A 55,256-nucleotide genomic window follows, 5' to 3' on the forward strand; every position below is an offset into this window, starting at 1 on the left:
TCCGGCAGTTGCCACTGCGGCAAGGTCGCCTTCGAAGTGGATGGCGAGATCGGCACCGCACTGGCCTGCAACTGCTCGATCTGCCGTCGCAAGGGTTCGCTGCTGTGGTTCGTGCCGCGCGCAAACCTGCGGCTGACCACGCCCGAGGCCGACGCCAGCACCTACTTGTTCAACAAGCACGTGATCCGGCACCGCTTCTGCGCGCGCTGCGGCATCCATCCCTTCGGCGAAGGCACGGATCCCAAAGGCAATGCCATGGCCGCGATCAACCTGCGCTGCCTGGACGGCATCGACCTGGACGCCGTTCCCGTGCAGCACTTCAACGGCCGCGACGTGTAGGCCTTTTCAGCGCAGGTATTCCCCGCTGGCCTCGGGCTGGAACAGCAAGGCTTCCACCCGCAGCGCCGCGGCCCGCCCGTCGGGCAGCGTCCACTGCGCGACCTCGCCCACCTTGGCGCCCAGCAGCGCCGTGCCGATCGGCGAGAGCACCGAAACCTGGCCTTGCGCGGCATCGGCCTCGGACGGATAGGCCAGCGTCAGCTCGCGGGCCGGGGCGCCGGCCGCACCCGCCGCTTCGGCGACGCGCACGCGCGAGCGCATGGTCACCACATCGGGCGCGATCTCGGCCGGCGCCACCAGGTCGGCGTTGTCGAGCAAGGCCTGCATTGCGGCATGGGCCGGGTTGCCGGCATCGACGAGCTTGGCGATGCGCACATGGTCCAGCTCGTTGAGGGTGCGGATGGCGGCGGTGGGGGTCGGAACATTCATGGCACTGTCCTGTCGCAAAAAGAGAAACGCCGGGAGCGAGCCCGGCGATCCGATGTGGCTAAGAGGAAGGATGAAGGTTCGCCGGGCTCAGGAGGGTGCGGTGGGCTTTCGGCCCACCACCATGGGGCGGCCGGCCGGCTCCTGGTTCGCGCGCGCGAACGCACCCGCTGCAGGGCAGCGGTGCAGAGGGCGCGACGCGAAGACCACCATGCTCAGTGCTGCAGGATCTTGTTCAGGAAGTCCTTGGTCCGCGGCTGGCGTGCCTCGGGGTTGCCGAAGAACTCTTCCTTGGAGCAGTCTTCCAGGATGCGGCCGCCCACGTCGATGAAGATCACGCGGCTGGCCACCTTGCGTGCGAAGCCCATCTCGTGGGTCACGCACATCATGGTCATGCCTTCCTTGGCCAGGCTCACCATCACGTCCAGCACCTCGCCGACCATCTCGGGGTCCAGTGCCGAGGTGGGCTCGTCGAACAGCATCACGATCGGGTCCATGGACAGCGCACGTGCGATCGCCACGCGCTGCTGCTGGCCGCCCGACAGCTGGCCCGGGAACTTGTCCTTGTGCGCCATCAGGCCCACGCGGTCCAGCATCTTGAGGCCGCGCGTCTTGGCCTCGTCGGCACTGCGGCCCAGCACCTTGATCTGGGCGATCGTGAGGTTCTCGGTGACCGACAGGTGCGGGAACAGCTCGAAGTGCTGGAACACCATGCCGACCTTGGAGCGCAGCTTGGGCAGGTCGGTCTTGGGATCGCTGACCTTGACACCGTTGACGATGATCTCGCCCTTTTGGATCGGCTCCAGCGCGTTGACGGTCTTGATCAGCGTGGACTTGCCCGAGCCCGAGGGGCCGCAGACCACGACCACGTCGCCCTTGTTGATGCTGACGTTGCAGTTGTTCAGCACCTGCACCGGGCCGTACCACTTGGACACGTCCTTGATTTGGATCATTTGTTCAGCCATTTGGGTTCTCTCCAGACGAGGCTTGTGTTCAGCGGATGATGGCGATCTTCTTGTGCAGGCGCTTGACCAGGTAGGACAGCGCATAGCACAGCACGAAGTAGACGACCGCGGCGAGCAGATAGGACTCGATCGGGCGGCCGAAATTCTTGCCGGCCGTCTCGAAGCCCTTGAGCATGTCGTAGGCGCCGATGGCGTAGACCAGCGAGGTGTCCTGGAACAGGATAATGGTCTGCGTCAGCAGCACGGGCAGCATGTTGCGGAAGGCCTGCGGCAGGATCACGAGCGTCATGTTCTGCTTGTAGGTCATGCCCATGGCCTGGCCCGCGAAGACCTGGCCGCGCGGGATCGACTGGATGCCGGCACGCATGATTTCCGAGAAGTAGGCGGCTTCGAACGCGATGAAGGTGATGATGGCCGACATCTCCGCGCCGATGGGCCGCCCGATCATGAACGGCACCAGCAGGAAGAACCACAGGATCACCATCACCAGCGGGATGCTGCGCATGCCGTTGACGTAGATGGCGGCCGGCGCGTCCAGCCATTTCTTGCCCGACAGGCGCATCAGCGCCAGCAGCGTGCCGAAGAAGATGCCGCCCAGCGTGGCCACCACCGTCAGGAACACGCTGAAGTAAAAGCCCTTCAGCACGAAGTCGGTGATGACGCTCCAGTTGTAGAAACCGAAATCGAGATTCATGTCAGTGGCCTCCCGTGCCGCCGGCTGCGACGAAGCCCGGCACGCGCGCGCGCTTCTCGATGAAGGCCATGATGCGGTTGATGGCCATGGCCGAGACGATGTAGAGCACCGTCACGCCCAGGTACATCTCGATCGGGCGGGCGGTTTCCTCACCGGCCTGCATGGCGAACTGCGTGAGTTCGGCGATGGACACGGCGAACGCGACCGAGGAGTTCTTGAAGATGTTCATGGACTCGCTGGTCAACGGCGGCAGGATCATGCGGTAGGCCATGGGCAGGATCACGTAGCGGTAGTACTGCCAGGTCGTGAAGCCCATGGCCATGCCCGCGTAACGCTGCCCGCGCGGCAGCGCCTGGATGCCGGCGCGCAGTTGCTCGGCGATCCGTGCCGAGGTGAAGAAGCCCAGCGCCAGCACCACCAGCACGAAGGGCGGCACGTCGCGCGCGGCCGTGAAGATCGCCGGCACCACGTGGTACCACAGGAAGATCTGCACCAGCAGCGGAATGTTGCGGAAGAGTTCCACCCAGGCGTTGCCGAAACGCACCCAGCCAGGGCTGTTGGGCAGGGTGCGCAGAATGCCGATCAGTGAGCCCACGACCAGCGCCACCAGCAGCGCCGACAAGGCGACGGAGATGGTCCAGCCCCAGGCCGAGAGCATCCATTGCAAGTAGGTCGGGTCCTTGCCGCCCGGATCCTGCAGGTAGACCTGCCAATCCCAATTTCCCATCGGGAACTCCTCTGTTGTCGTCGTCTTTGGATTTTGGTCCCGGCACAAAAAACGCCCGCTCGAATCGGCGGGCGTTCAGTGCCTCACCCAGCGCAGATTACTTGGCTGCGTACTCTTCCATGGGCTTGTCGTTCGGATGGGCCCAGGCTTCCTTGGTCGCCTCGGACATCGGCAGGCCGATCTTGGTGTTGGTCGGCGGGATGGGCTGCATGAACCACTTGTCGTACAGCTTGGCCAGCGAACCGTCGGCGATCTGGCGCTTGATGCTGTCGTCCACGGCCTTCTTGAAGGCCGGGTCGTCCTTGCGCAGCATGCAGGCGATGGGCTCGACCGACAGCACTTCGCCGACGATCTTGAAGTCGGCCGGGTTGCGCGACTTGGAGGCGTTGGCGGCCAGGATGGAGCCGTCCATCACGAAGGCGTCGGCGCGGCCCGACTCGAGCAGCAGGAAGCTGTCGGCGTGGTCCTTGCCCATGACTTCCTTGAAGTCGATGCCTTCGGCGCGCTTGTTCTTGCGCAGCGTCTGCACCGAGGTGGTGCCGGTGGTCGTCGCCACCGTCTTGCCCTTGAGGTCGGCGATGCCGTTGATGCCCGAGTTGGCCTTGGTCAGGATGCGCACTTCCTCCACATAGGTCGTCACGGCGAAGGACACGTCCTTGGCACGCGTGGCGTTGTTGGTGGTGGAGCCGCACTCCAGGTCGACCGTGCCGTTCTGCACCAGCGGAATGCGGTTCTGCGAGGTGACGGGGGTGTACTGGATCTTCAGTTCCTTGCCGGCGGCCTTGGACAGGTCGGCCACGATGCGTTCGCCCATTTCAGTGTGGAAACCGACGTACTTGCCGTTGCCCAGGGTATAGGACAGGGCCGAGGAGTCGCGCACGCCGAGGCTGATGCTGCCACTGGCCTTGATCTTCGCCAGCGTGTCGTTGCTTTGCGCGAATGCGCCGCCCGCGGCCAGTGCCGTGCACACGATGGCGAGGATGTGCTTCTTCATTCAATCTCTCCTAAGAAAACGGAAGGGAAATAAGACCTTAAACCAGGATATCGGCGTCAGCGGAGATACCCGCATGCCCCTCGCCAACACGAAAGATCCGTGAAAACTGTGGCAACGTGCTTGTCTCTCATCGCGGTCGTGCTGCCGCTGCAATCTTTGAAAAAGGTCTGGGTCGTTGCATGGGCAGGAGCGCAAGCAGCTTGCATGCCAGACTCTGCTGTCCACACCGGGCGCCGCGGACTGTAAGGTCCTCGGCGGTATTCAAGCCAATGCCGATTGGATGCGGCCGGATGCAAGAAACGAATAATCTCACGCCGCGCCCGATGCCTCGGCGCCGCGCGGTCCGGCGGTCTCGACCAGGTAGGTCCACAGCGCCTGGGCCGAGCGCTTGGGCACGGCATGCGTCCCCGGCTTTTCGCGGTAGGCCCGCACGTCCAGTGTCATCTCCACGCCCGGCATGCCGGCCGGCGCCGCGCTGACGAGACGGCGCGCGCGCAGCTCCTTCTTGACCGCGCTGTAGGGCAGGAAGGCGATGCCGTGGCCTTCCAGCGCCATGGCCTTGAGGCCTTCGGACATGTCGGTCTCGTACACGCGGTCCAGGTGGATGGGCGTGGGCGACTGCTTGAGCAGCATGTCCACCATCTGCCCCATGTAGGCGCCCGGCGCATAGCCCAGGTAGGGCAGCAACTGGCCGGGCCGGCCCGGCAACTGGTACAGCGGCGCGCCGTCGGCGTCCGCCTTGACGTAGGGCGCCATGACCTCGCGGCCCAGGCTCACCATCTCGTAGCGGTTGGCGGCCAGCTGGAACGGCTGGGAGCTGTGGTGGTAGGCGATCAGCAGGTCGCAGCTGCCCTCGACCAGGCGCATCACGGCGTCGTGCACGTTCAGCGCGATGAGACGGCTCTTGAGCGGGCCGAACTTCTCACGCAGGCTGGTCACCCAGGCCGGAAAGAAGGTGAAGGCCAGTGTGTGCGGCACGGCGAACTCGATCACGTCCTGCCCCGCCGAGTTGTGGCCGCGCAGCATGGCGCGCGTGCTCTGCAGCGCCTGCAGCATCTCCAGCGACTGGGTGTAGAGCGTCTCGCCGGCCGGCGTGAGTCGCGTCGGGTAGGAGCTGCGGTCCACGAGGTCGGTGCCGGCCCAGGCCTCCAGGGCCTGGATGCGGCGCGAGAACGCCGGCTGCGTCACATGGCGCAGCTGGGCCGAGCGGCTGAAACTGCGCGTCTCGGCCAAGCTCACAAAATCTTCGAGCCACTTGGTCTCCATCACCGCATTATGGAACGACGGCGGTGCCCGGGCCGCGTGGCGCCCGGCAGCTCATCCCGCGGCTGACAGCGCCAGCAGCAGGACCAGCAGCACGGCGTACGGAAACGCCACCGTGGGCCGGACGGCGGCCGCGAGGTATTGCGCCACCAGTCCCATGGTGCCTGGCCGCATCGCCTGCCAGTCCGAATACAGCTGGCAGGGCGCGCGCGGCGAGGCCATGGGGTCGCGCAGCAGGCCCTCCACGTAGAGCAGGCGGTCGACCAGACGGGCCTGGCCGGTGCGCACGATGGCCTCCTGCAGCCACAGCACACCGACCAGAACGATGGTCAGCACGGCGTCGAAGCTCAGGGCCACGGCCGTGGCCGTCAGGGCCACCGCACCCAGCTTGATCCACAAGGCACTGCGCTCGCTGGCTTCGCAGTCGCCATGCAGCGCCGTCCATTCGCGCCCGAGCAGGGCGGCTTCACTCGTTTCCATGCGGGCGAGCATAGCCGCCCGCCGCAGCGCCTCAACGCCGGCGCTTGTCGATGAAGGCCTGCACGCCGTCCAGCGCGCAGGCGTCCATCATGTTGCAGGCCATGGTCTGGCCCGCGTCCTGATAGGCCGCCGCCATGCCGACTTCGAGCTGGCGGTAGAACAAGGCCTTGCCCATCGCCAGCGCGACGGGCGGCTTGGCCACGATGCTGGCCGCCAGTGCGGCCACGGCCTCGGCCAATGCCTCGGGTGCGGCCACCCGGTTGACCAGGCCCTTGGCGCGGGCCTCCTCGGCACCGATGAAGTCGCCGGTGACGAGCATCTCGAACGCGGCCTTGCGCGGCAGGTTGCGCGACAGCGCCACGCTGGGCGTGGCGCAGAACAGGCCCAGGTTCACGCCGCTGACGGCGAAGCGCGCATCGCTGGCGGCCACGGCCAGGTCGCACATGGCCACGAGCTGGCAACCGGCCGCCGTCGCGATGCCCTGGACTTGCGCGATCACGGGCACGGGCAGCTTCTGGATCGCCAGCATCACCTTCGTGCACTGGGCGAACAGGCGCTGGTAGTAGGCCAGCGAGGGTTCCGCACGCATCTCCTTGAGGTCGTGGCCGGCGCAGAAAGCGCGGCCGGCGGCCGCGATGACGAGCACGCGCAGCCCATCGTCGCCGGCGGCCGCGTCGAGCTCGGCCTGCAGCGCCTCCAGCATGGCCTCGCTGAGCGCGTTGAAGGCATCGGGGCGGTTCAGGGTCAGGGTGCGGACGCCGGCGGCGTCCTGGCTGCGCAGCACCAGCGGCGCGGTGGGTTCTGTCATGCGTGTCTCCAGCGAAGCTTCGCAGTCTGCCACCACAATGCGGCCATGCCTGCACCGCCCAAGGCCTTGCCCGCGATCGCGCCGCAGCGCTGCACCGGCTGCGGCCGCTGCGTGGGCGCCTGCCCGCCGCACGTGCTCTCGCTGCAGGTGCCGGGCGGCCAGCCGGGGGGCCGCAAGAACGCGGTGCTGCACGACAGCGCCGGCTGCACGGGCTGCGCGCTGTGCTTCGTCGTCTGCCCCTTCGATGCGATCCGCATGGAGCGGACCGCCGCCGGCTAGCCTTTGGCCCGCTGGCGCAGCTCGAACTTCTGGATCTTGCCCGTCGAGGTCTTGGGAATCGGCTCGAAGCGCACGTCGCGCGGCACCTTGTAGCCGGCCAAATGCGCCTTGCAGTGGGCCACCAGGTCCTCGGCCGTGACCTGGGCGCCTGGCTTGGTCTCCACATAGGCCACGGGCGTCTCGCCCCATTTGGCATCGGGCCTGGCGACCACCGCGCAGGCCAGCACGGCCGGGTGGCGGTACAGCACGTCCTCGACCTCGATCGAGCTGATGTTCTCGCCGCCGCTGATGATGATGTCCTTGCTGCGGTCTTTGATGCGCGCGTAGCGGTCGCGCTCCAGAACGGCCAGGTCGCCGGTGTGGAACCAGCCGCCCTCGAAGGCCTTGGCCGTCGCGGCCGGGTTCTTGAGGTAGCCCTTCATGACGATGTTGCCGCGGAACATGATCTCGCCCATGGTCTCGCCATCGGCGGGCACTTCCACGAGCGTGGACGGGTCCAGCACCGTCATGCCGTCCTGCAGCGCGTAGCGCACGCCCTGGCGGCCATTCAGGCGCGCCTGCTCGGCGATGTCGGCCTGCGCCCAGTCGGCGCGCTTGGCCGCCACGCCGGCCGGGCCGTACACCTCGGTCAGGCCGTAGACATGCGTGATGTCGAAGCCGATCTTCGCCATGCCCTCGATCATGGCGGCCGGCGGCGACGCGCCGGCGACCATGCCGCGCACGCCGGTCACGCCTTCGCGCAGCGCCGGCTCGGCGTTGATGATGAGGCCATGGACGATGGGCGCGGCACAGTAGTGCGTGACGCCGTGCGCGCGCATGGCCGCCAGGATGGCGGGCGCCTCGACACGGCGCAGGCACACATGCACGCCGGCCTGCAGCGCCACCGTCCAGGGGAAGCACCAGCCGTTGCAGTGGAACATCGGCAGCGTCCACAGGTAGCGCGGGAATTGCGGCATGGTCCAGGTCACCACGTTGCTGACCGCATTGAGGTAGGCGCCGCGGTGGTGCGTGACCACGCCCTTGGGGTCGCCCGTGGTGCCGCTGGTGTAGCTTATGGCGATCGCATCCCACTCGTCCTGCGGACCGTCCAGACGCGCCAGCGGTGCGTGGCCTGCAAGCCAGGCCTCGTAGTCGTGCGTGCCCAGGCGCCGGTGTTCGCCCGTGAACTCGCTGTCGGCCACGTCGATGACCAGCGGCTGGCGGCCGTGCTGGTCCTGGAGCAGCGCGAGCGCTTTGGCCATGATGGGTGCGAACTCGGTGTCGGTGATCAGCACGCTCGCCTCGCAGTGGTGCATCTGCCAGGCCAGCAGCTCGGCATCGAGTCGGGTGTTCAGTGTGTTGAGCACGGCATTCAAGGCCGGCACGGCGTAATGCGCCTCGACCATCTCCGGCGTGTTGGGCAGCATCACGCTGACCGTGCTGCCGCGGCCCACGCCGGCCGCACGCAGCGCCGCCGCGAGCCGGCGTGAGCGCTCGTGCACCTGCGCCCAGGTGTAGCGGCGCCGGCCGTGGATGACGGCCGGCAGGTCGCCGAACACCTCGGCCGTGCGCTCCACGAAGGCCATGGGCGACAGGGCCACGTGGTTGGCAGGATTCTGGGCGAGGTCTTGTTCGTAGATGTTCATGCGCTGTCTCCTCGGGCGAAGGGCGCATTCTGAAGCCGCGGCCCTCCACGGATTGCGACGAATGTTTTCAAGCCGTGGCCGCCAGCGCCTGGTCCAGGTCCCACAGGATGTCGTCGATGTGCTCCAGCCCCACGGACAGCCGCACCATGTCGGGCAGCACGCCGGCGGCGATCTGCTGGTCGGGCTCGAGTTGGCGGTGCGTGGTGCTGGCCGGGTGGATGATCAGCGTGCGCGTGTCGCCGATGTTGGCCAGGTGGCTCATGAACTGCGCCGACTCGATGAAGCGCACGCCGGCCTCCATGCCGCCCTGCACGCCGAAGGCCAGCAGGCCCGAGGCGCCGCGCATCTGCCGCTGCACCAGCGCGTGCTGCGGATGGTCCGGCAGGCCGGGGTAGTTGACCCAACTCACGCGCGGGTGGTCCTTCAAGTACTGCGCCACCTTCAGCGCATTGCTGCAATGGCGCTCCATGCGCAGCGGCAGCGTTTCCACGCCCTGCAGGATCTGCCAGGCCGACATCGGCGACAGCGCCGCGCCGTACACGCGCAGCGTCTCCATGCGCGCGCGCATCGTGAACGCGAAGTCGCCGAAGGTCTCGTGGAACTTCACGCCGTGGTAGCCCGGCGAAGGCTCGGTCATGCCCGGGAACTTGCCGTTGTTCCAGGCGAAGTTGCCGTGCGGCTTGCCGCTCTCCACGATCACGCCGCCCAGCGTGGTGCCGTGGCCGGCCAGGTACTTGGTGGCCGAGTGCACGACGATGTCGGCGCCCAGTGCGAGCGGCTGGCACAGGCAGGGGCTGGGCACGGTGTTGTCCACCACCAGCGGCACGCCGTGGGCGTGGGCCACCTCGGCCACGGCCGCGATGTCCAACACCGTGAGGCTGGGGTTGCCCAGGGTCTCGGCGAACACGGCGCGCGTGTTGGACCGCATCGCGGCCGCGAAGGCCTGCGGGTCGGTGGCATCGACGAAGCTGGTCTCGATGCCGAACTTCTGCAGGTTCACCGCCAGCATGGTGACCGTGCCACCGTACAGCGCGCCGGCCGCCACGACGTGGTCGCCGGCCTGCAGGATGGTCATGAGCGCCATGGCCTCGGCCGCCATGCCGGAGGCGCTGGCCACGGCCGCGCGCCCGCCTTCCAATGCCGCCACGCGCTCCTCCAGCGCCGCCACGGTGGGATTGGACAGGCGCGAGTAGACGTTGCCGAAGGTCTGCAGGTTGAACAGCGCGGCCGCATGCTCGGCGCTGTCGAACACGAAGCTCGTGGTCTGGTAGATCGGCAGCGCACGGGCGCCCGTGGCCGCGTCGGGGATCTGGCCGGCGTGGATGGCCAGCGTCTCGGGCTGGAAAACGCGGTCGGCCATGTCAATGCCGCCCGGCCGCCCGAAGGCATTGATGCGCCCACCCGGGGGGCAGCGATACGCGAAGCGATGCGCGTGGGGGCCACATGCTCAGCCGCCCACCACAGGCCGCCTGGCCGAGATCACACGCGTGTTCACGCCCGCCCAGTGCAGGCCACCGAACAGGCGGGCATGCTCGATCTTCACGCAGCGGTCCATCACGCTGTCCAGACCGGCCGCGCGCACCAGCGCATCGGCCTCTTCGTTGACCACGCCGATCTGCTGCCACAGGCACCTGGCGCCGATGGCAAGCGCCTGGCGTGCGATCGGCAGCACATCCTCGGTGCGGCGGAACACGTCGACCATGTCCACCGGCCCGGCCAGGTCCGCCAGGCTGGCCACGCAGGGCCGGCCCAGCACTTCGCCGCCAGCGTAGCGCGGGTTCACCGGAAAAATGTCATAGCCATGCTGCTGCATGTACCCGGCCGCGAAGTGGCTCGGCCGGTGCCATTCGGCCGAGAGCCCGACCACGGCGATGCGCCGGTGCTGGTGCAGGATGCGGCGCAGGGTGCTGATGTCGTCCGCCATGGGCGCAGTGTCCTCCTTGATCGACTGCGCCACTGTAGCGCGCGCCTGCGCCGTGTCGACACGGGTCGCGCGTCAGGGCCGATCGGCCTGCCGTCGGCGCGACTTGTGAAATTGCTGGGTGCCCCGGCGCAGTGCACTGAAGCGGCGCAGGGCCTGCTCCATCGCTGCCAGCGCAAGTCGTGCGTCGGCCCCGGCTGCCAGCAGGGCGGTCTTGATCTCTTCGTAACGCACCTCCATCGTGCCCAGGTCCGCGGCCGGAGAATCGGCCGGACCGGTCGGACCGCCGTGCGCCAGCACCGCGTTCGCCGCGGCCAAGAACGCCGCCTCGGCGGCTGCCACGCGGGCGTCGGCCAGCCCCTGCGGCCGCAGCGCGGCGGCGGCCAAGGCCTGCTCCGCGGCCGACTCGTGGTACCGCTGGATGCGCAGCAGTTCGGCCAGCCTGGCGCTGTCGCGTTGCGACATCAAGGTGCTGCGCAGACGCTCGACGAAGCGCTCGATGGCCGCGTCCAGGCTCACCAGGATCCCGTGGTCCGCCTTGAGCGCGGCGGCATCGGCCCCCCCAGTGCGCTGCAGACCATGCGCTGCGCCACCTGCCCGGCACGGTCCACCTCGCGCGACAGCGCATCGAGCGCCAGCGTGGGCACGGCGAGCACGGTGTCGTCGAGGAAGCGTGGCTGTGCCTCGTCCTCCTCGCGGGCGCGAAAGCGCTGCTGCAGCCAGCGCGTGAGCCGCTGTGCGACAGGCCACATCAGCAGCACGCCGATCAGGTTGAACGCCGTGTGGAACAGCGCCAGCTTGGTGGCAGGGTCCGGCGGCAGGCCGAGCGCCTCGCGCGCCAGACCCAGCGCATCGATGAGCCAGGGCAGGAGCAGCAGCGCGGCCACGCCGGTGAGCAGGTTGAACACGACATGCGCCGACGCCGCACGGCGGGCGTTCGGCGTCGCGCCGATGGCGGCCAGCATGGCCGTCACCGTGGTGCCGATGTTGGCGCCGATGACCACCGCGGCCGCCCCCTGCGCACCGATCAGCCCCCCTTGCGCGGCGGTCAACGTGATGGCCATGGCCGCGCTGGAGGACTGCATCAGCACCGTCATCAGCGCCCCGATCCCCAGTTGCGCCAGCAGCACGCGGGCGCCCTCCCCTTGCGGCAGGTGGATCTGTCCGGCCAGGCCGACGAAGGCCTGCTGCAACAGTGCGATGCCCATGAAGAGCAGGCCGAAGCCGGCCAGCGCAGTGCCGATGGCGCCGCTGCGCCGGCCCTCTCCGGTCAGGCGCAGCAGTGCACCCAGGCCTGCCAGCGGCATCGCGACGGCTTCGACCTTGAACTTCAGGCCGATCAGCGCGACGACCCAGCCCGTCATCGTCGTGCCGACGTTGGCCCCGAACAGCACCCACAAGGCCGGGCCGAGCGACAGCAGGTCGGCGTTGACGAAGCCGATGGCCGCCACGGTGACCGCGCTGGACGATTGCACCAGCGCCGTCACCAGCACCCCCGAACCCAGGGCATGGACGCGTGTGCGCGTGGCGGCCGCCAGGATGCGGTGCAAGGCTGGCCCCGCGGCCAGCTTCAGGCCATCGGTCATCAGGCCCATGCCGAGCAGGAACAGGCCCAACCCGCCGGCCACCAGGCCCACGGACTGCAGATCGATCACGCGGTGCTCCGCGGCGTCCCGCGCCTGGATCCCTGCGCACGGAGGCTGCGTGCCAGGAGGTCCGCGGCATGGTCGGCCGCGTCTTCGAACGGATTGAGCACGCGCTCCACGCCGGCCGCGGCCAGCGCGCGGCCGTGCGCAGCATCGCGCGCTGCAGCCACCACCTGGCCTCGGTAGTGCACCGCGCGCAGCGCATGCTGCAGCGCGCGGTTGGACTCCCACTGCGGAAAGGTCGTGATCACGCAACGCACCTGCCGCAGCGACAGCGTCTCCAGGAAGTCGGGGGCCTCGCCATCGCCGAACAACACCGGCAGGCCGCGGGCCTGCAGTTCGCGCACGGCCTCGGGGTCGAAGTCGATGCCGATCGCGTCGATCCCGTCTGCGCGCAGCCGCGTGAACAGGCGGCTGCCGTAGCGCCCCAGGCCGAAGACGACAAGCTCGGCCTGCGCCTCGCCTGCGGCCTTCGATTCGGCGGCAATCTCACGGAACGGCTGCTGCCGTTCGAACACGCGCAGCCAGGGGGCAAGCCGCTGGTACAGCGGCTGGGCATACAGGATCATGTAGGTGGAGACAGTGATCGTCACCAGCCCCACCAGCGTGGTCAGCCCCAGCGCCTGCACACCCACATGGCCCAGCGTGATGCCCATGGCCACGAACACGATGGAGAACTCGCTGATCTGCGCCACCGTCAGCCCGGCCAGGAAGCCGGTGCGGCGCCGGTACCCCATGAAGCCCATGATCGCCATCACGATCAGCGGGTTGCCGATCAGCACGAACAGCGAGAGCACCACGGCGGGCACCAGCTCGGCGCCCAGCGTCGAGAAGTCGAGCTTGGCGCCCAGGTCGATGAAGAAGAACAACAGCAGGAAGTCGCGGATGCCCGTCAGCCGCGCGCTCATCGCCTCGCGGTAGGGCGTGGAGGCGAGCGAGAAGCCGGCCAGGAACGCGCCCGCCTCCTTGCTGAAGCCCGCCCATTCGCCCACGGCGGCCAGGGCCACGCCCCAGGCGATGGCGAAGACCAGCAGCAGCTCCTGCGAACGCGCCATCGCGGCCACCACCGCCGGCAGCACCCAGCGCATCAGCACGAACATGGCCGCAGCCGCGACCGCGACACGCCAGGCCAGCGCGCCCAGCACCACCAGCCAGCCCGCGTCGCCGCCGGCCCCGCCCGAGCCGCGCAGGGAGCTCATGGCCATCATGGCCACCACGACGGCCAGGTCCTGCACGATCAGGAAACCCACCGCGATGCGGCCGTGCAGGCTGCCGAGCTCGCGCTTGTCGGACAGCAGCTTGACGATGATGATGGTGCTGGAGAAGGTCAGCGCGACGGCCACGTACAAGGCCTCCATCGCGCCCTTGCCCAGTGCCAGGGTCAGCCCGAAACCGATCACGATGGTGAAGGCCAGCTGCCCCAGCCCCGTGGCCAGCGCCACCGGTCCGATGTGCCGGATGTGGTGCAGGTCCAGCTTCAGGCCGACGGCGAAGAGCAGCACCGCCACCCCCACCTGCGCCAGCAGGTCGATCTGGTTGTGCGCCGTCACCAGGCCGAAGACGGCCGGGCCCACCGCGATGCCCACGACGATGTAGGCGATCAGCACCGGCTGGCGCAAGCGCACGAAGACGGCACCGGCCAGGGCGCAGATGAGCAGCAGCAGGGCGACCTCTACGAAGGGTCCGTGCATGGGTACCGTCCCGCGGTCGTCAGGACCCGCCGCCGCAGATGCGTTTCAGTCATCGCCATCCTGTTGTCGAACGAAGCAGACCGGCGCGGCGCCTGGCCCGGCGGGCCTGCGTGGCCGCGCCTGCCGATCAGGCCTGCCATCATGGCCCACGCGCCGCCGACGTTCTTGATGCGCATCAAGTCTTCTTCGCGCAGGGCAAGGAAGACGCGCAGCCACGGGCGTCCCCGGGGTTCGCCAACGCGGCAGAAGTGCTACTTCACGTAGCCCGACACCACCTTCCAGCGCCCGTCCTGGATCTGCGACAGGCGCGACTCGTCGGTGCCCAGGCGCTTGGTCGGGCTGTAGCTGGAGGGCGCGGCGCCGAACATGTCCGTCGGGTAGCTCATGGTGTCCATGGTCTTCACGAAGCTGTCGGTCGTGAGGTTGGGGCCGACCTTCTGCACGGCCTGGAGCAGCTGGTCGAGGATGGTGTAGCCATAGACCGAGAGCACGGTCGGGTCCTCGTTGAAGCGGGTCTTGTACTTGTTGGCCCAGAAACGGATCGGCTGCGAAGCCTCGTCCAGGTAGGGGTGCTGCGCGCCCATCGCCGCGTAGAGCCCGTCCATGCCCTTGCCGCCGAGCTTGTGGATCAGGTCGGTGTAGGCGCCGCTGGAGGCGAAGAAGGTCGGCGCGTAGCCGGTCTTGCGCGCCTCGGCGATGGTGCCGATGGTCTCGCGGATGATGGTGCCCAGCACCACGAAGTCGCAGTTGGCCGCCTTGAGCCGCGCCACCTGCGAGGAGAAGTCCGTCGCGCCGCGCTTGAAGCTGGTCTTCTCGCCCAGTTCCATGTTCAGGGTCTTGAGCCCGGCCTCGGCGCCGCGCAGCACCTCCAGGCCGAAGTCGTCGTCCTGGTAGATGATGCAGACCTTCTTGGCGCTCTTCTCCTTGGCCAGCGTGGGCAGCATCGAGCGGATCTGGTCGTAGTAGGTGGCCGCGAACGAGTACTTGAGCCGGTGCAGCGGCTCGTACATTTCGCGCGCCGCCGTGATCGGCTGGAAATTGACGATGTTCTTCTCGAACTGCACGGGCATGGCCGCCATGTTCTGCGCCGTGCCCAGGTGGCCCGCGACGATGAAGACCTTGTCCTGGTTCACGAGCTTTTGCGCCGCGAGCACCGCGCGCTTGGGGTCGTAGCCGCTGTCCTCGACCAGCAGCTTGATCTTGCGGCCATGCACCCCGCCCTGCTCGTTGGCCTCGTCCACGCGCAGCAGCATGCCGTTGCGCGCCTGCTTGCCGTAGCCGGCCAGGGGGCCGGACAGGTCCTGGATGGTGCCGATCAGGATCTCGCCCTTGCTCACCCCTTGTTGCTGGCCCCAGGCCAGCGGCGAGGCCGCCAGGACAATGGCGGCCAGCGCCGCGGAAACCGTGCGAAACGACATGTGAACCCTCCTGGGACCGCAGTCCGTGCGGTCGATGACACGAACACACAGGGGCCGGATGCGCTGAAGTACAGCCGCACCTTCCCCATCACTTCACGTAATCCGACACCACCTTCCAACGGCCGTCCTGGATCTGCGACAAGCGCGAGATGCTGTTGCCCAGCCGCTTGGTGGCGCTGTAGCTGCTGGGCGCGCCGCCGAACATGTCGGGCGCGAAACTCATGGTGTCCATGGCGGCGACGAAGCTGTCGGTCGTGAGGTTGGGCCCGGCCTTCTGCGCCGCCTGGATGAACTGGTCGATGATGATGTAGCCGTAGACCGAGAACACGGTCGGGTCTTCGTTGAAGCGCGTCTTGTACTTGTTGGCCCAGAAGCGCACCGGCTGCGAGGCTTCGTCCAAGTAGGGGTGCAGCACCGTCATGGTGGCGTACAGGCCGTCCACGGCCTTGCCGCCCAGCTTGTGGATCAGGTCCGAATAGGCCGCGCTGGAAGCGAAGAAGGTCGGCGAGAAGCCGGTCTTGCGCGCCTCGCCGATCGTGCCGATGGTCTCGCGGATGATGGTTCCCAGCACCACGAGGTCGCAGTTGGCGGCCTTGAGCCGCGCCACCTGCGAGGAGAAATCGGTCGCGCCGCGCTTGAAGCTGGTCTTCTCGCCCAGCTCCATGTTCATGGCCTTGAGCGCGGCCTCGGCGCCGCGCTGCACCTCCAGACCGAAATCGTCGTCCTGGTAGATGGTGCAGATCTTCTTGGCGTTCTTTTCCTTGGCCAGCGCCGGCAGCGTGAGCCGGATCTGGTCGTAGTAGGTCGCGGCGAACGAGTACTTGAGCTTGTGCAGCGGCTCGTACATCTCGCGCGCGGCCGTGATCGGGAAGAAGTTGACGATGTTCTTGTCGAACTGCACGGGCATGGCCGCCATGTTCTGCGCCGTGCCCAGGTGGCCGGCCACGATGAAGACCTTGTCCTGGTTCACGAGCTTCTGCGCCGCGAGCACGGCCTTCTTGGGGTCGTAGCCGTCGTCCTCGGCAATCAGCTTGAGCTTGCGGCCGTGCACGCTGCCCTGCTCGTTGAGCTCCTCCACGCGCAGCAGCATGCCGTTGCGGGCCTGCTTGCCGTAGCCGGCCAGCGGGCCGGACATGTCCTGGATGGTGCCGATCAGGATCTCGGTCTTGCCCACGCCCTGCTGCTGGGCCCAGGCCGCAGGCAGCGCCAGTGCGGCGGCAAGAAGCAATGGGATGCGTGCGTGCATGGCGTGTCTCCTGGCTGTTGTGAAACGGAATCAGCGGTACAGGGCCTCGATGCGTTCGGCGTACTTCTTCTCGACCAGCTTGCGCTTGAGCTTCATGGTCGGCGTGAGCTCCTCGTCTTCGGCGCTGAGCTGCGTCTCGAGCAGGAAGAACTTCTTGATCTGCTCCACCCGAGCAAACTTGGCGTTCACGCGGTCGAACTCGCGCTGGATCAACGCCAGCACCTCGGGCGCGCGCGTCAGGCTGGCGTAGTTGCTGAACGGCACGTCCGCGTCCTGGGCGAACTTCTCCACGTTCTCCTGGTCGATCATGACGATGGCCGTGAGGTAGGGCCGGCGGTCGCCGATCACCACCGCGTCCGTGATGTAGGGCGAGAACTTGAGCTCGTTCTCCAGTTCGCTGGGCGTGATGTTCTTGCCGCCGGCCGTGATGATCACGTCCTTCATGCGGTCGGTGATGCGGAAGTAGCCGTCTTCGTCCACCGTGCCCACGTCGCCCGTGTGCAGCCAGCCGTCGGCGTCGATGGCCTCGGCCGTCTTCTCGGGCAGGTTCAGGTAGCCCATGAACACGTTGGTGCCGCGCACCAGCAACTCGCCCGTGGCCGGATCCAGCCGCACCTCGTTGTAGCCCGCGGCCGGGCCGATGGTGCCGGGCTTGATGCGCGTGGCCGGCACGCCGGTGGCGGCGCCGCAGGTCTCGGTCATGCCCCAGACCTCCAGCATGGGCACGCCCAGCGCGAGATACCAGCGCACGAGCTCGGGCGAGATCGGCGCCGCACCCGTCACGAGGTAGCGCGCGCGGTGGATGCCGATCAGCTTGCGCACGTTGTCCAGCGCCAGCCAGCGCGCGATGCGAAAGCGCAGCTTGTCCCACGCCGCCACGGGCCGGCCGGCCAGCACGGCGTCGGCGATGCGCTGGCCCACGGCGATGCTCCAGCCGTAGGCGGCCTGCTGCAGCCGGCTGGCGTCCTTGAGCGCGATCATCACGCCCGAATAGAACTTCTCCCAGACCCGCGGCACGGCCGTGACCACCGTGGGCGCGATCTCGCGCACGTTCTCCGGCACGGTCTCGGGGTTCTCGACGAAGTTGAGCTTGGCGCCCGTGTAGAGCGCGGTGTACTCGCCGCCCAGGCGCTCGGCGATGTGGCACAGCGGCAAAAAGCACATGCGCTCGTCGGTCGCGTCCTGCGCCACCAGCGTGTTGTAGCCGCGCGCGGCATACACCAGTGCGCGGTGGTTGTGCATGGCGCCCTTGGGCTTGCCCGTGGTGCCCGAGGTGTAGACCAGGATGGCCAGGTCTTCGGGCCGGCAGGCCGCCGCGCGCTGCTCCAGCAGGCCCGGGTGGGCCGCGGCATGGGCGCGGCCGCGTTCGCGCAGTGCGTCCAGGCTCAGCACGTCCGGGTCGTCCAGGCCGCGCAGGCCTTCCATGTCGAACACCACGATCTTGCGCAGCAGCGGCAGCTGCGCGCGCACCTGCAAGGCCTTGTCGAGCTGCTCGTCGTCCTCCACGAACAGCACGCGCGTGCGCGAGTCCTCGCACAGGTAGTGCACCTGGCTGGCCGCGTCGGTCGGGTAGATGCCGTTGGACACGCCGCCCGTGCTCAGCACCGCGAGGTCGACCAGCACCCAGTCGACCACGGTGTTGGCCAGGATGGAGGCCGTGTCGCCCGGCGCGCAACCCAGGTCCAGCAGGCCGTGGCCGATCTCGCGCACGCCCTGGGCCACCTGGTCCCAGCTGTGGCTGCGCCAGATGCCGAGCTCCTTCTGGCGCAGCCAGGTGTCCGAGCCGCGCTGGGCGACGGCCTGCCAGAACATCGCGGAGATGGTTTCGCCCGGCACCATGATGTCGGTGCGGGACTGGATGCGCGACAGATCCCAGAGGTTTCCCATCCTTACCTCCAGTTCTTCTTTTTCTTCCAGCGGCGTTCGCCGCGCACGCCGGCTTCCTTCATGCCGAGGTAGAACTCCTTGATGTCGTCCTTCTCGCGCAGCCGGGCACAGGTGTCTTCCAGCACGATGCGGCCGTTCTCCAGCACGTAGCCGTAGTCGGCCACGTTGAGCGCCATGTTGGCGTTCTGCTCGACCAGCAGGAAGGTGGTGCCGCGCTCGCGGTTGATGCGCACCACGATCTCGAAGATCTCCTTGGTCAGCTTGGGCGACAGGCCCAGGCTGGGCTCGTCGAGCAGGATGAGGTCGGGCGCGGCCATCAGCGCGCGCGAGATCGCGAGCATCTGCTGCTGGCCGCCCGAGAGCAGGCCGGCGTCCTGCGCCGCGCGCTCGCGCAGGATGGGGAAGTAGCCGAACACGGCCTCCAGGTCGCGCGCCACGCCGTCGCGGTCGCTGCGCGTGTAGGCGCCCATGGCCAGGTTGTCGCGCACGCTCAAGAGCGGGAACACCTCGCGGCCCTCGGGCACGTGCGACAGGCCCAGGCGCACGATCAGCGCCGGGTCTTTGGCGGTGATGTCCTCGCCCTTGAACTCCACCGAGCCCTTGCGCGGATCGAGGATGCCCGAGATGGTCTTGAGGATGGTGGTCTTGCCCGCGCCGTTGCTGCCCAGCACGGTGGAGATCTCGCTGCGCCGCACCTGCAGGCTCACGCCGCGGATGGCCTTGATCGGGCCGTAGGCGCTCTCCACGTTGAGCAGCTTCAGGACCGGCTGGTCACTGATGGGCGGTGGTACGTCGCTCATGCTGTACGCCTCAGCGTCGTCACGTCATCGACCGAGCCCAGGTAGGCCTCCACCACCGCCGGATCGGCCTGCACCTCGGCCGGCGTGCCCAGCGCCAGCAGCTCGCCCTGGTTCATGGCCAGCACGCGGTCGGACACCTTGGACACCAGCGACATGTCGTGCTCCACCATGAGCACCGTCACGCCCAGCTCGTCGCGGATGTCCTGGATCCAGAAGGCCATGTCGTCCGTCTCCTCCACGTTCAGGCCCGAGGAGGGCTCGTCCAGCAGCAGCAGCTTGGGTTCGGTGCACAGTGCGCGCGCGAGTTCCACCACCTTGCGCACGCCGTAGGGCAGGCCCGCGACCATGGCGTCGCGGTGGTGCTGCAGGTCCAGCAGCTCGATCACGCGCTCGACCTTCTCGCGCGCCTGCAGCTCGGCCCGGCGCGCGCGCGGCGTGAACAGCACGTCGCCCCAGAAGCCGGTCTGGCGGTGCGTGTGGCGGCCGATCAGCAGGTTGTGCAGAACCGTGGCGTGCTCGAACAGCTCGATGTTCTGGAAGGTGCGCGCGATGCCCAGCGCCGCGATGCGGTGCGCGGGTTGCGCCGTCAGCGAGGCGCCGCGGTACAGGATCTCGCCGGAGGTCGGCGTGTAGATCCGGCTGATCAGGTTGAACACCGTGGTCTTGCCCGCGCCGTTGGGGCCGATCAGCGTGAACACCTCGCCTTCCTGCACCTCGAAGCCCACGCGATTCACGGCCAGCACGCCGCCGAAGCGCATGCTGACGTCCTGCACCTGCAGCAAGGGCGACGTGCTCACTTCAACCTCTCGGATTTCTGGAACGACTTCTGCCGCTTGAACATGCCTTTGCGGTAGAACGGGAACATGCTGAAGTAGGTGCGCACCTTGAGCCAGCGGCCGTACAAGCCCAGCGGCTCGAACAGCACGAACACGATCAGCACCAGGCCGTAGACGAAGCCCTGCAGGCCCGGCGCCATCGCGATGGTCTCGGGCAGATAACCCTTGCCCAGTGCGATCAGCTGCGGCATGGCGATCAGGAAGATGGCCCCGAGGAAGGCGCCATGCACCGAGCCCAGCCCGCCGATCACCACCATCAGCAGCAGGTCGATGGACTGCAGCACGCTGAACTGGTCGGGCGACAGGAAGCTGATCTTGTGCGCATACAAGGCGCCCGCCAGGCCGGCCAGCGCGGCCGACAGCGCGAACGACAGCGTCTTGTAGCGCGCGAGGTGGATGCCCATGCTCTGCGCCGAGACCTCGGAATCGCGGATCGCCACGAAGGCCCGCCCGGTCGGCGCGCGCAGCAGGTTCAGGATGGCCAGCGTCGCCACCACGGCAAGCAGCAGGCACAGGAAGTAGAAGCCCTCACCGCTGTCGAGCTTGAAGCTGCCGATGGCCGGGGCCTTCATGTGCAGGCCGGCATTGCCGCCCGTCACGCTCTCCCAGCGGGCCAGCACCTCCTCGACGATCACGCCGAAGGCCAGCGTGGCCATGCCCAGGTAGATGCCCTTCACGCGCAGCGCCGGCAGCCCCACCACCACGCCCACGGCGGCGGCCAGCAGCATCGCCATCAGCATCGCCAGCGGGAAGGGCCAGCCCAGGTTGGTCAGCACGCCCTGGGTGTAGGCCCCCACGCCCAGGAAGGCCGCATGGCCCAACGAGAACTGCCCGGTGAAGCCCGACAGCAGCATCAGCCCGAGCCCGGCGATGCCGTAGATCAGCACGAAGGTCAGCTGCGCCAGCCAGTACTCCGGCAGGCCCAGCGGCGCCAGCACCAGGGCCACGAGCAGGAGGCCATACCAGAAGCGGTGGCCCTCGTGCTTGGCGAGCGCGATGTCCTGCGCGTAGCTGGTCTTGAACAGAAAGCGCATCGTGCTCGGCCCTCAGACTTTCTTGCGCAGGCGTTCGCCGAACAGGCCGTTGGGCCGCACCATCAGCATGACCAGCACCACGATGTAGGCGGCCGTGTCCTTGAAGCCGTCGGGCAGGTAAAAGCCCGCCAGCGACTCGACCACGCCGATCAGCACCCCGCCCACGATGGCGCCCGGCAGGCTGCCGAAGCCGCCGACCACCGCGGCCGGGAAGGCCTTGAGCCCGATAAAGCCCATGTTGGCGTGCACGAAGGTGATGGGCGCCAGCAGCAGCCCGGCCAGCGCTGCTACGGCCGCCGCCAGGCCCCAAACCAGGCCGTTGAGCCGTCGCACCGGGATGCCCATGTAATAGGCGGCCAGCTGGTTCTGCGAGGAGGCCTGCATGGCGATGCCGAGCTTGCTGTAGCGGAACAGTGCGAACAGCAGCGCACACAGCACGCCCGTGGCCCCGATCACGACCAGTTGCTCGGCGTTGAGCACGAGCTCGCCGAGCCGGTAGATCTCGTCCTTGTAGGGCACGGGCAGCGTGTGCGTCTCGGTGCCGATGCCAGGCACCATGGTGACAAGGCCGCGCGCCACGTAGCCGATGCCAATGGTCAGCATGACGATGGAAAACGCCGGCTGCCCCAGAATGGGGCGCACCACCACGCGCTCGAGCAGCATGCCCAGCAGCGCCACGGCCACCACGGCGCAGACCACGGCCATCCAGAACGCCAGGCCCAGCCAGGTCATCGCGGCGAACCCGGCGAAGGCGCCCAGCATCATGAGTTCGCCCTGGGCGAAGCTCACGGTTTCGGTGGCCTTGTAGATCAGCACGAAGCCGAGCGCGATCAGGCCATAGATGCAGCCCTGCGCGATGCCACTGATCACCAGTTGGAGAAACTGCACCCGGCCCCCCGTGTGTTGTGCCCGGGTTTATAGCCGTGCTCTGGGCAACGGCGCTCAGGGTTGTTCCGCATCCACCGGGCAACGGGGCCCAGTCTAGGGTTTTGCCGGGGTCAGGTCGGTGCCGGCGCCGCCGTTGGCTGCACCAAACGCGGCCGTCCGTCGTCGCCGATCGCCACGTAGGTCAGCCGCGCCTCGGTCACCTTGACGTAGCGCTGCGGCGTGTGGCGCCGTTCGGCATAGACCTCGACCTGCACGGTGACCGAAGTCTTGCCCACGCGCGTGATGGCCGCGAAGAAGGACAGCAGGTCGCCCACGCGCACCGGCTGCTTGAAGATGAACTCGTTGACGGCCACGGTGGCGAACTTGCCGACGATGAGCCTTGCCGGCAGCACGCCGCCGGCCAGGTCGACCTGGGCCATGACCCAGCCGCCGAAGATATCGCCGTTGCCGTTGGTGTCCGCCGGCATGGGGATGACCTTGAGCACCAGCTCCATGTCGGTGGGCAATTGGACGGTGGCGCTTGAATCGGTGGACATCCGGGACAATCTCCGCAGAACGAGAACGACGTCCGCGATTGTCATCCATGCGCTCCTACGCCCCCGCTGCCCCCGACACCCCCAGCGCCCCACCCGGCGCCCCGCCCCGCTCGGACTGGGCCACGCTGCGCCGCCTGCTGCCCTACCTGTGGCAGTACAAGTGGCGCGTGGTGTTCGCGCTGGCCTTCATGGTGGGCGCGAAATTCGCCAACGTGGGCGTGCCGGTCCTGCTCAAGAACCTGGTCGACGCGATGAGCCTCAAGCCCGACGATCCGGCGGCCGTACTCGTGGTGCCCGTAGGCCTGCTGCTGGCCTATGGCCTGCTGCGGCTGTCGACTTCGCTGTTCACCGAGCTGCGCGACCTCGTGTTCGCGCAGGCCACCCAGGGTGCGGCGCGTTCCATCGCGCTGCAGACCTTCACGCACCTGCACGCGCTTTCGCTGCGCTTTCACCTGGAGCGCCAGACCGGCGGCATGACGCGCGACATCGAGCGCGGCGTGCGCGGCATCGAGTCGCTGATCTCCTACTCGCTCTACAGCATCGTGCCCACCGTGATCGAGGTGGCGCTGGTGCTCGGCATCCTGGCCGTCAAGTTCGACGCCTGGTTCGCCTGGATCACGCTGGCCGCGCTGGCGCTGTACATCACCTTCACGGTGCTCGTGACCGAATGGCGCACGCAGTTTCGCAAGCAGGTCAACGAATTCGACTCCACGGCCCACACGCGCGCCATCGACTCGCTGCTGAACTACGAGACCGTCAAGTACTTCGGCAACGAAGGCTACGAGGCGCAGCGCTACGACGACAGCCTGCAGCGCCTGCGCCGCGCGCGCCTCAAGAGCCAGACCACGCTGTCCCTGCTCAACGCCGGCCAGCAGCTCATCATCGCGGTGGCGCTGGTGGGGATGCTGTGGCGCGCCACCCAGGGCGTGGCGGACGGCCGCATGACGCTGGGCGACCTGGTCATGGTGAACGCCTTCATGATCCAGCTCTACATCCCGCTCAACTTCCTGGGTGTGATCTACCGCGAGATCAAGCAGAACCTGACGGACCTGGACAAGATGTTCACGCTCATGGAACGCGACCGTGAGGTGGCCGACGCGCCCGGCGCCCAGCCGCTGGACACCGCGCGCGGCAGCGGCATCCGCTTCGAGCAGGTGGACTTCGCCTACGAGCCGGCCCGGCCCATCCTGCACGGCGTGGACTTCGAGATCCCGGACGGCAAGACGGTGGCCGTGGTCGGCCCCTCGGGCTCGGGCAAGAGCACGCTGGGGCGGCTGCTCTACCGCTTCTACGACGTCCAGGCCGGCAGCGTGCGCATCGCCGGCCAGGACATCCGAGCCGTGACCCAGTCCAGCGTGCGCCGCGCCATCGGCATCGTGCCGCAGGACACGGTGCTGTTCAACGACACCATCGCCTACAACATCGGTTACGGCCGCCCCGGTGCCAGCCAGGCGGAGATCGAGGCGGCGGCGCGCGCGGCCCACATCCACGACTTCATCGCCGCCATGCCGCTGGGCTACCAGACCATGGTGGGCGAGCGGGGGCTGAAGCTTTCGGGCGGCGAGAAGCAGCGCGTGGCGATCGCGCGCACGCTGCTCAAGAACCCGCCCATCCTGATCTTCGACGAGGCGACCTCGGCGCTGGACTCGGCCAACGAGCGCGCCATCCAGGCCGAGCTGCAGTCGGTCGCGCGCGGCCGCACCACACTGGTCATCGCACACCGGCTGTCCACCGTGGTCGATGCGCACGAAATCCTGGTCATGGAGGCCGGCCGCATCGCCGAGCGCGGCAGCCACGCCCAGCTGCTGGCGGCCGGCGGGCGCTATGCGCGCATGTGGGCGCTGCAGCAGAACGAGCCGGCACCGGCGGCCGGCGCGGCTCACCAGGCCGTCGGATCGACGCCGTAGAAGGCCTGCAGCTCGGCGTACAGCGCCGGCCGCTCGGCCGCCAGCTGCGGCCCCTGCTCGAAGAACACCTCGGACGCCACGGCGAAGAACTCGGCCGGGTTCGTCGCCGCGTAGTCGCCCAGCAGATTCGGCTCGCCCGCGGCAAGCTGGCGCTGCAGTGCGCTGAACTCGGCCTGCAGTACGCGCGTCCAGCGCGCCGCACTCATGCCGCGCGGCAAGGGCGGCGCGCCATTGGACTGGCCGTCGGCCTGGTCCAGCTGGTGCGCGAACTCGTGCACCACCACGTTGCGCCCGTCCGCCGGGTCGGCCGCGCCGGCCAGCACGTCGTCCCAGGACAGCACGACCTGGCCCTGCGACCAGGATTCGCCGGAGAGCACCTGGCGCTCGTCGCGCAGCACGCCACCGGCCTCGGTGCGCACGCGGTCGACCAGGAAGGCCCCCGGGTACAGCAACACCTGGCGCAGGTTGCCGAAGTGCCCGCCGGGCCGGCCCAGCAGCAGCAGACAGGCCTGGGCCGCGACGACCACGCGCATGGCCTCGGTCACGACCAGGCCGTTGCAACCGATGAAGGGCTTCTCTGCGATGAAGACCTGCATGTGCTGCTTGAGCTGGAGCTGCAGGTCCACCGGCAGGCGGCGCACCTGTGGCACATGGCGCGCCAGCACGCGCCGCCAGGCGGCAGGAAAGGGCTGGCGCGCCAGCGTGCGGCGGCGCCAGGCCTGCCAGGCCGGGGCCAAGGCGATGCCCAGCACGGCCACCAGCGCACCGAACAGGACGGCGCCGAACAGGAACTGGGACAGCGTGGGCATGGATGGAAGAAGGCGTTGATCTGCGCAGCTGGAGGCGTGGCCGGCCATTTCAAGCGATGGGCGTCCTCGCCAAGCACGAAGCATGGCCGCCTGCGTTCTGCGCTACCCTCGCCGCCCCACCATGGACATTCCGACACTGCCCGCCTGGGCCTGGATCCCGATCACGCTGTCCGCCGCGCTGGCGCAGACCATCCGCAATGCCGCCCAGCGCAGCCTGGTCAGCCAGGCCGGCACGCTGGCCGCCACGCTGGCGCGCTTCCTGTACGGCCTGCCGTTCGCGCTGGTGTTCGTGGCGGTGGCGCAGCAGCTCTCGGGCCGGCCCGTGCCGGCCTTCCATGCCGGCTACTTCGGCTGGGTGGCGATGGGTGCCGTGGCCCAGCTGCTGGCCACGGCCTGCCTGCTCAAGGCCATGCAGCAGCGCAACTTCATCGTCGGCGTGGCGTTCTCCAAGACCGAGGTGCTGCAGGTCGCGCTGTTCTCCACGTTCTTCCTGCACGAGGTGCCGACCTGGCTGGCCGCGCTGGCCATGCTGGCGGCCACGCTGGGCGTGGTGCTGCTCTCGCTGCCGGCCCGCGCGGGTGCCGCCGGCGGCGTGGCGGCCGGCGGCGCCAGCCAGGCCGTGCTGTACGGCATCGCCTCGGGTGCCTGCTTCGCGCTGTCGGCCGTGGGCTTTCGCGGTGCGGCGCTGGCCATGCCCGACGTGGCGCCCTGGCTGCTCGGCGGCTGGGGCGTGCTGTGGGCCCAGCTGCTGCAAAGCCTGCTGCTGGGCGGCTGGCTCGCCGCGCGCGACCCCGTGGCCCTGGCCACCACGGCGCGGGTCTGGCGCGTGTCCATCCTGGCCGGTGCCATGGGCGCCCTGGCCTCCACGGGCTGGTTCACGGCCATGGCCATCCAGCCCGCGGCCGACGTGCGCACGCTGGGCCTGGTCGAGGTCTTCTTCAGCCTGCTGGTCTCGCGCCGCATCTTCCGCGAGAAGCTGCGCGCCGGCGAGCGCTGGGGACTGGCGCTGGTGTTGCTGGGGCTGGTCGGGATCTGCCTGCAGCTTTAGGAGGCTGTCAGAAAGGGCAGCACTTCGTCGAGCAGCGCCTGCGGCGCTTCCTCGGCGATGTAGTGGCCGCAGCGCAGCGGCCGGCCACGCACGTCCGCGGCCACGCGCTGCCACTCGGCCAGCGGATCGAAGCAGCGGTGCACCACACCCTCTTCGCCCCACAGCGCGAGCAGCGGCACCGTGAGTTGTCGGCCCGCGGCGCGGTCCGCCCGGTCGTGTTCGAGGTCGATGCCGGCCGAGGCGCGGTAGTCCTCGCACAGGCCATGGGCCGCACCGGGCTGGCGCAGGCCGGCCTCGTACGCGGCCAGCGCGCGCGGGTCGAACGGCGCCAGGCCGGCGCTGCGCCGGCCCACCACGTCGCGCAGGTAGGCGCCCGGGTCGGCCTCGATCAGGCGCTCGGGCAGCGGCGCGGGCTGGATCAGGAAGAACCAGTGCCAGTAGGCGCGCGCGAAGGCCTCGCTGGTCTGCTCGTACATGGCCAGCGTGGGCGCGATGTCGAGCAGCACCAGGCGGCGCACGGCATCGGCATGGTCCACCGCCAGCCGGTGCGCCACGCGCGCGCCGCGGTCGTGCGCGAGCACGTCGAAGCGCGCATGGCCCAGCGACTGCATGAGGCGCAGCATGTCGCGCGCCATGGTGCGCTTGCTGTAGTTGGCGTGGTCCGCGTCGCCCGCGGGCTTGGACGAGCCGCCGTAGCCGCGCAGGTCGGCCAGCACCAGCGTGAAGCGCTCGGCCAGCTGGGGCGCCACCTTGTGCCAGATCGCGTGCGTCTGCGGATGGCCGTGCAGCAGCAGCAGGGGCGGGCCCTCGCCGCCGACCAGCGCGTGGATGTGCAGGCCGTCGCCGACCTGGGCCAGGTGTGGGCGAAAGCCCGGGAACAGGGGGGTGTCCGTCATGCTGCGATGTTAGGAGCGTGGGAACCGTCCAGGCGCTGGCGCGTGCGCGCCGCCACATCGCGCAGCCAGGGCTGGGCCGCCCAGTGGCGCTGCGCGAAGGCCTCGGTCTGCGCGCGGTAGCTGAGCGACAGGCCGATGCTGTCCAGCCCTTCCAGGAACATGCGGCGGTGCCGCGGCAGCAGCGCGAAGCCGGCCTGCACGCGGCGGCTGGCCAGGGTCTGGGCGGCCAGATCGATGTCCACGGCGTTGCTGGCCGGCTCGTCGGCATCGTCCATGAGCTGCGCAACCTGCGCGGGTGGCAGCGCCACCAGCAGCAGCCGGTTGTTCATGGCGTTGGCATGGAAGATCTCGGCGAAGCTCTCCGCCACGATGGCGCGGATGCCGAACTGCAGCAGGCCCCAGACCGCATGCTCGCGGCTGGAGCCGCAGCCGAAGTTGGCGCCACCGACCAACACCGACACGCCCGCGTAGTCGGCACGGTTCAGTACGCAGTCGGGCCGGGGCCGGCCCTGCGCGTCGAAGCGCAGGTCGTACAGCAGGCCGTCCTTGAGGCCGGACTTGTCGATGCCGCGCAGGAACTGCTTGGGCATGATCTGGTCGGTGTCCAGGTTCTCGATGCGCAAGGCGGCCGCGCGGCCCTGGATGCGAAGGGGATCGGTCATGCCAGCAACTCCAGTTGGCGCACGTCGGTGATGCGGCCCGTGACGGCCGCGGCCGCGGCCATGGCCGGGCCCATCAGGTGGGTGATGGCGCCGCGGCCCTGGCGCCCCTCGAAGTTGCGGTTGGTCGTGGACGCGCAGCGCACGCCCTCGGCCAGCACGTCGTCGTTCATGGCCAGGCACATGGAGCAGCCCGGGTTGCGCCATTCGAAGCCGGCCGCCAGGAACACGCGGTCCAGGCCCTCGGCCTCGGCCGCCGCTTTCACCGCGCCCGAACCCGGCACGACCATGGCCCGCACGCCGGCAGCGACCTGGCGGCCGCGCGCGACGCCGGCCGCCGCACGCAGGTCCTCGATGCGGCCATTGGTGCAGGAGCCGATGAACACGTGCTGGATGGGCGTTCCCGCGATGGGCGCGCCGGCCGGCAACCGGGCATAGGCCATGGCGCGCTCGGCGCTGCTGCGCTCAGGGCCGGCCGGCAGGTCCGCCGGCAGCGGCACATGGCCGTCGATGGCCGCCACCTGGTCGGGGCTCGTGCCCCAGGTGACCTGCGGCGCGATCCGGCTGGCGTCGAAGCGGTGCTCCACGTCGAACACGGCGCCTGCGTCGCTGCGCAGCGCCTGCCAGGCCGCGAGCGCCGCCGCACGGTGTTCGGCCAGGTCGGGCGCGCGCGCCAGCACATAGTCCACCGCCTTGGCGTCTGGTGCGACCAGTGCGCCGCGCGAGCCGGCCTCCACGGTCATGTTGCACAGCGTGAAGCGGGCCTCGATCGACAGCGCATCGATCGCGCTGCCGCTGAACTCGACCACGCAGCCGCGCGCGCCCTGCGCGCCGATGCGGCCGATCACGGCCAGCACCAGGTCCTTGGCCGTACTGCCCGCGGGCAGCACGCCGTCGACGCGGATCAGCATGCTGCGCGCGACGCGGTAGGCCAGGGTCTGCGTGGCCAGCACATGCTCGACCTCGGTCGTTCCGATGCCGAAGCCCAGCGCGCCCAGCGCGCCGTAGGTCGTGGTGTGGCTGTCGCCGCAGATGATGACCATGCCGGGGCGCACCATGCCGTGCTCGGGCGCGATGACGTGCTCGATGCCCTGCAGCGCATCGTTGGTGTCAAACAGCGGGATGCCGAAGCGCGTGCAGTTGCGGTGCAGGTTGCTGGCCTGCAGCGCCGAGGCCGCGTCGGCGATCACGCGCACCTTGCCCGGGTGCGTGGGGATGATGTGGCTCACGACCGCCACGTTCTGGCCCGGCAGGGGCACGCCGCGGCCCTGCTCGTCCAGGCCTGTGAAGGCCTGCGGGCTGGTGTACTCGTTCATGAGGTGCAGGTCGCAGAACAGCAGGATGTTCTCGTCGTCGAGCGCGGCCACGGTGTGGCTGTCGACCAGCTTGCGGTAGAGGGTGCGTGGGGTCATGTTGTTCATTCGGCGGTGATGCCGCGTTCCTTGATCAGCCGGGCCCAGCGCGGCAGCTCCGTGGCCAGGCGCTGGCGGGCCTCGGCCGGGCTGGCGGCCAGCGGGTCGAAGCCGTCCCTGGCCATGCGCGCCTTGACGGCCTCGGTGGCCAGCACCTGGTTCAGGCGGGCGTTGAGCTTGTCGAGGATGGGCGCTGGCGTGCCGGCCGGCGCGAACACCATGAACCAGGTCTCGAAGGCATAGCCCGGCAGCCCGGCCTCGGCCAGGGTCGGCACGCCGGGCAGCAGTGCCGAGCGCTGCGGCCCCGTCACGCCGAGCGCGCGCAGCTTGCCGGCCTGCACATGGCCCTGCGCGGCCGACAGCACCGGAAACGACAGCTGCACCTGGCCGCCGATGGTGTCGACCAGGGCCGGGCCGCCGCCGCGGTAGGGCACGTGCACGATGTCCAGCCCGCCGACGGCCTTGAACAGCTCGGCCGCCATGTGGAAGGTGCTGCCGCTGCCGGCCGAGGCGTAGCTGAGACTGCCCGGCTTGCCCTTGGCCAGTGCGATCAACTCCTTGAGATCACGTGCCGGCAGCTTGTCATTGACGACCAGCACATGCTGCGAGCTGGCGACCATGCCGAAGGGCGCGAGGTCCTTGAGCGTGTCGTAGGGCATCTTCGGCGTCAGAGCCGGGTTGATGGCCAGCGACACGGTCTGCAGGCCGATGGTGTAGCCGTCGGGCGCGGCCTTGGCCACCACGTCCACGCCCAGGTTGCCGCCGGCGCCGGCGCGGTTCTCGATGATCACGGGCTTGCCCAGGGCCTGGCCCCAGGCGTCGTTGAGCAGGCGCGCGACGATGTCGGCGCTGCCGCCTGGCGCATAGGGCACGACCAGCCGCACGGGCCGCTCCGGATAGGTTTGCGCCCAGGCGGGGGCGCTCGATGCGATGGCGGCCAAGGTGGCGAGAAGCGTCCTGCGGTCCATGTTTGTCTCCAGCGGTTCGGGGGGTGCTGGTATCGTATTGGTGACCGCCGAGAAAGCAATTTCGTGTCTCGGCACAACATCTTCAACCCGCAGGTTATGAATGAGCGCGATCACCGACCTCGCCTTCTTCGCGCAGTTGGTCAAGGCCGGCAACTTCACCAGCGCCGCCCAGGAGCTGGGCCACACGCCCGCCGCGGTCAGCAAGCGGCTGGCCGCCATCGAGCGCCGGCTCGGCGTGCGCCTGCTACAGCGGACCACGCGGCGCATCGGCCTCACCCCCGAGGGCGAGATGTACCTGGTCGAGGGCCAGCGCGTGCTGGCCGATCTGGAGGCGCTGGAGCGCGCGGTCTCGGGCAGCAGCGAGAAGCCGGCCGGCCTGCTGCGCGTGGCCGCCACGCTGGGCTTCGGCCGCAAGCACATCGCGCCGGCGCTGTCCGGCTTCGCGCGCCAGTTCCCCGATGTCGAGGTGCAGCTGCAGCTGACCGACCGGCCGGTGGACCTGGTCGGCCAGGGCTTGGACCTGCAGATCCGGCTCGGCGAACTGCCCGACTCCAACCTGACGGCGCGGCTGCTCGCGCACAACCGGCGCGTGCTCTGCGCCTCGGCCGCCTACCTGCGCGCGGCCGGCACGCCCGCGCATCCGCGCGAGCTGGCGCGCCACGCTTGTTTGTTCATCCGCGAGCACGACGAGACCTTCGGCACCTGGCAGCTGCAGTCGGGCGGGCGCTCCGAGAAGGTCAAGGTGCGCGGCCCGCTGGCGGCCAACGACGGCGAGAGCGTGGTCGGCTGGGCGCTGGACGGCCACGGCATCCTGATGCGCTCGCTCTGGGAGGTGGCGCCTCTGCTGCGCTCGGGCCGGTTGCGGCCCGTGCTGGCGGACTGGGCGCTGCCGCCGGCCGACATCCATGCGGTGTTCCCCACCCGCAGCCACCTGTCGGCCAAGACCCGCGCGCTGGTGGACTTCCTGCTGGCGGCCTTCGAGGCCCATCGCCGCGATGGCGACGGCGGTTGGTGAGGCTCAGCCGAAGGTGAACGCGTAGCCGCGCGCGCCGGCGTCGAGGAAGCGGATCTCCACCGTGCGGGCCTTGACCGCCCCGCCCTGGCGCACGAGCTGGTACAGGCGCGTGGCGTCGACCACGCCATTGCCCTCGGCATCCACGTCGGCGCCGTGGTCCGCGCCCGGCGGCTGGCCGTCCAGGGTCAGGCGAAAGCGCAGCGGCCCCGCCGCGTCGGCCCTGCCCAGCACCAGGTTGGCGTCGCGTGCCTGGAAGCGCACCGCCAGGCGACCTCCAGCCTCTGCGCCTTCGACGTACTCGGGCCGCAGCGTCCAGGTACCGGCCAGCGACCAGCTGTTGGTCTGCAGCGCGGCCGGTTGGTAGGGCGCCGGCTGGTCGGTCACGATGCCGCCGGCCACGCGCGGCGCGCTGCCCTTCTCGTAGCCCAGGTAGGTCTCGGGGCTGCGCAGCGTCGCGGCATCGGCGGCCAGGCCCAGGCCGCGCGTGTCGGCCTGCACCTGGGGCGCGGCGCTGTCGGGCGCAGGGCTGCCCGCCTCGCGCAGCAGTTCCTCGATCACGCGCTCGGAGGCCGCGTAGCCGCCTTCGCCGAACTGGTGGTGGCGCACGCGCCCCTGCGCGTCGATGAAGTACAGCGCGGGCCAGTACTGGTTGCCGAAGTTGCGCCAGATGCGGTAGCCGTTGTCCTGCACCACGGGGTAGCCGATCTGCAGGTCGCGCAGCGCGCGCTGCACATGGCCCGTCTCCTTCTCGAACGCGAACTCGGGCGTGTGCACGCCCACCACGACCAGGCCGCGGTCGGCGTACTTCTGCGCCCAGGCCTTCACATAGGGCAGCGTGCGCAGGCAGTTCACGCAGGAATAGGTCCAGAAGTTCACGAGCACGACCTTGCCGCGCAGCGCGGGGATGGACTGCGGCGCACCGTTCAGCCACTGCGTGCCGCCTTCGAGGTTGGCGCGTGTGGATTCGACGGGCAGTCGGCTGGGCTGGGGCTGCTCGGCATGGGCCTGCGGCAGCACACGCTGCAGCAGGCCGGCCTCCAGGCCTGCGGCGCCGGGCGCGGTGGACCGCGCCAGCACGGCCGTGTCCAGGCCCGTCGCCACGGCCGCCACCGCGGCCAGCATGGCGACCCCTGCGGCACGGCGGCCGGCCGCACCGGGCAACAGCCGCGCCTTCAGCGCCGCCAGCGGCCGGGCCCCCATGCGCAACCCCAGCCCCAGCGCGACGGCCGCGCCGGCACCGTAGGACAGCAGCAGCCAGCTGGTGTGCACGCCCGGACCGGCCAGCGCGGCCGTGGAGAGCACCAGGCCCAGCACCGGGCCGGCGCAAGGCGTCCAGATGAGGCCCGTGGCCAGGCCCAGCAGCAGGGCGCCGCGCCAGCTGCGGCTGTCCTGCGTGGCGGCCAGGCGCGCACCGGCCCGCACCAGCGGCGCGCTCCACCAGGCGGCCAGCCGTGACGACAGCAGCGAGGCTGCGAACAGGGCCAGCGCCGCCAGCGCGATCCAGCGGCCCACGAGGTTCAGTTGCACGGCCCAGGCGCCTGCCACGGCGCCCAGCGAGGCGACGAGCGCGAAGCTGGTCGCCAGGCCGGCCAGCAAGGGCAGCTGGCCCTGCACGAAGGGCCGGTCGTGCCGCGCGAAGACGAAGGGCAGCACCGGCAGGATGCAGGGGCTCAGCACGGTCAGCATGCCGGCGACGAAGGCAAGGATGGCGAGGGTCATGGCAGCTCCAGGCGATGCGGTGGCTCAGAGCCGCGTGACGTCGATCACCGCCTGCGCGAACGCGGCCGGCGCCTCCTGCGGCAGGTTGTGGCCGATGCCGCCGTCCAGCTGGCGGTGCTGGTAGCGGCCGCTGAACTTCTTCGCGTAGACGGCCGGGTCGGGATGCGGCGCGCCATTGGCGTCACCCTCCATCGTGATCGTCGGCACGGCGATCTGGGGCGCCTGGGCCAGCCGCTGCTCCAGCGCGTCGAAGCGAGTCTCGCCCGCCACCAGGCTGATGCGCCAGCGGTAGTTGTGGACCACGATGGCCACGTGGTCGGGGTTGTCGAAGGACTGCGCGCTGCGCTGGTAGGTGGCCTCGTCGAAGCGCCAGCGCGGCGAGGCCTGCTGCCAGATGAAGCGGTTGAAGGCCACCGGGTCGGCGGCGTAGCCGTCGCGGCCGCGGTCGGTCGCGAAGTAGGACTGGTACCACCAGGCGAACTCGGCCGCCGGCGACTGGGGCCTGGCGTTGGCCTGCGGGTTGCCGATCAGGTAGCCGCTCACGGACACCAGGCCGGCCACGCGCTCGGGCCAGACCGCGGCCACGATGCAGGCCGTGCGCGCGCCCCAGTCGAAGGCACCCAGCACGGCCTGGCGGATGCCCAGCGCGTCCATCAGCGCGACAACGTCCTGCGCCACCGCGCCCTGCTGGCCGTTGCGCGGCGTGGCCTCGGACAGGAAGCGCGTGCCGCCGTAGCCGCGCAGGTAGGGCACGATCACGCGGTAGCCGGCTGCTGCCAGCCGCGGCGCGACGTCGACGAAGGCGTGGATGTCGTAGGGCCAGCCGTGCAGCAGGATGGCGACCGGGCCATCGGCCGGGCCGGCTTCGGCATAGGCCACGCGCAGGTCGCCCGCAGCGACGGTCTTGAGCGGCCCGAAGCCCGTGGCGCCGGCCGCCGCGGCGGCCCGGGCCGGCGTAGCCAGCAGCGTGGCGAAGGGCGCGGTGGCAAGGGCCAGGGCGGCGCCGCCCAGGAACTGGCGGCGGCGGGAGGCGGAGAGGGTGTCAGCGGTGTGCATGGCAAGGCCTTTCGGTAGGGGTCGGACGTTGCCGGCGCGCTGTGCGCCGGCTGGCCTCCAGTACACCGCCGTGGTGTATGTGGCATGTGTCATGGACACCCTGCGATTGCATGGCCATGTCGCCGACGGCGGGCCGGATACACAGCCATACAAAGCCGCAGGCGGCGCCTGAAACGACACCGCCACCCGGAGGTGGCGGCAATGCGTCGAAGACAGGCGGCGCTCAGCCGCCACGCCGCCGCGGTGGCGGCGTGGCGTTGGCCGACGGTACGGCGCAAGGCCGGCCCGCGGGCTGGCTCAGCTCCGAGGCCAGCCCGCCGAACAGGAACAACAGCGAAAACAGCAGCTTGCGCATGGCGGCCCCTACGCGTCCTGCGCCTGGACCTGCACCGCGAACACATAGCCCTCGCTGCGCACGGTCTTGATGTAGCGCGGCTCGCGCGCGTCGTCGCCCAGGCACTTGCGCAGGCGGCTGACCATGAGGTCGATGGAGCGCTCGAACAGCTCGGCCTCGCGGCCCTGCGTGATCGACAGGATCTGGTCGCGCGTGAGCACCTTCTGCGCATGGTCCACCAGCACGCGCAAGAGCCGGTATTCCGCGCCGCTCAGCGAGACCACCGTGCCCTCGCGGTCCAGCAGCACGCGCTCCACGGTGTCCAGCCGCCAGTCGCCGAAGGCCAGGAAGCGCGCCTCGTCGGTGCTGCGCAGGTTGGGCGGCAGCATGCGCGTGCGCCGCAGCACCGATTTCACGCGGGCCAGCAGCTCGCGCGCGGCGAAGGGCTTGGCCAGGTAGTCGTCGGCGCCCATCTCCAGGCCCAGCACGCGGTCGGCCTCGTCGCCGCGTGCGGTGAGCATGATGATGGGCAGCGCCTTGTGCTTGCCGGCGCGCAGGTCGCGGCACAACGTGAGCCCGTCCTCCCCGGGCAGCATGAGGTCCAGGATCACGAGGTCGAAGGGCCCGGCCGTCTCCAGCGCCTGGCGCATGTGCCGGCCCGTGGGCACGGTGGTCACGCGCAGGCCGTTCTTGTGCAGATAGGCGCTGACCAGGTCGCGGATCTCGCGGTCGTCGTCGACCAGCAGCAGGTGGTCGGCGGCAGGCGTGGTGGCATTCATGGGGTGTGCTCGGTCATGGAGGTCGGCAGGCGCAGGCCGGCGCACAGGCCGCCTTCGGGTCGGTTGCGCAGCGCCAGGGTTCCGCCCAGCGACAGCGCCAGCTGGTGTGCGATGGCCAGGCCCAGGCCGGAGCCGCCGGTTTCGCGGTTGCGCGAAGCCTCCAGGCGGTAGAAGGGTTGCAGCACGGCGGCCAGCTGGTCCTCGGGGATGCCGGGGCCGGCGTCGCAGACCTCGATGCGCACGGCGTCGTGCTCCAGCCGCACAGCCAGCTCCGCACGCTCCCCGTACTTGAGCGCGTTGTCGACGAGGTTGGTCAGGATGCGGCGCAGCGCCTGCGGCCGCGTGGCGAGGGCGATGCCGGCCTCGCCCGTGAGCGTGACCGGGCGGCCGGTGTCGGCATAGTCGTGGACGAGGCTGCGCAGCAGCGCGTCCAGGTCGAGCCGGCGCAGCGGCTCCTCGATGCCCTGCAGCGTCTTCGCATAGCCCACGCCCTCCTGCACCAGCGTGCGCATGGCCTCCAGGTCGGCGCGGAATTTGTCGGCATCGGGCAGCTCGTCGGCGAGGTCCACGCGCAGGCGCATGCGCGTGATGGGAGTCTGCAGGTCGTGCGAGATGGCGGCCAGGATCTGCATGCGCTCCTGCACGGTGCCGGCGATGCGCCGCTGCATCGCGTTGAAGGCGCGCGCGGCCTGCGCCACCTCGGCCGGCCCGTCCTCGGCCACGGGCGAGGGCCGCAGGTCGGGCCCGAGCCGGTCGGCCGCCTGCGCGAGCCGCGCCAGCGGGCGCGTGACCAGCCGCATGCCGGCCCAGGCGCACAGCGCCAGCACCAGCAGCTGCGCGGCGAGCAGCCAGGTCACCCAGTCCGCCACTGGCATGGGCACGCGGCGCGCCAGCACGTAGAGCGCGGAGCCGTCGCTGAGCCGCAGCTGCATGCGCACGGCATCGGACTGGCCAATCTGCCCAATGGCCAGCACCGGGAACGGCTGCAGCGCCTGCGCCACGACCTCGGCGAAGCGGGCCAGCGCGGGCGCCGTGGGCGGCGGCGTGTCGACCGCACCTTCCAGCGCGAAGCTGTAGTTGGGCCGCTCCAGGCGCGGGAACCAGGCGGCGCGCTCGTCGGCGGGCAGCCGGTCCAGGATCGCGACGGAGCTCGCGATGTCGCGCTCCACGCCGCTGAGCATGAGGTTCATGAGCGTCTGCCCGCGCTCGTGGCGGATCGCGGCATAGGTCAGCAGCTGGGCCAGCGCCATGCCCAGCACCACCAGCAGCGTCACGCGCGCCAGCAGCGTGCGGGGCCAGAGCCGTCGCAGGAAGGCGCGCATCTGCAACGCGTCAGGCGACCGACAGCGCGACGGCGATGTTGCCGCGCGTGGCCTTGGAGTACGGGCACAGCTGGTGCGCGGCCTCGACGATGGCCAGCGCGGTGTCCTGCGGCACGCCGGGCACGTGGACCCTGAGCCGTGCCGCCAGCTTGAAGCCATCGGCGCCCTCGACCAGATCGACCTCGGCATCGACGGCCAGCTCGGCGGGCAAGCGCAGGCCCTGGACCTGGGCCGCGCGGGCCATGGCGCCCATGAAGCAGGCCGACCAGCCGGCCGCGAACAGCTGCTCAGGGTTGGTGCCGGGGCCCACAGTGCCGAAGCGCGTGAGCATGACATCCAGCCGGCCGTCGTCGCTGCGCGCGGCGCCGCCGAGTCCGCCCGTGGTGTGGGTGCGGCCGGTGTAGAGAACCTTGTCTTGGGTGGTGGTCATGGTGTGCATCCTTCGGAGGGTCTTGTCGAAATGACGGCGCGATTGTTCTGCTGCGCGGCGTTCTCTCCGAGGGGTTTTCTGACCGCATGTAGGTACCGGGGCAGCGGGTACACAACGATACAAAATGGGGCGCACTCACCCCAGCGCTGCGATGGCAATGGAGCCGGTCAGACCAGAATCAGCCCTCCGCGCGCGGCTCGGTCTCGGCCACAGGCTCGTCCTTGAACTGGGCCAGGTCGCGCACGTTCTTCTGCACCGCAACGCCGCCGAACAGGCTCAGCAGGAAGGCCATGGCATAAAAGCCCTTCTCGCTGGACGCGAGCGTCGCGTTCCACAGGCCCACGGCCAGCAGCAGCACTGCGACCACCAACGAAACCCAGCACAGCGCGAAGTACATCCCGGTCACGGGAATGCCCTCCAGCCGGTCGCGCACCGACTTCTGCAGCGAGACCGCGGAGAACAGGCCGTACATCAGCAGGGTGAAGTAGTAGCCCTTCTCGTTGAGCGCCATGCCGGCGTTCCACAGGCCGAGCAGGTAGACCGCTGCGCCGAGCAGCAGGGCCACCCAGGATGCGCCGACGAAGGCGGCGGTGGGCTGCTGGATCTGGATCTGTTTGTTCATGGCTCCCCCGGGTCTCTGGTTGGACCGCGCGATTGTGGGCCATGCGCGACCGCGCCCGCCAGCGCGCATCGGCCGACAGGTGGTGAAGGGCCATGGCCCACGGAGGGCTGCATGCAACGCCCGGCCAGGGCACACTCACGCCTTCGCCGCCCCGCCCCTGCTCCCGTGGACTTCCTGCTCCAGACCCTCGCCCAGTACGGCATCGCCTTCGTCTTCGCCATGGTGCTCGTGGAGCAGCTCGGCGCGCCCATCCCCGCCTTTCCCGTGCTGATGCTGGGCGGCGCGCTGGCCGCGCGCGGCGAGCTCGGGCTGGCGCCGCTGTTTGCCGCCGCCATGGCGGCCACGCTGATCGCCGACAACCTCTGGTACTGGGCCGGCGAGCGGCTGGGCCGGCGCGTGCTGCGGCTCATGTGCAAGCTGTCGCTGACGCCGGACGGCTGCGTGCGCCAGACCGAATCCATCTTCCTGCGCTTCGGGCCCGCCTCGCTGGTGGTGGCCAAGTTCGTGCCGGGCTTCGCCTCGGTGTCCACGGCCATGTCGGGCGCCTTGCGCATCCGGCGCGCCACCTTCGTGCTGTTCGACGCGATCGGCAGCGCGCTGTGGATTGGCCTGGGCGTGGCGCTGGGCTGGCTGTTCGCGCCGGCCATCGAGGAGGCGCTGGCCACGCTGGCTGAACTGGGCCGCTGGGGCCTGGCGCTGCTGCTGGCGGCCGTGCTGGTCTTCGTCGCGGCCAAGTGGTGGCAGCGGCACCAGTTCCAGCGCCAGCTGGCCAGCGAACGCATCAGCGTGGACGCGCTGGCCGCACGGCTGGACCGCGGCGAGCCGGCGGTGCTGGTCGACGTGCGCGTGCCCGGCAGCCTGCCGCACGGCCGCATCCCGGGCGCGCTGCAGATGCAGGGCAAGCAGCTGCCGGCCGAGATCGACACGCTCGCGCGCGACACCCTGCTGGTGGTCTATTGCGCCTGCCCGAACGAGGTGTCGGCCGCGTTGGTCGCCCAGCGCCTGCGGCGCCGCGGCTTCACACGCGTGCTGCCGCTGCTGGGCGGCGTGGACGCCTGGCTGGCCGCCGGGCGGCCCCTGGCCACACCCTGATTCACCAGGCGAGCCGCCAGCTCGACGGATCCGGCGCCGGCGGCTGCTCCGCGCCCAGCACGCCGGGCTCCAGGAAGTCGGCCAGCACGTCGTCGCGCAGCGCGATGAAGCGCGGATCGCTGCGGTGGCGCGGGTGCGGCAGGTCCACGTCGACGATGCGGCGGATGCGGCCCGGATGCGGCTGCATCACGACCACCTGGTTCGCGAGGAACACGGCCTCCTCCACGTCGTGCGTGACCAGCAGCATGGTGATGCGCTCGGCCTGCCAGATGCGCTGCAGTTCGTTCTGCAGCCGCGCGCGTGTCAGCGCATCGAGCGCGCCGAAGGGCTCGTCGAGCAGCAGCACGCGCGGCCGGTTCACGAGGCCGCGCGCAATCGCCACGCGCTGCGCCATGCCGCCCGAGATCTGGTGCGGAAAGGACTGCTCGAAGCCCTGCAGGCCGACCAGCGCCACATGCTCGGCCACGCGCTCGCGCTTCTCGGCCGGCGTGAGCGGCGCGTTGCGCAGACCCACGGCGATGTTCTGCTCCACGTTGAGCCAGGGGAACAACCGGTGGTCCTGGAACACGATGCCTCGCTCGGGACCGGTGCCTGCGATGGGTTGGCCGCCCAGCGTGATGCGGCCCTCGTACTGGTCCTCCAGGCCCAGCACCAGCCGCAGCAGCGTGGACTTGCCGCAGCCGCTGGCGCCCACGATGCTCACGAAGCGCCCGGCCGGCACGTGCAGGTCGATGTTGTCCAGCACCTGCAGTTCGCCGCCAGCGGCCTGGGTGCTCGCGTAGCGCTTGCCCAGGGCCCGGATGCGCAGTTCGTTCTCGGCAGCGGCCACAGCATTCATGAGGATCGTCCCAACCAACGCGCCAGCCGGCGCTCCAACCAACGGGCGGAGGCGTTCATCGCCCAGCCCACGCCACCGATGACCACCATGCCGAACAGCACGAGGTCCATGCGGAAGTGCTCGCTGCCCTCGATCAGCGTGTTGGCTATGCCCTTGCCGGCCACCAGCAGGTATTCCGCGCCGATGGTGGCCAGCCAGGAATAGATCAGCGCGAGGTAGACGCCCGTGAAGATGGCCGGCAGCGCCGAGGGCAGCACCACCTGCGTGACGGTCTGCCAGCGCGTGAAGCCGTAGACGCGCGCCACCTCCAGCAGCGCCTTGGGCGTGGTGCGGATGCCGTCGCAGGTGTTGACCACCACGGGCACCAGCGCGGCCAGCGACAGGAACACCACCTTGGCCACGTCGCCCAGGCCGAACCAGACCGAGATCAGCGGGATCCAGGCGAACAGCGAGATCTGCTTGAAGGTGTTGAAGCTCGGGCCGATGAGGCGGTTGAAGAATGGCCATAGGCCGAGCAAGGCGCCCAGCACCAGACCGCCCAGCGTGCCGATCAGGAAGCCCGTGGCCTCGCGCGCCAGGCTGGCCGACAGCGCGCGCCAGAGCCGCCCGGTCTCGAGCTGCTCCCAGGCCGTGGCCAGCACCTTGCCCGGTGCCACCAGCAGGGCCGAGTTCACGAGCTCGAAGCGCGCGGCCAGCGACCACAGCACGATGGCGGCCACCGGCAGCACGAAGCCGCGCCAGCGGCCCGTCGCTTGCGGCTTGAGCGGCGCGAGCGTGGCGAGCTCGGCCCGTTCGGTCGCGACGCTCATGCCGTTCCCTTCACCCGGCGCTCGGCCCAGTCCAGCACACGGTCGATGGCATAGCCGATCGCGCCGACCACGATCACGGCCGCCATGACCTGGTCGAGCTGGAACAGCTGGCGGCCGTAGACGATCAGGTAGCCCAGGCCTTCGCTGGACGCGACCAGCTCGACCACCACCAGCGACAGCCAGGCCTTGGTGAAGCCCAGGCGCAGACCGGTGAACAGCGTGGGCACGGCGTGCGGCAGCACGATCTCCAGCACCTGCTGGCGCGGCGTGTAGCCATAGACGCGGCCGACCTCGCGCAAGGACGCAGGCGTCTGCCGGAAGCCCTGCAAGGTGTTGAGCGCCACCGGCACCAGCGCGGCCTTGGCGATCAGGATGTATTTCAGCGGCTCGCCGATGCCCACCAGCAGCAGCACGAAGGGCAGCCAGCCCAGCACCGGTATCTGCACGAGCGCGTTGAAGCTGGGCAAGAGGTAGGCCTCGGCGCTGCGCGACAGCCCCATGGCCGAGCCCAGCGCCAGCCCCAGCAGTGCGCCCGCCGCGAAGCCGACCAGCACGCGCTGCAGGCTGGCCGACACGTGCAGCCAGAGTTCGCCGCTCAAGGCCAGGTCGCGCAGCGTCTCCCAGACGAACTGCGGCGGCGGCAGCACCTGCGGCGAGATCCAACCCTGCGCCGCGCCCAGGAACCACAGGCCCAGCAGCGCGGCCGGCAGCAGCCAGGGCAACAGCGCATCGCCGCGGCGGCGGGCCGGCGCCTTGCGCGGCGCGGCCGCCGGCGTTGCGGCGCCAGCCGGCGCCGGCAACGAGGACGCGGCCAGCGCCCCACCCGTCAGCAGCGGCACGAAGGTCTGCTCGACGCCCATTCTTCAGCGCGCGGCCACCGAGGCGCTACCCGCAATGGGCTTGCCCTTGGCGTCGTAGGCGGTCCAGTGGTTCTCCAGACCCTGCTTCTTGAGCGCGGCCTGCAGGTACTTGGGCTCGAACCAGTCGTCCACGGTCACGCTGCGGCGGATCAGCTTGAGCTTGAGCGCGTCGTCGACGACGGCCTTGTAGCGCGCGCGCAGGAAGGCGTCGAGCAGCGGCGTGTTGCGCTCGGCCAGCGACTGGTTCTCGAACTCGGCCTGGTAGGAGGCGGCCGGCGTGCCGCTCTTGGCCCAGGTGGCGAACAGCTCGGTGCGGTTCTTCTCGTCCGAGGCCCACTTGGCGGCGCGCACGAACACGTCGACCACGCGCTGCACCTCGGCCGGGTGGGCCTTCTCGAACGCGCCGTGCACGAGCAGCGCGGCCTGGCGCGTGAAGGCCGGATCCTGGCCCTGGGTGGAGTAGACGATGCGGGCCAGGCCCTGGTCGCGCACCTTGAACCACTCGCTGCCGCCGAAGGCCGCGTCCACGCCGCTGGAGACCAGTGCGGCCTGGGCGCTGCCGGTGTCCAGGTTCACGCCCTTGATGTCGCGTTCGCTGAGGCCGTTGGCGGCCAGCACGTTGATCGCGACCAGGTGGCCGTTGGTGCCGCGGAAGATCGAGACCTTGCGGTCCTTCAGGTCCTTGATCGACTGGATGTCCGATTGGGGCGGCACCACCACGTAGAGGTTGTTGCGCGTGCCGCTGGCCAGCAGCAGCTTGGTGTCCAGGCCATTGGCGCGGCCCACCAGGGAGGGCAGGTCGCCCTGGTAGGCGAAGTCGATCTGCTTGTTCGACAGCGCCTCGTTGACGGCCGGGCCCGCGCCCTTGAAGAACAGCCATTCGATCTTGGTGCCGGAGCCTTTCAACTCCTCCTCCAGCCATTGCTGGTTGCGCGCCACGCCACCGGGTGAGCCGCCCCAGGTGACGGGGTCGCCGCCGCCGGCCGTGGCCACGCCGATGCGGATGACCTCGGGCGCGGCCTGGGCCGCGGTGAATGCGCCGAACAGCGCCAGTGCAGCGGCCCAGCCCTTGAAGACTTGCTTGGTTGAGAACATGCGGGATCCTTGGCGTCGGATTCAGGCGGCCAGGCCGAGCTGGCGGCCCACGGCGGTGCCGTCGAAGAAGTGCGGATTGGCCTCGGTGTAGAAGCGCAGCGGGTTGCCGAAGGTGAAGGCGCGGAAGTCCTGCGCCGAGATCACGCCCTGCTCCACGAGGTCCCAGGTCTCGGCCAGCGGCTCGGTGAACTCGGGCACGTCCCAGTGCCCCACGTCGGACGACCAGATCGCGTTGATCTTCACGCCGCCCGGGTGCACGCGGTGGTTGAACGCGGCGGCCACGGTGCGGTCGTCGGCCTCGGAGCCGAAGAAGAAGGGGTCGACCCAGCGCGCGCGGATGTCGTCCACGCTCTCGATGCCGGCCAGCGCGAAGTCGTCGATCTCGTCCGCGTTCGGCTCGCGGCTGTGCGGCAGCGCCGAGATCCCGAGGCTGTCGCGCACCAGGGTGGCCTTGTCCACGGCGCGGCCCTGCAGCAGATCGGCGCCGTGCTGGTCGAACAGCGCGGCCAGCAGGTCCACGTCGACGGCGGCCGGGTCGTAGTTGCGCACGGCATGGCGGTTGCGCTTCTCCCAGCGGTCCACGAGGTGCGTGAACACATGCGAGCCCCAGTCGGCCCCGCCTTCGAGCAGGCCCACGCGCAGGCCCGGGAAGCGCCGCGTGACGCCGCCGAAGAACAGCGCCTTGGCGAAGGCCTGCGAGCCATCGGCGAAGTGGCCGATGTGGTTGAACATGTAGTTGCTCGTGGAATGCCGGCCGGTCCAGCCCTGGCTGCCGTAGTGCGTGGTCACGGGCACGCCGAGTTCGACCACCTTGGCCCAGAACGGGTCGTAGTCGTGCGGGCTGTCGATGCCATAGAAGTCGATGTAGCCCACGTGTTTGGCGATCTCGGGATGCTCCCTGGCCGGGTACTTCTCGGCGATGGCCGGGATCGGCCGGCGCACGCCGCCCGGGATGTTGATGACCTTGAGCTTGAGGATGTTGACCGCGAATTCCAGCTCCTCGATGGCTTCCTTGGGGTTGTGCATCGGGATGCCGGCCACGGGCGTGAGCCGGTCGGCGTAGGCGCGGTACTGGTCGGCGTGGAAATGGTTCAGCGCGCGGTGCAGCGGCTGGCGGTACTCGCTGCCGGCTGCGGCCGGCGACAGCACGTCGTTGGGGAATAGCACGGAGTAGTCCGAGCCCTGCTCGGCCAGGCGCTCGTACAGCAGCGCCGGGATGGTGTAGGTGGCCAGGTCGTAGGTGTTGCGCGTGACGCGGGCCCACCAGGGCGCGCGCAGCGTGCGGTGGTGGGCGCGCTCCTCGGGGCTCTGCTGGTACCAGTCCTTGCCAGCGCCGTCGCGCGTGACGAAGCGTCCGCCCAGGGCCTTGCGCAGCGCATCGACCAGCTTGGGCCCGCCGTACTGGGCGATGTAGTCCTCCAGCACCGGCGCGTAGTCGTTCACGTGCACGTCGGTGTCGATGACAGGGTTTTCCAGCCGCGCCTTGACGGCGGCCGAACGCGAAGCCTTGGCGGGGTTCAGGCGGGTGTTCACGCGGGTGCTCCTTGGATGGAATCGGTGCTTCCATCTTCGAAGGCGTCCCGGCCTACAACAACGAAGGCTTTCGCATGTGCAAGCGTGCAGAACGGATAAGCCGTAAGCTGCCCGTCACCATGAGACAACTCCTTTTGCGCTGGAGCGCCCCGGTGCTGGCCGCCCTGCTCGCCGCCTGCGGCACCGTCCAAAGCCTGCAACCCGGCATGCCGCGGGCCGAGGTGCTGGCGCGCTGGGGCCAGCCCACGCGCGTGGTGCCGCTGGCCCAGGGCGAGCGGCTGCAGTACAGCTTTCAGCCGCAGGGCCAGGAAGTGGTGATGGTGGACATCGACGCCAGCGGCCGCGTGCTGCAGGCGCGCCAGGTGCTCAACGAGAACGACTTCGCGCGCATCCCGCTGGACGGCAGCTGGACCGAGGCGGACATCGGCCGCGAGTTCGGCCCGCCAGGCTCGGTGGGTGCGGTCGGGCGCTGGGATGGCCCGGTCTGGACCTACCGCTGGCGCGGCGGCATGGTGGACCAGATGTTCTACGTCTACTTCGATCCGGCCGGCCGCGTGCGGCGCACCGAGATCGGCATGGACCCGCGGCAGTTCCGCGACAAGCGCTGAGCGCCACGAACGCCGGCCAACCCGTGGAAAAAATGCTTGGCTGGCCTGAACAGTTGGCTAGCAAAAACGACCTTGGAGACCGAAGTCTCGGGTCGCCCCACGATGAAACCGGTGGGAGCGTCGCCGTTGGCTGCTGCACTCCCGATGGCACCACTGTACCTCAATTGAGAAGAACTCTCATTTGAAGCCCTGTTGCCGGTGCGGCCTTTGGCCACACCGGCCAGCGTGGCACTCAGGCGCCGCGGTCCCAGCCCCCGCCCAGCGCGCGCACCAGGCCCACGGTGGCCTGGTACTGGGCCGACTTGACCTGCAGCGCCTGGCGCCGGTTGCGCAGCTCGCTGCGGCGCGCGTCCAGCAGTTCGATCTGGCTCACGAGGCCGTTGCGGTAGCGCGTCTCCGACAGCGCCGACGCGCGTGCCGCCGCCGTCACGGCGCGGCCCTGGGCCTGCGACTGCTCGTCGAGCAGGCGCAGCGCGGCCAGCTGGTCCTCCACGTCGCGGAACGCGCCCAGCACCTGGGCGCGGTAGCCCGCAGCCGCCGCGTCCAGCTGCGCGGCCGCGTTCTGCAGGTTGGCCTCGCGGCGGCCGCCGTCGAAGATCGGCAGCGACAGCAAGGCGCCGATGCCCCACGAGCGTGCCGACCACTTGAACAGGTCACCCAGGTCGGTGGAGGCGAAGCCGCCCGAACCCGTCAGCGCGATGTCGGGGAACCAGGCCGTGCGCGCCACACCCACGCGGGCCTGGGCGGCCTGCAGGCTCAGCTGCGCGGCCGACACGTCGGGCCGGCGCGCGAGCACCGCGGACGGCACGCCGGCCGGAATGCGCGGCAGCGCACTGCGCCAATCCTGCGGCGCCAGCTGGAAGCTGGAAGCGGCCTCGCCGATCAGCACGGCCAGCGCATGCTCGAGTTCGGCACGGCGGCGGTCCAGCGCCAGCGCCTCGGCCTCGTTGGCCGCCACCTCGCTCTGCACGCGCACGAGGTCGAGTTCGGCCACGTCGCCGGCGTCGTAACGGCGCTGCGTCAGGCGCAGCGTGTCGTCGTAGGCGGCGACGGTCTGGCGCACCAATGCGCGCTCGTCGTCCAGCGCGCGCAGGCTTAGGTAGGTCTGCGCGGTCTCGGCCTGCACCATGAGGCGCGTGCTTTGCAGCAGCGCGGCACGTGCGTCGGCATCCAGGCCGGCCGCATCGCGGGCCTGGGCCAGGCGACCGAACAGGTCGAGCTCGTAGGAGAAGTTGGCCTTGGCCGTCAGCACGCTGGCCGGCCGGCTGCCCTGGGCCGTGTCGGCCCCCGCGCCGCGCTGGGCGCCGGCGCCGATGCCGATCTGGGGCGCGCGGTCGGCCTCGGCGTTGCGCAGCAGCGCACGCGCCTGGGCCAGCCGCGCGGCGGCCTCCTGCACGCTGGTGTTGCGCGCGGCGGCGCGTTCCACCAGGTCGTTGAGCACCGGGTCGTTGAAGCCCAGCCACCAGGCACCGCGCTCGGCCTGCTCGGCCGGTGCCACGGTGGTGAAGCGTGCGTCGCCCTCCTTGAAGGCGGTGGGCACGGCGGGCAGCGCATGCTCGGGCGGCGTGGCGGGCAAGGGCCCGCTGGCGCAGCCGGCCAGGATCAGCGCGGCCAGCAGGGGAGTGACGATGGCGTTCAGTCGCATGGTTCTTCTCCTCATTCGATCGGGTGGCGCGGTGCGGCGGGCACGGCGTGGGCACCGGCGCCACCGCCGTGGCCGGCATGGGGCGCGGGCAGCGAGGGCGCATGGATCTCGCCGTGCGAGACCAGCGGCCGGTTGCCGGCCAGGCGGCGCATCAGCACGTAGAACACCGGCGTCAGGAACAGGCCGAAGGCGGTCACGCCGATCATCCCGAAGAACACGGCCACGCCCATGGCGCTGCGCATCTCGGCACCGGCGCCCGAGGCCAGCACCAGGGGCAGCACGCCCATGACGAAGGCCAGCGAGGTCATCAGGATGGGGCGCAGCCGCAGCCGGCTGGCCTCGATGGCGGCTTGCACGGGGGTGCGGCCGGCCAGCTCCAGCTCGCGGGCGAACTCCACGATCAGGATGGCGTTCTTGGCACTGAGGCCGACGAGCACCATGAGCCCGATCTGCGTGAACACGTTGTTGTCGCCGTCCGTGAGCCACACGCCCGTCATCGCGGCCAGCAGGCCCATGGGCACGATCAGCACGATGGCGGCCGGCAGGGTCAGGCTCTCGTACTGCGCAGCCAGCACCAGGAACACCAGCAGGATGGCGATCGGGAAGATGAACAGCGCGGAATTGCCGGCCAGGATCTCCTGGTAGGTCAGCTCGGTCCATTCGAAGCCCACGCCGGGCGGCAGCGTCTCCTTGGCGATGCGCTCGATCGCGTCCTGCGCCTGGCCCGAGGAATAGCCGGCCGCGGCCGCGCCGTTGATGTCGGCCGACAGGAAGCCGTTGTAGCGCATCGCGCGCTCCGGGCCGGCGCCCTGCTGCACCTTCATGAGCGCCGACAGCGGCACCATCTCGCCCGTGGCCGAGCGCACCTTCAAGAGGCCGATGTCCTCGGCACGCGCCCGGTAGGCCGCGTCGGCCTGCACGCGCACCGTGTAGGTGCGGCCGAACTTGTTGAAGTCGTTCACGTACAGCGAACCCAGGTAGACCTGCATGGTCTCGAACACGTCGGTCACGCGCACGCCGAGCTGGCGCGCCTTGGTGCGGTCGATGTCGGCGTACAGCTGCGGCACGTTGACCTGCCAGCTCGTGAACATGCCTTGCAGCTCGGGCGTCTGGTAGGCCTTGGCCATGAAGGCTTTGACCGCCTTGTCCATCTCGGCGTAGCCGAGCGCGCCGCGGTCCTGCAGCTGCAGCTTGAAGCCGCCCGTGGTTCCGAGGCCCGACACCGGCGGCGGCGGGAACATCACGATGAAGGCGTCCTGGATCTGCGAGAACTCCGCGTTGAGCTGCTGCGCCACGGCACCGCCGCTCTGGTCGGCGTTCTTGCGCTGGTCGAAGGGCTTGAGCATGGCGAACGCGATGCCCGCGTTCGAGCTGTTCGTGAAGCCGTTGATCGACAGGCCAGGGAAGGCCAGCGAGCCCTCGATGTTGGGGTTCTTCTTCATGATGTCGCCCATGCGGCGGATCACGGCGTCGGTGCGGTCCAGCGTGGCGCCGTCGGGCAGCTGCGCGAAGCCGATCAGGTACTGTTTGTCCTGCATGGGCACGAAGCCCGAGGGCACGGCCTTGAACAGGCCGAAGGTCAGCCCGACCAGCACCAGGTAGACCAGCATCATGAGGCTCTTGCGCTTGAGCACGCCGCCGACACCGCCGCTGTAGGCGTCGCTGCCGCGCTGGAACACGCGGTTGAAGCCGCGGAACAGCCAGCCGAACGCCTTGTCCATGCCGCGCGTGAGCGCGTCCTTGGGGGCGTCATGGCCGCGCAGCAGCATGGCCGCCAGTGCCGGCGACAGCGTCAGCGAGTTGACGGCCGAGATCACGGTGGAGATCGCGATCGTCACGGCGAACTGCTTGTAGAACTGGCCCGTGAGACCGCTCATGAAGGCCAGCGGCACGAACACCGCCACCAGCACCAGCGCAATCGCGATGATGGGGCCGGACACTTCGCGCATGGCCTGGTAGGTGGCCTCGCGCGGCGACAGGCCGGCCTCGATGTTGCGTTCCACGTTCTCCACGACCACGATGGCGTCGTCCACCACGATGCCGATGGCCAGCACCAGGCCGAACAGCGACAGCGCATTGATCGAGAAGCCCAGCAGGTGCAGCACCGCGAAGGTGCCGACCACCGACACCGGCACGGCCAGCAGCGGAATGATGGACGCGCGCCAGGTCTGCAGGAACAGGATCACGACCAGCACCACGAGCAGCACGGCCTCCAGCAGCGTGTGCACCACCGATTCGATGGAGGCGCGCACGAACTGCGTGGGGTCGTAGGCGATGCGGTACTCCACGCCCTCGGGCATGGACTTGGCCAGCTCGTCCATGGTCTTGCGCACGGCGGCCGAGATCTGCAGCGCGTTGGAGCCGGGGGACTGGAACACGCCCGTGCCCACGGCCTGGTCGTTGTCCAGCAGCGAGCGCAGCGCGTAGTCGGCCGCGCCGAGCTCGATGCGGGCGATGTCGCGCAGGCGCACGACGGCGCCGTCGCTGCCGGTCTTGACGATGATGTCGCCGAACTCCTCTTCGGTCTGCAGCCGGCCCTGGGCGTTCACCGAGAGCTGCACGTCCACGCCCGCCAGGCCCGGCGAGGCGCCCACCACGCCGGCCGCGGCCTGCACGTTCTGGCCGCGGATGGCCTCCACCACGTCGCTGGCCGACAGGCCGCGCTGGGCCACCTTCTGCGGATCCAGCCAGACGCGCATGGCGTACTCGCCGCCGCCCCAGGTCTGCACCTGGCCCACGCCCTCGATGCGGGCGAGCCGGTCCTTGACGTTGAGCAGCACGTAGTTGCGCAGGTAGTTCGCGTCGTAGCGGCCGTTGGGCGAGACCAGGTGCACCACCATGGTCAGGTCCGGCGAGCTCTTGACCGTGGTGATGCCCTGGCGGCGCACCTCCTCGGGCAGCCGCGCCTCGGCCTGGGCCACGCGGTTCTGCACCAGCTGCTGGGCCTTGTCGGGGTCGGTGCCCAGGCGGAAGGTGACGGTCAGCGTCATCAGGCCGTCGGTGGTGGCCTGGCTGCTCATGTAGAGCATGCCTTCGACGCCGTTGATCTGCTCCTCGATCGGCGTGGCCACGGTCTCGGCGATCACGGTGGGGCTGGCACCCGGGTAGCGCGCGTTCACCACGATCTGCGGCGGCACGACCTCGGGGTATTCGGAGATCGGCAGCACGCGCATGGCGATGAGGCCGGACAGGAAGATCAGCACCGACAGCACGCCCGCAAAGATCGGGCGGTCGATGAAGAATTTGGACAGGTTCATGGCGGAGTTCCCCCCTGCCACCGGCGCGCAGGGCGCCGGCTGGCATGGTTGTTCTGGAATGGGCTGGGTGCTAGATCAGGACTTGGGGGCCGCTGCGCTGTCGGCCTTGGCCTGCTGGGTGGCGGCGTCCATGGCCACCTCCTGCGGTGCGACCAGCATGCCCGGCCGCACGCGCTGCAGGCCGTTGACGACCACGCGTTCGCCCGGGTTCAGGCCCGAGGTCACGATGCGCAGGCCGCCGGTGTGGGCACCCAGCGTGACGGCCCGCCACTGCGCCTTGTTCTCGGCGTCGACCACGATCACGAACTTCTTGTCCTGGTCGGTGCCGACCGCGCGCTCGCTGACCAGCAGCGCGGCATTGCTCTTGGGCTGGCCCAGGCGCAGGCGGGCGAACTGCCCCGGGATCAGGCTGCCGTCCTTGTTGTCGAACTGGGCCCGCACGCGCACCGTGCCGCTGCGCACGTCGACCTGGTTGTCGATCCACTGCAGCCGGCCTTGCAGGGGGGTGTCCTCCTGCGCCGTCGTGCCCATCTGCACCGGGATGCGGTCCAGCTGGTTGCGGTTGGCGCCGGCGACGATCTGCTCGTCGGCATCGAAGCTCGCGTAGATCGGGCTGACCGAGACCAGCGTGGTCAGCACCGGCGCGCCGGGGCCGGCCGACACCAGGTTGCCGACCGTGATCTCGACCTTGCCGACGCGGCCGGCGACCGGCGCGCGCACCTGGGTCCACGACAGGTTCAGCTTCGCCGACTGCAGCGCGGCCTGGGCCGCACGCAGGTTGGCCTCGGCCTCGCGCAGCGCGTTGGCGCGCTCGTCGTGCTCGCGCTGGGCGATGGCGCGTTCGTCCAGCAGGCGCGTGGCGCGGTCGAGTTCGCTTCGGGTGAAGGACTGGCGGGCCTGTGCGGCGACCACCTGGGCCTCGGCCCGCTCGACCTCGGCCGCGTAGGGTGCGGGGTCGATGGTCACGAGCAGATCGCCCTTGCCGACCAGCGCGCCTTCGCGGAAGTGCACCGACTGCACGGTGCCGGCGACGCGCGAGCGCAGGTCCACGCGGTCCACGGCCTCCAGGCGGCCGGAGAACTCGTTCCAGGTCGCCACCTCGCGCTCGGCGACGGTCGCCACCGTGACCGGCGTGGCCTGGGGTGCGGCCGGCAGCGCGTCGGCATGCACCTGGGGCGACTGCAGCATGAAGCCCACGCCGGCGACGGCCATGGCCAGCACCAGCGCGGTGCCCACGGCGAGCAGGCGGTTGCGCCGCGGGCGGCGCGTGGAATACGGATCGGCGAACGGATCGTTGGTCGGATCGGACATGGTGACTCCCTCGAACAAAAAAACGAGAAAACAAAAGCCCCCCGGCTGTTCTGGGGCAGCCGGCTCAGGCGGATCGGAAAACAAGCCCCAGCCCGCGGCTGGGGCGCAACGCTATTCGGCGCTCTTCTTCGCGGGCAGGTGGGCCGCGAAGAAGCTCTGCAGACGCGGCCGCACCACGGCGGCGCACGCGCACTCCATGGGCTCACTGGCCAGCAAGGTGTTGGGCCAGCCCGTGGCCGGGGTCAGCATCTCGAACTCCACGGCCACGCCGGCGGCGCGCAGCTTCTCGGCATAGGCCCGGGCTTCGTCGCGCATCGGGTCGTCGCTGGAGGTCAGCACCAGCGTGGGCGCGATGCCGGCCAGCCGCAGGGAGCCGCCCGGCACGGCATAGGGATGGGTGGCGTCCTGCGGGCAGCGCAGGTAGTTGCGCCAGCCTTCGGCCCACTTCCCCTGCGTCTCGGTGCAGTTGAATTCGCGCACCGAGGCCATGCCCGTGCACGGGTCCAGCATGGGCGAGACCAGCACCTGGCCGGCCAGCGCCGGGTGGGCGCGGTCGCGTGCGATCAGCGCGGTGGCCGCGGCCAGGTTGCCGCCGGCTTCCTCGCCGGCCAGGAACACGGGGGCGCCGGTGCCGGCCAGCTTGCTGCGCTGCTTGAAGGCCCACTCGAGCACGCCGTAGCCCACGTCCAGCGCCTGCGGGAACGGGTGGGCCGGCGCCAGCGGGTAGGCGATGGAGACGACGACGGCGCCGGCCTCGGCCAGCATGCTGGCCAGCTTGACGCCGCAGTCCAGGCCACCGGCCGTGAAGGCGCCGCCGTGGTAGTGCACCACGAGCGGGGCCACCTGGCCACGCTTCTTGTCGCCGTAGATCCGGGTCGGCACGGGCGCCAGGCCCTTGAGCTCGACCACGGTCTCGCGCCAGCTCGCAAAGCCGTTGCCCTGCGGGGCAGCGGTGGTCGACAAGGTGGCGGTGGCGGCGGACATGGCAGGCTCCTGGAACAGCGTGGAGAGAGAACTGACGTTGACGATGCTGGTTAATGTAGAGCCGTCGCCGTGTCGGATAAATGCGCAACACACCGCTTCACTGTTTCCGAGGCGCCAACAATGTCCCGAGAATGACAGGGGACAGGGCCGCAGAACCTTTCAGACCTACGGGTATCTACTGAACCCCAACTAGAAGCAAGAAGGAAGCCAATGGACCAGATCCAGGCGATGCGAACGTTCACGCGCGTCGTGGAAGCAGGCAGTTTCACCAAGGCGGCAGAGTCGCTGGATGTGCCCAAGGGCACGGTCACCAAGCAGATCCAGGCCTTGGAGACGCGGCTGCGCGTGCGGCTGCTGAACCGCACGACGCGCCGCGTGACGGTCACGCCCGACGGCGCGGCCTACTACGAACGCACGCTGCGGCTGCTCTCGGACCTGGACGACATCGAGGCCAGCATGAGCAATGCCCAGGCCCGGCCCAGCGGCCGGCTGCGCGTGGACATCGGCGCCTCGGTGGCGCGGCTGCTCGTGATCCCCGCGCTGCAGGGCTTCTTCGAGCGCTACCCCGACATCCAACTCGACCTGGGCGTGAGCGACCGGCCGGTGGACCTGATCGCCGACAACGTGGACTGCGTGATCCGCGGCGGCGAGCTGACCGAGCAGTCGCTGGTGGCGCGGCGCATCGGCAACATCGACTTCGTGACCGTGGCCTCGCCGGCCTACCTGGCGCGCCACGGCACGCCCGCGCATCCGACCGAACTGGAGGCGAACCACACCATGGTCAGCTTCTTCTCCTCGCGCACGGGCCGCCAGTACAACCACTACTTCGAGTGCAACGGCGAGAGCCATGAGATCACGGGCCGCTACCAGTTGGCCGTGAACGAGAGCAATGCGTTGTCGGAGGCCGCGCTGGCCGGCCTGGGCATCGTGGCGCTGACGCGCTTCGACGTGAAGCCGCACCTGGAAAGCGGCGCACTGCTGCAGATCCTGCCGGAGTGGAAGCGCCGCACCCTGCCCTTCTACGTGGTCTACCCGCCCAACCGCCACCTCTCGGCCAAGGTGCGCGCCTTCGTCGACTGGGCGGCCGAGCTGTTCGCCAAAAACCCTTACATGCAGGTCCGCTGACAGGAGCGCGCGTTCCCGCTACAGTCGCGCCCCCACCGCACCCGCGGGCACCCCAACAGCACAGGAAAGACGAATGGACCAGATCCAGTCCATGCGCATGTTCACGCGCGTCGTCGAGGCTGGCAGCTTCACCAAGGCGGCCGAGTCGCTCGACATTCCCAAGGGCACCGTCACCAAGCAGATCCAATACCTGGAGGCGCGGCTGCGCGTCAAGCTGCTCAACCGCACCACGCGCCGCGTGACCGTCACGCCGGACGGCGCGGCCTACTACGAGCGCACCGTGCGCCTGTTGTCGGACTTCGACGACATCGAGGCCAGCATGAGCAACGCCCAATCCCGCCCGAGCGGACGGCTGCGCGTGGACATCGGCGCCTCGGTCGCGCGGCTGCTCGTGATCCCGCAGCTGCACAGCTTCTTCGAGCGCTTTCCCGACATCCAGCTGGACCTCGGGGTCAGCGACCGGCCGGTGGACCTGATCGCCGACAACGTGGACTGCGTGATCCGCGGCGGCGAGCTGACCGAGCAGTCGCTGGTGGCACGGCGCATCGGCGGCGTCGAACTCATCACCGTGGCGACGCCGGACTACCTGGCCCGGCACGGCACGCCGGCCCATCCGAACGAGCTGGAAAAGGGACACCGGCTCATCAACTACTTCTCCTCGCGCACCGGGCGGCAGTTTCCGCACCTGTTCCAGCAGGGCGACGAGCACCTGGAGATCCTGGGTGCCTACCAGCTCGCGGTCAACGAAAGCAATGCGCTGACCACGGCCGTGCTGGCCGGCCTGGGCATCACGCAGGTGGCGCGCTTCGGCCTGCAGCACCATCTGGACAGCGGCGCGCTGGTGCGCGTGCTGCCCGACTGGGGCCACCCGCCCATCCCGCTGCACGTGGTCTACCCGCCCAACCGCCACCTGTCGGCCAAGGTGCGCGCCTTCGTGGACTGGGCGACCGAGTTGTTCGCCAAGACGCCCTACCTCCAGGCGCGCTGAGGGTCCTGGACAAAACGTCTACATCTGGACAAAATATCCAGATGCCGACCACCAAGACGTCCAGAACCGCTGCCCAGCGCGCCCTGCTGGGCCAGCTCGAACACATCGCCCAGGGCCTGGGCGACACCTTCGCGCCGTTCTGCGAGGTCGTGGTGCACGACCTGCTGGACCCGCAGCATGCGATCGCCGCGATCCACAACAACCTGTCGGGCCGCGCCGTCGGCGACCCGGCCACCGAGCTGGGCCTGGCCCGCATCGCCGACCCGGCCTACGCGCCGGTGCTGTCCAACTACGCCAACCGTTTCGCCGACGGGCGCCAGGCCAAGAGCACCTCGATCGGCATCAAGGACGCGGACGGCCGCTACGTCGCGGCGCTGTGCCTGAATGTCGATCTCACGCTGTTCAAGAGCCTGCAGAGCGCCATGGGCCAGTTCGTGCAGGTCGACGCCCAGGCCACGCCACCCGAATCGCTGGACCCGGCCGGTGCCGACGCGATCCGCGCGCGCATCGACCGCTACGCCGCCGCGCGCGCGAGCACGCCGCGTGCGCTCAAGGCCGACGAGCGCCGCGCGCTGCTCGCCGAACTCAAGGCCGAAGGCCTGCTGCAGCTGCGCCATGCCATGCAGACCGTGGCCGCCCATCTGGGCGTCTCGCGCGCCACGGTGTACAGCGATGCGCGGTGAAGCCCGTTTGCGCCTGCTGGACGGGCCGACCGTCGCGGCGCTGCTGGAGCCGCAGGCCGTGCGCGCGGCCGTGGAGCAGGCCTTCGCGCTGCACAGCCGGGGCGAGGGCCGCACCTTCCCCGTGGTGCGCGAGCCGCTGGAGCAGGGCGTGTTCGGCATCAAGTCCGGCGCGGTGCCCAGGCAGGCGCTGCTGGGCTACAAGGCCGCCGGCTTCTGGCCGGGCAACCGCGGCCAGGGCGGCGAACCGCACCAGGCCACCATCGTGCTGCACGACCCGGCCACGGGCCGGCCGCTCAGCGTGATCGATGGCAACGCCATCACCACGGCGCGCACGGCCGCGGCCGGCGCCATCGGCCTGCAGCGCCTGGCGCGGCCCGACAGCCGCACGCTGTGCCTGTTCGGCACCGGCGTGCAGGCACGCGCCCACCTGGCCGAGGCGCTGCGCGTGCTGCCCGCGCTGGAGCAGGTGCGCTACTGCACGCACCGCGGCCAGCCCGACGCAGCCTTCGAGGCCATGTTCGCGGACCGCTGCGCGCTGCAGTTCGCGCCCGATGCCGATGCCGCCGTGGCCGCCAGCGACGTGGTCGTCACGGCCACGCCCGCGAGCGGCCCACTGTTCGGCCTGGACGCCGTGCGCCCCGGCACCCATGTCAACGCCGTGGGCGCCGACACGCGCGGCAAACGCGAACTGCCCGAGGGCCTGCTCGCGCGCGCCCTGCTCGTGGTCGACGACCGCACGCAGGCCCGGGCGCTGGGCGAGGCGCAATGGGCGCCCGACGTGCCGTGCACCGAGATCGGCGCCCTGCCCGCGCTGCCGCGCGCGCCCGATGCCATCACCGTGTTCGACCTGACCGGGCTGGCGCTGCAGGACCTGGCTGTCGCGCGCCTGGTGCTGGCCCGCGCCGAAGCGCAAGGCCTGGGCCTGGACATCGCCTGGCCCTGGTAACCC

The 55,256-nt window shown here is 69.9% G+C and carries 54 protein-coding genes (1 of these 54 running past the window's edge); 11 read left to right on the forward strand and 43 right to left on the reverse strand.

The window, feature by feature from the left end; translation table 11 throughout:
* Positions 1 to 339, forward strand: the 3' portion of a protein-coding gene (locus IE209_RS07415) for a GFA family protein (protein WP_189686311.1). The gene continues 12 nt to the left of window position 1, outside the view; 339 of the gene's 351 nt are visible here — the last part of the coding sequence; its start codon lies beyond the left edge, outside the window; its stop codon occupies positions 337 to 339.
* A 6-nt stretch (positions 340 to 345) separates the two neighbouring features.
* On the opposite strand, the gene rnk is transcribed toward IE209_RS07415, so the two are convergent.
* The 8 genes from rnk to IE209_RS07455 form a co-directional block, all read right to left on the reverse strand.
* Positions 346 to 768, reverse strand: coding sequence for a nucleoside diphosphate kinase regulator (gene rnk, locus IE209_RS07420; protein WP_189686312.1), 423 nt, complete (start codon positions 766 to 768; stop codon positions 346 to 348).
* A 212-nt stretch (positions 769 to 980) separates the two neighbouring features.
* The gene (locus IE209_RS07425; protein ID WP_268245948.1) at positions 981 to 1,730 is read right to left on the reverse strand and encodes an amino acid ABC transporter ATP-binding protein; all 750 of its coding nucleotides are present in this window, start codon (positions 1,728 to 1,730) and stop codon (positions 981 to 983) included.
* Positions 1,731 to 1,758: 28 nt separating this feature from the next.
* Positions 1,759 to 2,424, reverse strand: coding sequence for an amino acid ABC transporter permease (locus IE209_RS07430; protein WP_189686313.1), 666 nt, complete (start codon positions 2,422 to 2,424; stop codon positions 1,759 to 1,761).
* A 1-nt stretch (position 2,425) separates the two neighbouring features.
* Positions 2,426 to 3,151 (reverse strand): amino acid ABC transporter permease, encoded by a 726-nt coding sequence (locus IE209_RS07435; RefSeq protein ID WP_189686314.1) that lies wholly within the window; start codon positions 3,149 to 3,151, stop codon positions 2,426 to 2,428.
* A gap of 97 nt (positions 3,152 to 3,248) precedes the next feature.
* The gene (locus IE209_RS07440; protein WP_189686315.1) at positions 3,249 to 4,145 is read right to left on the reverse strand and encodes an amino acid ABC transporter substrate-binding protein; all 897 of its coding nucleotides are present in this window, start codon (positions 4,143 to 4,145) and stop codon (positions 3,249 to 3,251) included.
* A gap of 309 nt (positions 4,146 to 4,454) precedes the next feature.
* Positions 4,455 to 5,411 (reverse strand): LysR substrate-binding domain-containing protein, encoded by a 957-nt coding sequence (locus IE209_RS07445; protein ID WP_189686316.1) that lies wholly within the window; start codon positions 5,409 to 5,411, stop codon positions 4,455 to 4,457.
* Positions 5,412 to 5,462: 51 nt separating this feature from the next.
* Positions 5,463 to 5,888, reverse strand: coding sequence for a hypothetical protein (locus IE209_RS07450; protein ID WP_189686317.1), 426 nt, complete (start codon positions 5,886 to 5,888; stop codon positions 5,463 to 5,465).
* A gap of 31 nt (positions 5,889 to 5,919) precedes the next feature.
* Positions 5,920 to 6,696, reverse strand: a complete 777-nt coding sequence (locus tag IE209_RS07455; RefSeq protein WP_189686318.1) for an enoyl-CoA hydratase — start codon at positions 6,694 to 6,696, stop codon at positions 5,920 to 5,922.
* Positions 6,697 to 6,741: 45 nt separating this feature from the next.
* Here IE209_RS07455 and IE209_RS07460 point away from each other — a divergent pair, with 45 nt between their 5' ends.
* The gene (locus IE209_RS07460) at positions 6,742 to 6,975 is read left to right on the forward strand and encodes an ATP-binding protein (protein ID WP_189686319.1); all 234 of its coding nucleotides are present in this window, start codon (positions 6,742 to 6,744) and stop codon (positions 6,973 to 6,975) included.
* Here the strand turns inward: IE209_RS07460 and IE209_RS07465 are convergent.
* From IE209_RS07465 to IE209_RS07530, 14 genes are all read right to left on the reverse strand, one after another.
* Positions 6,972 to 8,600, reverse strand: coding sequence for an acyl-CoA synthetase (locus IE209_RS07465; RefSeq protein ID WP_189686320.1), 1,629 nt, complete (start codon positions 8,598 to 8,600; stop codon positions 6,972 to 6,974). The genes IE209_RS07460 and IE209_RS07465 overlap by 4 nt on opposite strands.
* 67 nt (positions 8,601 to 8,667) lie before the next feature.
* On the reverse strand, positions 8,668 to 9,960 hold the full coding sequence (locus IE209_RS07470; protein ID WP_189686321.1) for an O-acetylhomoserine aminocarboxypropyltransferase/cysteine synthase family protein: 1,293 nt from the start codon (positions 9,958 to 9,960) through the stop codon (positions 8,668 to 8,670).
* Between the two features lie 87 nt (positions 9,961 to 10,047).
* Complete coding sequence (locus IE209_RS07475) at positions 10,048 to 10,524, reverse strand: CoA-binding protein (RefSeq protein ID WP_189686322.1); 477 nt, start codon at positions 10,522 to 10,524, stop codon at positions 10,048 to 10,050.
* Positions 10,525 to 10,596: 72 nt separating this feature from the next.
* Entirely contained in the window at positions 10,597 to 11,040 is a 444-nt protein-coding gene (locus tag IE209_RS07480) for a hypothetical protein (RefSeq protein WP_189686323.1), read from the reverse strand.
* The gene (locus IE209_RS07485; RefSeq protein WP_229882724.1) at positions 11,037 to 12,176 is read right to left on the reverse strand and encodes a Na/Pi cotransporter family protein; all 1,140 of its coding nucleotides are present in this window, start codon (positions 12,174 to 12,176) and stop codon (positions 11,037 to 11,039) included. The genes IE209_RS07480 and IE209_RS07485 overlap by 4 nt, the downstream gene beginning before the upstream one ends.
* Entirely contained in the window at positions 12,173 to 13,858 is a 1,686-nt protein-coding gene (locus tag IE209_RS07490) for a cation:proton antiporter (protein ID WP_189686324.1), read from the reverse strand. The genes IE209_RS07485 and IE209_RS07490 overlap by 4 nt, the downstream gene beginning before the upstream one ends.
* 251 nt (positions 13,859 to 14,109) lie before the next feature.
* The gene (locus IE209_RS07495) at positions 14,110 to 15,276 is read right to left on the reverse strand and encodes an ABC transporter substrate-binding protein (protein WP_189686325.1); all 1,167 of its coding nucleotides are present in this window, start codon (positions 15,274 to 15,276) and stop codon (positions 14,110 to 14,112) included.
* Positions 15,277 to 15,364: 88 nt separating this feature from the next.
* Complete coding sequence (locus IE209_RS07500) at positions 15,365 to 16,522, reverse strand: ABC transporter substrate-binding protein (protein WP_189686326.1); 1,158 nt, start codon at positions 16,520 to 16,522, stop codon at positions 15,365 to 15,367.
* Between the two features lie 30 nt (positions 16,523 to 16,552).
* Entirely contained in the window at positions 16,553 to 18,409 is a 1,857-nt protein-coding gene (locus IE209_RS07505) for an AMP-dependent synthetase/ligase (RefSeq protein ID WP_189686327.1), read from the reverse strand.
* 2 nt (positions 18,410 to 18,411) lie between these two features.
* On the reverse strand, positions 18,412 to 19,209 hold the full coding sequence (locus IE209_RS07510) for an ABC transporter ATP-binding protein (RefSeq protein ID WP_189686328.1): 798 nt from the start codon (positions 19,207 to 19,209) through the stop codon (positions 18,412 to 18,414).
* A complete protein-coding gene (locus IE209_RS07515; RefSeq protein ID WP_189686425.1) occupies positions 19,206 to 19,967 on the reverse strand; it encodes an ABC transporter ATP-binding protein in 762 nt (253 codons plus the stop codon). Before IE209_RS07515 ends, IE209_RS07510 begins: the two co-directional genes overlap by 4 nt.
* A 35-nt stretch (positions 19,968 to 20,002) precedes the next feature.
* On the reverse strand, positions 20,003 to 21,079 hold the full coding sequence (locus tag IE209_RS07520) for a branched-chain amino acid ABC transporter permease (RefSeq protein WP_189686329.1): 1,077 nt from the start codon (positions 21,077 to 21,079) through the stop codon (positions 20,003 to 20,005).
* 12 nt (positions 21,080 to 21,091) lie between these two features.
* Complete coding sequence (locus IE209_RS07525; RefSeq protein WP_189686330.1) at positions 21,092 to 21,967, reverse strand: branched-chain amino acid ABC transporter permease; 876 nt, start codon at positions 21,965 to 21,967, stop codon at positions 21,092 to 21,094.
* 110 nt (positions 21,968 to 22,077) lie between these two features.
* Positions 22,078 to 22,503, reverse strand: coding sequence for an acyl-CoA thioesterase (locus tag IE209_RS07530; RefSeq protein ID WP_189686331.1), 426 nt, complete (start codon positions 22,501 to 22,503; stop codon positions 22,078 to 22,080).
* A 47-nt stretch (positions 22,504 to 22,550) separates the two neighbouring features.
* Here IE209_RS07530 and IE209_RS07535 point away from each other — a divergent pair, with 47 nt between their 5' ends.
* Positions 22,551 to 24,410, forward strand: a complete 1,860-nt coding sequence (locus IE209_RS07535) for an ABCB family ABC transporter ATP-binding protein/permease (RefSeq protein ID WP_189686332.1) — start codon at positions 22,551 to 22,553, stop codon at positions 24,408 to 24,410.
* Here IE209_RS07535 and IE209_RS07540 read toward each other — a convergent pair.
* Positions 24,383 to 25,219, reverse strand: a complete 837-nt coding sequence (locus IE209_RS07540) for a M90 family metallopeptidase (protein ID WP_189686333.1) — start codon at positions 25,217 to 25,219, stop codon at positions 24,383 to 24,385. The genes IE209_RS07535 and IE209_RS07540 overlap by 28 nt on opposite strands.
* Positions 25,220 to 25,340: 121 nt before the next feature.
* Here IE209_RS07540 and IE209_RS07545 point away from each other — a divergent pair, with 121 nt between their 5' ends.
* Entirely contained in the window at positions 25,341 to 26,267 is a 927-nt protein-coding gene (locus tag IE209_RS07545) for an EamA family transporter (protein ID WP_189686334.1), read from the forward strand.
* Here IE209_RS07545 and IE209_RS07550 read toward each other — a convergent pair.
* Genes IE209_RS07550 through IE209_RS07565 form a run of 4 tightly spaced genes read right to left on the reverse strand, consistent with a single transcriptional unit; the run spans position 26,264 to position 30,202 of the window.
* Positions 26,264 to 27,163 carry an alpha/beta fold hydrolase gene (locus tag IE209_RS07550; protein WP_189686335.1) on the reverse strand — a complete coding sequence of 300 codons (900 nt, stop codon included), beginning with the start codon at positions 27,161 to 27,163 and terminating at the stop codon, positions 26,264 to 26,266. The genes IE209_RS07545 and IE209_RS07550 overlap by 4 nt on opposite strands.
* Positions 27,160 to 27,825, reverse strand: coding sequence for a 3-isopropylmalate dehydratase small subunit (gene leuD / locus IE209_RS07555; RefSeq protein WP_189686336.1), 666 nt, complete (start codon positions 27,823 to 27,825; stop codon positions 27,160 to 27,162). The genes IE209_RS07550 and leuD overlap by 4 nt, the downstream gene beginning before the upstream one ends.
* Positions 27,822 to 29,234 carry a 3-isopropylmalate dehydratase large subunit gene (gene leuC, locus IE209_RS07560; RefSeq protein WP_189686337.1) on the reverse strand — a complete coding sequence of 471 codons (1,413 nt, stop codon included), beginning with the start codon at positions 29,232 to 29,234 and terminating at the stop codon, positions 27,822 to 27,824. The genes leuD and leuC overlap by 4 nt, the downstream gene beginning before the upstream one ends.
* 5 nt (positions 29,235 to 29,239) lie before the next feature.
* The gene (locus IE209_RS07565; protein ID WP_189686338.1) at positions 29,240 to 30,202 is read right to left on the reverse strand and encodes a tripartite tricarboxylate transporter substrate binding protein; all 963 of its coding nucleotides are present in this window, start codon (positions 30,200 to 30,202) and stop codon (positions 29,240 to 29,242) included.
* Between the two features lie 100 nt (positions 30,203 to 30,302).
* Here IE209_RS07565 and IE209_RS07570 point away from each other — a divergent pair, with 100 nt between their 5' ends.
* A complete protein-coding gene (locus IE209_RS07570) occupies positions 30,303 to 31,217 on the forward strand; it encodes a LysR family transcriptional regulator (protein ID WP_189686339.1) in 915 nt (304 codons plus the stop codon).
* A 3-nt stretch (positions 31,218 to 31,220) separates the two neighbouring features.
* On the opposite strand, the gene IE209_RS07575 is transcribed toward IE209_RS07570, so the two are convergent.
* The 7 genes from IE209_RS07575 to yiaA form a co-directional block, all read right to left on the reverse strand.
* The gene (locus IE209_RS07575; RefSeq protein ID WP_189686340.1) at positions 31,221 to 32,936 is read right to left on the reverse strand and encodes a cytochrome c biogenesis protein DipZ; all 1,716 of its coding nucleotides are present in this window, start codon (positions 32,934 to 32,936) and stop codon (positions 31,221 to 31,223) included.
* 24 nt (positions 32,937 to 32,960) lie between these two features.
* Positions 32,961 to 33,992: an alpha/beta fold hydrolase gene (locus tag IE209_RS07580; protein WP_189686341.1), complete on the reverse strand. Its 1,032-nt coding sequence runs from the start codon at positions 33,990 to 33,992 to the stop codon at positions 32,961 to 32,963.
* A 223-nt stretch (positions 33,993 to 34,215) separates the two neighbouring features.
* A complete protein-coding gene (locus IE209_RS34165; RefSeq protein ID WP_268245949.1) occupies positions 34,216 to 34,347 on the reverse strand; it encodes a hypothetical protein in 132 nt (43 codons plus the stop codon).
* 8 nt (positions 34,348 to 34,355) lie between these two features.
* Complete coding sequence (locus IE209_RS07585; RefSeq protein WP_189686342.1) at positions 34,356 to 35,105, reverse strand: response regulator; 750 nt, start codon at positions 35,103 to 35,105, stop codon at positions 34,356 to 34,358.
* The gene (locus IE209_RS07590; RefSeq protein ID WP_189686343.1) at positions 35,102 to 36,427 is read right to left on the reverse strand and encodes an ATP-binding protein; all 1,326 of its coding nucleotides are present in this window, start codon (positions 36,425 to 36,427) and stop codon (positions 35,102 to 35,104) included. Before IE209_RS07590 ends, IE209_RS07585 begins: the two co-directional genes overlap by 4 nt.
* A 10-nt stretch (positions 36,428 to 36,437) precedes the next feature.
* Entirely contained in the window at positions 36,438 to 36,857 is a 420-nt protein-coding gene (locus IE209_RS07595; protein ID WP_189686344.1) for an organic hydroperoxide resistance protein, read from the reverse strand.
* A 178-nt stretch (positions 36,858 to 37,035) separates the two neighbouring features.
* Positions 37,036 to 37,479 (reverse strand): inner membrane protein YiaA, encoded by a 444-nt coding sequence (yiaA, locus tag IE209_RS07600; RefSeq protein WP_189686345.1) that lies wholly within the window; start codon positions 37,477 to 37,479, stop codon positions 37,036 to 37,038.
* Positions 37,480 to 37,644: 165 nt separating this feature from the next.
* On the opposite strand from yiaA, the gene IE209_RS07605 reads away from it, so the two are divergent.
* On the forward strand, positions 37,645 to 38,571 hold the full coding sequence (locus IE209_RS07605) for a DedA family protein/thiosulfate sulfurtransferase GlpE (protein WP_229882725.1): 927 nt from the start codon (positions 37,645 to 37,647) through the stop codon (positions 38,569 to 38,571).
* 1 nt (position 38,572) lies between these two features.
* Here IE209_RS07605 and IE209_RS07610 read toward each other — a convergent pair whose 3' ends face one another.
* Genes IE209_RS07610 through IE209_RS07630 form a run of 5 tightly spaced genes read right to left on the reverse strand, consistent with a single transcriptional unit; the run spans position 38,573 to position 43,706 of the window.
* Positions 38,573 to 39,409, reverse strand: coding sequence for an ABC transporter ATP-binding protein (locus IE209_RS07610; protein WP_189686347.1), 837 nt, complete (start codon positions 39,407 to 39,409; stop codon positions 38,573 to 38,575).
* The gene (locus tag IE209_RS07615; RefSeq protein ID WP_189686348.1) at positions 39,406 to 40,218 is read right to left on the reverse strand and encodes an ABC transporter permease; all 813 of its coding nucleotides are present in this window, start codon (positions 40,216 to 40,218) and stop codon (positions 39,406 to 39,408) included. Before IE209_RS07615 ends, IE209_RS07610 begins: the two co-directional genes overlap by 4 nt.
* A complete protein-coding gene (locus tag IE209_RS07620) occupies positions 40,215 to 41,078 on the reverse strand; it encodes an ABC transporter permease (RefSeq protein WP_189686349.1) in 864 nt (287 codons plus the stop codon). The genes IE209_RS07615 and IE209_RS07620 overlap by 4 nt, the downstream gene beginning before the upstream one ends.
* Before the next feature lie 3 nt (positions 41,079 to 41,081).
* Positions 41,082 to 42,173, reverse strand: a complete 1,092-nt coding sequence (locus tag IE209_RS07625; RefSeq protein WP_189686350.1) for an ABC transporter substrate-binding protein — start codon at positions 42,171 to 42,173, stop codon at positions 41,082 to 41,084.
* A gap of 21 nt (positions 42,174 to 42,194) precedes the next feature.
* Complete coding sequence (locus tag IE209_RS07630) at positions 42,195 to 43,706, reverse strand: amidohydrolase family protein (RefSeq protein WP_189686351.1); 1,512 nt, start codon at positions 43,704 to 43,706, stop codon at positions 42,195 to 42,197.
* 119 nt (positions 43,707 to 43,825) lie between these two features.
* On the opposite strand from IE209_RS07630, the gene IE209_RS07635 reads away from it, so the two are divergent.
* Positions 43,826 to 44,314 carry a hypothetical protein gene (locus IE209_RS07635; protein WP_189686352.1) on the forward strand — a complete coding sequence of 163 codons (489 nt, stop codon included), beginning with the start codon at positions 43,826 to 43,828 and terminating at the stop codon, positions 44,312 to 44,314.
* 232 nt (positions 44,315 to 44,546) lie between these two features.
* On the opposite strand, the gene IE209_RS07640 is transcribed toward IE209_RS07635, so the two are convergent.
* The 4 genes from IE209_RS07640 to IE209_RS07655 all read right to left on the reverse strand — a co-directional run bounded on the left by IE209_RS07640 (position 44,547) and on the right by IE209_RS07655 (position 51,511).
* Positions 44,547 to 45,959: an efflux transporter outer membrane subunit gene (locus IE209_RS07640; RefSeq protein ID WP_189686353.1), complete on the reverse strand. Its 1,413-nt coding sequence runs from the start codon at positions 45,957 to 45,959 to the stop codon at positions 44,547 to 44,549.
* Positions 45,960 to 45,970: 11 nt separating this feature from the next.
* Positions 45,971 to 49,216 carry an efflux RND transporter permease subunit gene (locus IE209_RS07645; RefSeq protein ID WP_189686354.1) on the reverse strand — a complete coding sequence of 1,082 codons (3,246 nt, stop codon included), beginning with the start codon at positions 49,214 to 49,216 and terminating at the stop codon, positions 45,971 to 45,973.
* Between the two features lie 75 nt (positions 49,217 to 49,291).
* Positions 49,292 to 50,527: an efflux RND transporter periplasmic adaptor subunit gene (locus IE209_RS07650; RefSeq protein WP_189686355.1), complete on the reverse strand. Its 1,236-nt coding sequence runs from the start codon at positions 50,525 to 50,527 to the stop codon at positions 49,292 to 49,294.
* 111 nt (positions 50,528 to 50,638) lie between these two features.
* Entirely contained in the window at positions 50,639 to 51,511 is an 873-nt protein-coding gene (locus IE209_RS07655; RefSeq protein WP_189686356.1) for an alpha/beta hydrolase, read from the reverse strand.
* 210 nt (positions 51,512 to 51,721) lie between these two features.
* Here IE209_RS07655 and IE209_RS07660 point away from each other — a divergent pair, with 210 nt between their 5' ends.
* From IE209_RS07660 to IE209_RS07675, 4 genes are all read left to right on the forward strand, one after another.
* Positions 51,722 to 52,636, forward strand: coding sequence for a LysR family transcriptional regulator (locus IE209_RS07660; protein ID WP_189686357.1), 915 nt, complete (start codon positions 51,722 to 51,724; stop codon positions 52,634 to 52,636).
* 73 nt (positions 52,637 to 52,709) lie between these two features.
* Positions 52,710 to 53,624, forward strand: coding sequence for a LysR family transcriptional regulator (locus IE209_RS07665; RefSeq protein ID WP_189686358.1), 915 nt, complete (start codon positions 52,710 to 52,712; stop codon positions 53,622 to 53,624).
* Positions 53,625 to 53,665: 41 nt separating this feature from the next.
* Positions 53,666 to 54,307, forward strand: a complete 642-nt coding sequence (locus IE209_RS07670; protein WP_189686359.1) for a helix-turn-helix transcriptional regulator — start codon at positions 53,666 to 53,668, stop codon at positions 54,305 to 54,307.
* Complete coding sequence (locus IE209_RS07675; RefSeq protein WP_189686360.1) at positions 54,297 to 55,253, forward strand: ornithine cyclodeaminase family protein; 957 nt, start codon at positions 54,297 to 54,299, stop codon at positions 55,251 to 55,253. The genes IE209_RS07670 and IE209_RS07675 overlap by 11 nt, the downstream gene beginning before the upstream one ends.
* Positions 55,254 to 55,256 lie beyond the last annotated feature (3 nt).

Origin of the sequence: Pseudorhodoferax aquiterrae (assembly GCF_014652235.1) — a bacterium.
In the GTDB taxonomy this organism is placed as follows: Bacteria; Pseudomonadota; Gammaproteobacteria; order Burkholderiales; family Burkholderiaceae_C; genus Pseudorhodoferax; species Pseudorhodoferax aquiterrae.

Bases quoted from the DNA above. Each gene is read 5' to 3' on its own strand.
- IE209_RS07595 (WP_189686344.1), bottom strand. From the start codon at position 36,857: ATGACCACCACCCAAGACAAGGTTCTCTACACCGGCCGCACCCACACC.
- IE209_RS07615 (WP_189686348.1), bottom strand. From the start codon at position 40,218: ATGAGCGTCGCGACCGAACGGGCCGAGCTCGCCACGCTCGCGCCGCTC.
- leuC (WP_189686337.1), bottom strand. From the start codon at position 29,234: ATGACCCCACGCACCCTCTACCGCAAGCTGGTCGACAGCCACACCGTG.
- IE209_RS07650 (WP_189686355.1), bottom strand. From the start codon at position 50,527: ATGTCCGATCCGACCAACGATCCGTTCGCCGATCCGTATTCCACGCGC.
- IE209_RS07550 (WP_189686335.1), bottom strand. From the start codon at position 27,163: ATGACGGACACCCCCCTGTTCCCGGGCTTTCGCCCACACCTGGCCCAG.
- IE209_RS07545 (WP_189686334.1), top strand. From the start codon at position 25,341: ATGGACATTCCGACACTGCCCGCCTGGGCCTGGATCCCGATCACGCTG.
- IE209_RS07430 (WP_189686313.1), bottom strand. From the start codon at position 2,424: ATGAATCTCGATTTCGGTTTCTACAACTGGAGCGTCATCACCGACTTC.
- IE209_RS07515 (WP_189686425.1), bottom strand. From the start codon at position 19,967: ATGCGCTTCGGCGGCGTGCTGGCCGTGAATCGCGTGGGCTTCGAGGTG.
- IE209_RS07450 (WP_189686317.1), bottom strand. From the start codon at position 5,888: ATGGAAACGAGTGAAGCCGCCCTGCTCGGGCGCGAATGGACGGCGCTG.
- IE209_RS07495 (WP_189686325.1), bottom strand. From the start codon at position 15,276: ATGTCGTTTCGCACGGTTTCCGCGGCGCTGGCCGCCATTGTCCTGGCG.
- IE209_RS07635 (WP_189686352.1), top strand. From the start codon at position 43,826: ATGAGACAACTCCTTTTGCGCTGGAGCGCCCCGGTGCTGGCCGCCCTG.
- IE209_RS07475 (WP_189686322.1), bottom strand. From the start codon at position 10,524: ATGGCGGACGACATCAGCACCCTGCGCCGCATCCTGCACCAGCACCGG.
- IE209_RS07540 (WP_189686333.1), bottom strand. From the start codon at position 25,219: ATGCCCACGCTGTCCCAGTTCCTGTTCGGCGCCGTCCTGTTCGGTGCG.
- IE209_RS07655 (WP_189686356.1), bottom strand. From the start codon at position 51,511: ATGTCCGCCGCCACCGCCACCTTGTCGACCACCGCTGCCCCGCAGGGC.
- IE209_RS07505 (WP_189686327.1), bottom strand. From the start codon at position 18,409: ATGGGAAACCTCTGGGATCTGTCGCGCATCCAGTCCCGCACCGACATC.
- IE209_RS07575 (WP_189686340.1), bottom strand. From the start codon at position 32,936: ATGACCCTCGCCATCCTTGCCTTCGTCGCCGGCATGCTGACCGTGCTG.
- IE209_RS07520 (WP_189686329.1), bottom strand. From the start codon at position 21,079: ATGCGCTTTCTGTTCAAGACCAGCTACGCGCAGGACATCGCGCTCGCC.
- IE209_RS07470 (WP_189686321.1), bottom strand. From the start codon at position 9,960: ATGGCCGACCGCGTTTTCCAGCCCGAGACGCTGGCCATCCACGCCGGC.
- IE209_RS07510 (WP_189686328.1), bottom strand. From the start codon at position 19,209: ATGAGCGACGTACCACCGCCCATCAGTGACCAGCCGGTCCTGAAGCTG.
- rnk (WP_189686312.1), bottom strand. From the start codon at position 768: ATGAATGTTCCGACCCCCACCGCCGCCATCCGCACCCTCAACGAGCTG.
- IE209_RS07625 (WP_189686350.1), bottom strand. From the start codon at position 42,173: ATGTTCTCAACCAAGCAAGTCTTCAAGGGCTGGGCCGCTGCACTGGCG.
- IE209_RS07665 (WP_189686358.1), top strand. From the start codon at position 52,710: ATGGACCAGATCCAGTCCATGCGCATGTTCACGCGCGTCGTCGAGGCT.
- IE209_RS07535 (WP_189686332.1), top strand. From the start codon at position 22,551: ATGCGCTCCTACGCCCCCGCTGCCCCCGACACCCCCAGCGCCCCACCC.
- IE209_RS07645 (WP_189686354.1), bottom strand. From the start codon at position 49,216: ATGAACCTGTCCAAATTCTTCATCGACCGCCCGATCTTTGCGGGCGTG.
- yiaA (WP_189686345.1), bottom strand. From the start codon at position 37,479: ATGAACAAACAGATCCAGATCCAGCAGCCCACCGCCGCCTTCGTCGGC.
- IE209_RS07590 (WP_189686343.1), bottom strand. From the start codon at position 36,427: ATGCGCGCCTTCCTGCGACGGCTCTGGCCCCGCACGCTGCTGGCGCGC.
- IE209_RS07660 (WP_189686357.1), top strand. From the start codon at position 51,722: ATGGACCAGATCCAGGCGATGCGAACGTTCACGCGCGTCGTGGAAGCA.
- IE209_RS07620 (WP_189686349.1), bottom strand. From the start codon at position 41,078: ATGGGCGTCGAGCAGACCTTCGTGCCGCTGCTGACGGGTGGGGCGCTG.
- IE209_RS07570 (WP_189686339.1), top strand. From the start codon at position 30,303: ATGAGCGCGATCACCGACCTCGCCTTCTTCGCGCAGTTGGTCAAGGCC.
- IE209_RS07440 (WP_189686315.1), bottom strand. From the start codon at position 4,145: ATGAAGAAGCACATCCTCGCCATCGTGTGCACGGCACTGGCCGCGGGC.
- IE209_RS07670 (WP_189686359.1), top strand. From the start codon at position 53,666: ATGCCGACCACCAAGACGTCCAGAACCGCTGCCCAGCGCGCCCTGCTG.
- IE209_RS07580 (WP_189686341.1), bottom strand. From the start codon at position 33,992: ATGCACACCGCTGACACCCTCTCCGCCTCCCGCCGCCGCCAGTTCCTG.
- IE209_RS07530 (WP_189686331.1), bottom strand. From the start codon at position 22,503: ATGTCCACCGATTCAAGCGCCACCGTCCAATTGCCCACCGACATGGAG.
- IE209_RS07465 (WP_189686320.1), bottom strand. From the start codon at position 8,600: ATGAACATCTACGAACAAGACCTCGCCCAGAATCCTGCCAACCACGTG.
- IE209_RS07500 (WP_189686326.1), bottom strand. From the start codon at position 16,522: ATGCACGCACGCATCCCATTGCTTCTTGCCGCCGCACTGGCGCTGCCT.
- IE209_RS07640 (WP_189686353.1), bottom strand. From the start codon at position 45,959: ATGCGACTGAACGCCATCGTCACTCCCCTGCTGGCCGCGCTGATCCTG.
- IE209_RS07455 (WP_189686318.1), bottom strand. From the start codon at position 6,696: ATGACAGAACCCACCGCGCCGCTGGTGCTGCGCAGCCAGGACGCCGCC.
- IE209_RS07460 (WP_189686319.1), top strand. From the start codon at position 6,742: ATGCCTGCACCGCCCAAGGCCTTGCCCGCGATCGCGCCGCAGCGCTGC.
- IE209_RS07445 (WP_189686316.1), bottom strand. From the start codon at position 5,411: ATGGAGACCAAGTGGCTCGAAGATTTTGTGAGCTTGGCCGAGACGCGC.
- IE209_RS07490 (WP_189686324.1), bottom strand. From the start codon at position 13,858: ATGCACGGACCCTTCGTAGAGGTCGCCCTGCTGCTGCTCATCTGCGCC.
- IE209_RS34165 (WP_268245949.1), bottom strand. From the start codon at position 34,347: ATGCGCAAGCTGCTGTTTTCGCTGTTGTTCCTGTTCGGCGGGCTGGCC.
- IE209_RS07565 (WP_189686338.1), bottom strand. From the start codon at position 30,202: ATGGACCGCAGGACGCTTCTCGCCACCTTGGCCGCCATCGCATCGAGC.
- IE209_RS07610 (WP_189686347.1), bottom strand. From the start codon at position 39,409: ATGAATGCTGTGGCCGCTGCCGAGAACGAACTGCGCATCCGGGCCCTG.
- IE209_RS07675 (WP_189686360.1), top strand. From the start codon at position 54,297: ATGCGCGGTGAAGCCCGTTTGCGCCTGCTGGACGGGCCGACCGTCGCG.
- IE209_RS07425 (WP_268245948.1), bottom strand. From the start codon at position 1,730: ATGGCTGAACAAATGATCCAAATCAAGGACGTGTCCAAGTGGTACGGC.
- IE209_RS07585 (WP_189686342.1), bottom strand. From the start codon at position 35,105: ATGAATGCCACCACGCCTGCCGCCGACCACCTGCTGCTGGTCGACGAC.
- IE209_RS07435 (WP_189686314.1), bottom strand. From the start codon at position 3,151: ATGGGAAATTGGGATTGGCAGGTCTACCTGCAGGATCCGGGCGGCAAG.
- leuD (WP_189686336.1), bottom strand. From the start codon at position 27,825: ATGACCGATCCCCTTCGCATCCAGGGCCGCGCGGCCGCCTTGCGCATC.